The sequence below is a fragment of the Streptomyces sp. NPDC001568 genome, from assembly GCF_042893755.1.
Lineage (GTDB): Bacteria > Actinomycetota > Actinomycetes > Streptomycetales > Streptomycetaceae > Streptomyces.
Genome location: NZ_JBIAVF010000003.1, coordinates 364,556 through 421,233 on the forward strand (window position 1 = coordinate 364,556; position 56,678 = coordinate 421,233).

Here is a 56,678-nt window from a genome sequence, read left to right on the forward strand (position 1 = left end):
GAGCCCTCCTGCGAGGGATGGTACGACCGTCGGAAGGAGCGGCATATGGCCGTGCCGAGCTGTCTCCGGCTCGGCGGCGCCCCCCGGTCGACCCCGTGGGCGCGGGCGCGCGGCGAACGACGGGGCCGCGCGCCCGCCCCGTCGCTCCCGCCCGCACCGCCGGCGTCGGCTCCACCGGCCCGGTTCACAGCCGGGGTTCCAGCCTCGCGATGCGCCGCAGCGTGCGCGGCGCGAAGCGGGACATCCACAGGGCGGCCTTGGATTCGGGCGTCACGGGTACGACCGCCTGGTTCCTCACCACGGCCAGCACGATCGCGTCGGCGACCTTCTCCGGCGGGAAGTTGCGCAGCCCGTACATCCGCGAGGAGCTTTCCTGGCGGCGCTTCTCCTCGGCCGTGTCCACCCCGGCGAACCGCGAGGTGGCGGCGATGTTGGTGTTGACGATGCCCGGGCAGATCGCGGAGACCCCGATCGACTGCGAGGCGAGCTCGGCGCGCAGGCACTCGCTGAGCATCAGGACCGCCGCCTTGGAGGTGCTGTACGCGGGCAGGGTGCGGGAGGGCAGGTAGGCGGCGGCGGAGGCGGTGTTGACGATGTGCCCGCCCTGGCCGCGCTCGGCCATCTGCTTCCCGAAGATCCGGCAGCCGTGGATGACACCCCACAGGTTGACGTCGAGGACCTTCTTCCAGTCCTCCGCCGTGGTCTCCAGGAAGGGGCCGGACAGCCCGATCCCCGCGTTGTTGACCAGGACGTCCACGATTCCGTACTCGGCGGCGACCTTCGCGGCGAGCTTTTCCATCGCCTGCTCGTCGCTCACGTCGACGCATTCGCCCCAGGCCTCGGGGGCGCCGACGAGCCGGGCCATCTCGGCGGTGCGCGCCGCACCCTCGCCGTCCCGGTCCACGGCCACCACCCGGGCGCCGGCCTCGGCGAACGCGAAGGCCGTGGCCCGTCCGATGCCGCTGGCCGCGCCGGTGACGAGGACGAGCTGTCCGCCGAACCGGTCCGCGTAGCGGCCCGGAGCCTTCTGCTCCGGCGCCCGCGTCGCGGGCTCCTCCCGGCTGGTCACGAACTCCGAGATCCACGCCGCGACCTGGTCGGGCCGGGTACGCGGAATCCAGTGCTTCGCGGGCAGGGTGCGCCGCACCAGGTCCGGGACCCACAGCTCCAGGTCGTCGTAGAGCCGCTCGGAGAGGAAGTCGTCCTTGGTCGGCGTGATCAGCTGCACCGGTACGTGCGCGTAGGCGTCGGTCCGGGGCCGGCGCATGCGGCCACGGACGTTGTCGCGGTACAGCCAGGCACCGTGCGCGGCGTCGGAGGGCAGCGAGTCCGTCGGGTAGGTGCCGGTGGGGATGTTCTCCGCGCGCTGGAGGAGCTTCGGCCATTGCTTGCCGAGCGGCCCGCGCCAGAGGAGCTCCGGCAGGACGGGCGTGTGCAGCAGGTAGACGTACCAGGACTTCGCGCCCTGGTGCAGCAGTTGGCCGGCCCGACGCGGGGTGGGCCGCGCCGCCCGCTTCTTGATCCAGTGCCCGAAGTGGTCGAGCGAGGGCCCGGACATGGAGGTGAAGGAGGCGATCCTGCCCTCGGTACGGGCGACCGTGGCGAACTCCCAGCCCTGGACGGAGCCCCAGTCGTGGCCGACCAGGTGCACCGGCCGGTCGGGGCTGACCGCGTCCGCCACGGCCAGGAAGTCATCGGTCAGTTTCTCCAGGGTGAAGCCGCCGCGGAGCGGGACCGGCGCCGTGGACCGCCCGTGGCCGCGTACGTCGTACAGCACCACGTGGAAGCGGGTCGCGAGGCGTTCGGCGACCTCCGACCAGACCTCCTTGCTGTCCGGGTAGCCGTGCACGAGGACCACCGTCGGCCGGTCCGCGTCACCGAGCTCGACGACGCACAGCTCGATGCCGCCCGTGCTGATCCGGCGTTCCCGCGCGCCCGCCCATGCCGCGCCGCTCGTACCGCTCATCCCGCTCATCCCGCCTTCTCCTCAGCCCAGCGCCGCACGTGCGGCAGGTCGTCGTCGAGCCAGTACGCGCTCTCCTCGGGGTCCCGGGAGTCGGTGACCACCAGGATCTCCTCGAACTTCGCGCCGGTGCCCCGGAAGCCCAGGTGCGGTTCCACCGCCCAGAGGCCGGGCTGCGGCGCGTGGTCGGAGAACCGGTAGGGGCTCCACAGCGGGGACCAGCCGTCCCGGTGCCCGCGCAGGGCGTCGGAGGCCAGTCCCTTCAGGGATTGTGTGCCGAATCCGAACGCGGTCGGGGACCAGCGCCGCTCCTTGACCCGGTCGATCTTGTGCGCGATCACCCCGAACGGGTAGGCCCGATGTCGGTTGGCGTACCCCTGGCGCGTCATCAGCCGTTCGACGTTCTCGTAGATCTCGCGCAGCGGGCGGCGCTCGCGCACCTGCTCCAGGATCAGGTCGCGGTGCGGGCGCAGATCGGCCATCAGCCGGTCCTGCACCGGGTTGAGGCCGAGGCTCCCGGAGTAGCCGACATCGGCCGGGTAGCCCCGCAGGACCGGCGCCATGTCGAGGATGAACGGCATGCCCGGCTCCAACTTCCGGTTCGTCGGGAAGAACTGGAGGGGGACCCGGAAGCCGGCGAAGGCGGTGCGGTCGCCGAACCAGGCGAACGGCAGGTGGAACCAGTCCCGTACGCCGCGTTCGCGCAGCCAGTCGCGCTGCATCCGCGCCGCCTCGCGCTCGGTCACCCCCGGCCGCAACTGGGCCGCGACGGCTTCCGCGCACTCGTAGGCGAGGCGCTGCACCTCCTGGAAGCCGCGGAGCTCGGCGGAGAGCCGCCCGGCGGGCCGCGCGGTGCGTTGCTTCGTGTCCCCAGCCATAGCAGCCGTCCGTCCTCATAGCCGTACGCGCCCGTAACTTGACACTGATGAATGTGACAATGACCGGAGGTCACGTCAAGGGTCGTGCACGGACCTGTGGACAAACTTGTCCGGTTCGCGTCAGCCTGGGGTCAGGGTTCGTGGTTCCGCGTAGTCCTCAAGGCGGATACGGGTTCCCGCTCCAGGTCTGACGATCCGCGCGGACATCGGCACTAACGTCGAAGCCGTGACTGTCATCGCGACCGAAAGCCTGAGCAAGCGGTACCCCCGAGTGACCGCCCTCGACCGGCTCTCCCTGGACATCGGACCCGGCGTGACCGGGCTCGTGGGCGCCAACGGAGCCGGCAAGTCCACGCTGATCAAGATCCTGCTCGGACTGTCCCCCGCCACCGAGGGCCGTGCCGCCGTACTCGGACTCGACGTCGCCACGCATGGCAGCGCCATCCGTGAACGCGTCGGCTACATGCCCGAACACGACTGCCTGCCACCCGACGTCTCGGCCACCGAGTTCGTCGTGCACATGGCCCGCATGTCCGGGCTCCCGCCGACCGCCGCGCGCGAGCGGACGGCCGACACCCTGCGCCACGTCGGGCTGTACGAGGAGCGCTACCGCCCCATCGGCGGCTACTCCACCGGCATGAAGCAGCGCGTCAAGCTGGCGCAGGCGCTCGTCCACGACCCCCAACTGGTGCTCCTGGACGAGCCGACCAACGGCCTCGACCCGGTCGGTCGGGACGAGATGCTCGGGCTGATCCGACGCATCCACACCGACTTCGGCATCTCGGTGCTGGTCACCTCCCACCTGCTCGGAGAGCTGGAGCGGACCTGTGACCACGTCGTGGTCGTCGACGGCGGCAAGCTGCTGCGCTCCAGCTCCACCAGCGACTTCACGCAGACCACCACGACCCTCGCGGTCGAGGTGACCGACTCCGACACGCACCCGGACGGCACCGCCGCCCTGCGCAAGGCCCTCGTGGCTGCGGGCATCACCCTGCACGCCGGTGAGGAGCAGGGACTGCCCGGCGCCGGCCACATCCTGCTGGTGGAGGCCACGGGCGAGGAGACGTACGACACCGTCCGCGACACCGTCGCCGACCTCGGCATCGGGCTGGTCCGCATGGAGCAGCGCCGCCACCACATCGCGGAGGTCTTCCGCGACAGCGACCAGCAGGCTCAGCAGGCCCAGCAAGCCCAGCAAGCCCAGCAAGCCCAGCAGGCCCAGCAGTCGATCCGGTCGGCCGCTCAGCCGCAGGCCGCGAGCCCCGTCCAGCACCCCGCCCAGAACGTCCAGCAGAAGGGAGCCGGTTCCGATGGCGCCTGACACCTCGACCCAGATCCACAACATCGGCTACCGGTCCTACGACGGCCCCCGCCTCGGCCGCGCCTACGCCCGCACGTCGCTCTTCTCGCAGTCCCTGCGGGGCGCGTACGGCCTCGGGCGTTCCGCCAAGTCCAAGGTGCTGCCGATGATCCTCTTCGCGGTGATGTGCGTACCCGCGCTGATCATCGTCGCGGTGGCCATCGCCGTCCCCGGCTCCACCGACCTGCCGATCAAGTACACGACGTACGCCCTGACCACCCAGGTGATCATCGGCCTCTACCTGGCCTCGCAGGCACCCCAGTCGGTCTCCCGGGACCTGCGCTTCAAGACCGTGCCGCTCTACTTCTCGCGGCCCATCGAGCGCGTCGACTACGTACTGGCCAAGTACGCGGCCATGGCCTCGGCCCTCTTCATCCTCACCGCCACCCCGCTGCTGATCATGTGGATCGGCTCGCTGCTGGCGAAGTTCGACTTCGGTGACCAGACCAAGGGATTCGGGCAGGCACTGGTGTCGGTACTGCTGCTGTCGCTGCTCTTCGCGGGCCTCGGCCTCGTCATGGCCGCCCTCACCCCGCGCCGCGGGTTCGGCGTCGCCGCCGTGATCGGACTGCTGCTCATCCCCTACGGCGCCGTCTCCACCATCCAGGCCGTTGCCTACTCGACCGGGAACACCGGCGCCATCGAGTGGATGGGCCTGTTCTCCCCGATCACCCTGATCGACGGCGTGCAGACCGCGTTCCTCGGCGCCACCTCCGCCTTCCCCGGCGGTGAGGGCCCCTCGGCGGCCGTCGGCGTCGTCTACCTGCTCGTCGTCCTCGGCCTCATCGCCGGCTCCTACGCCGCCCTGATGGCCCGCTACCGGAAGGCCGGGCTGTGACCGTCATCGACATCGACCACACCTCCCGCTGGTTCGGCAACGTCGTCGCCGTCAACGACGTCACCATGCGCATCGGCCCCGGTGTGACCGGCCTGCTGGGCCCCAACGGCGCCGGCAAGTCCACCCTGATCAACATGATGGGCGGCTTCCTCGCGCCCTCCACCGGCACCGTCACCCTCGACGGAGCGACGATCTGGCGCAACGAGCAGGTCTACAAGCAGATCGGCGTCGTGCCCGAGCGCGAAGCCATGTACGACTTCCTCACCGGCCGCGAGTTCGTGGTGGCCAACGCCGAACTGCACGGCCTCGACGACGAGGCCGCCCGGCGCGCGCTCGCCACCGTCGAGATGGAGTACGCACAGGACCGCAAGATCTCCACGTACTCCAAGGGCATGCGCCAGCGCGTGAAGATGGCTTCGGCGCTCGTCCACGACCCGTCCGTGCTGCTCCTCGACGAGCCGTTCAACGGCATGGACCCGCGTCAGCGCATGCAGCTCATGGACCTGCTGCGACGGATGGGCGACGAAGGCCGCACCGTCCTGTTCTCCTCCCACATCCTGGAGGAGGTCGAGCAGCTCGCCTCGCACATCGAGGTGGTCGTCGCCGGCCGGCACGCCGCATCCGGCGACTTCCGTCGGATCCGCCGACTGATGACGGACCGCCCGCACCGCTACCTGGTCCGCTCCTCCGACGACCGGGCCCTCGCCGCGGCCCTGATCGCCGACCCGTCCACGGCAGGCATCGAGGTCGACCTCAAGGAGGGCGCCCTGCGCATCCAGGCCGTCGACTTCGGGCGCTTCACCGAGCTGCTTCCACAGGTCGCCCGGGCGCACGGCATCCGGCTGCTCACGGTCTCGCCCTCAGACGAGTCCCTCGAGTCGGTCTTCTCCTACCTCGTCACGGCCTGAAGGAGCTGGCATGTACAACCCCACCGTCGCCCGGCTCACCTACCGGGCCCTGCTCGGCCGCCGCCGCGCGCTGATCCTCTTCGCGCTGCCCGCCCTGCTGATCGTCATCTCCATCGCCGTCCGCGCCTTCACCGGGGTGGACGACAAGGTCGCCGCCGACCTGCTCGGCGGCTTCGCCCTGGCGACGATGGTCCCGCTGATCGGCGTCATCGCCGGCACCGGAGCCATCGGCCCCGAGATCGACGACGGCTCGATCGTCTACCTGCTCTCCAAGCCGGTGAAGCGGCCCACGATCATCCTGACCAAGCTGATCGTCGCGATCGCCGTCACGATGGCCTTCTCCGCGATCCCCACCCTGATCGCCGGCTTCATCCTCAACGGCAACGGCCAGCAGATCGCCGTCGCCTACACCGTCGCCGCCCTCGTCGCCTCGATCGCCTACAGCGCGCTGTTCCTGCTGTTGGGCACCGTCAGCCGGCACGCGGTCGTCTTCGGCCTCGTCTACGCCCTGATCTGGGAATCGCTCTTCGGCAGCCTCGTCTCCGGAGCCAAGACCCTCAGCGTCCAGCAGTGGTCCCTGTCCCTGGCCGAGAAGGTCGCCGGACCGGGGTACGTGGACGCCGGCGTGGGCCTGCCCACCGCCGTGATCCTGCTCCTCGTGGTCACCGTCGGAGCCACCGCCTACGCGGGCCAGAAGCTGCGCCGCCTCACCCTGGCCGGCGAGGAGTAGGCCCGCCGCCACAGGCCGTTCGCCCGTGCCCCGCCCGGCCCACCGGCCAGGCGGGGCACAGCTTCGCGCGGGATCATCGGGGCATGATCGAGCACACCGGGCCGGAGCCGTCCAGACCCTTGCGGTCCTGGATACGGTCCTCGCCCGGGACGCACATCTGGCTACTGATCATCGCCATCACCAGCGTCATCGTCGTGATCGCCCCGGACCGGGTCGAGCACGTGCTGCTCCACCGCAACAGCAGCAACATCCACGAACTGGTCCAGCACCCCATCCGCGCGTTGCTCAGCAGCGCGTTCTGGATCGAGAACCCGGCTTCGCTCGCCCTCTACGCCCTGCTCTTCGAGTGCTTCCACGCCCCCGTCGAGCGCTGGCTCGGCACTCTGCGCTGGCTCCTGATCGTCGCGACCGCCCACATCACGGCGACCCTGATCAGCCAGAAGGTCCTCCTGATGGCCATTCAGGACCACCGCGCGCCGCACAGCATGACCCACGTCGTCGACATCGGCGTCAGCTACGGCCTCGCGGCCTCCGTCGGCGTGCTGACCTACCGGCTGCCCCACCCCTGGAGATGGTTCTACCTGGCGGGCGCGATCGCCTTCTTCGGCATCCCGCTCCTCAGCGACGCCAATTTCACCGACCTCGGCCACGCCATCTCGCTCGCCGTCGGACTGCTCGCCTGGCCACTCACCCGACACCCCGTTTCACGTGAAACATGACCGCTGTTTCACGTGAAACACCCCTCGCCTTCGTCGCCCTCCCCCGTCTCCCGGCGCCGCCGCACTCACCCCCGGAGCGGGGAAAATCGCTGGTACGCGCCCTCCCCCCGGGGCACAGTGAGTGGTGCGGGGAGCAACAAAAGGTCCGGAGCAGCCGCTTCGAGCGCGCCTTGCGGCGCGGGCTGCTCCGGACCTCTCGTACGTCCTGTGCGCTACGCGGCGCCCAGCAGGCGTTCCAGGACCACCGCGATGCCGTCCTCCTGGTTGGAGGTCGTCACCTCGTCGGCCACGGCCTTGAGCTCCGGATGTGCGTTGGCCATGGCCACGCCGTGAGCCGACCATCCGAACATCGGGATGTCGTTGGGCATGTCACCGAAGGCGATCGTCTCCGCCGCCTTCACGCCCAGCCGCCGCGCCGCCAGCGAGAGGCCGGTCGCCTTGCTCAGCCCGAGCGGCAGGATCTCCACGATGCCGGGGCCGGCCATCACGATGTCCACGAGGCTGCCGACGGTCTGCCGGGCCACCCTGACGAGTTCGTCCTCGCTCATCCCCGGGTGCTGGATGTAGAGCTTGTTCAGCGGGGCGGTCCAGACCGCCGCCGTGTCCTCCAGGTAGAGCGCCGGCAGGCCCTCCTGCACCTGGTACCCGGGACCGAACAGCACTTCGCCGTCCACCCCGTCCCGACTGGCCGCCAGGGCCAGCGGACCCACCTCGGCCTCTATCTTCGACAGCGCCAGGCCGGCCAACTGCCGGTCCAACGTCACCGACGTCAGCAACCGGTGCGCCCCCGCGTCGTAGACCTGCGCGCCCTGCCCGCACACGGCGATCCCCTTGTAACCGAGGTCGTCGAGCACGTGGCGGGTCCAGGGCACGGCCCGGCCGGTGACGATGATGTGAGCCGCGCCCGCCGCGGTGGCAGCGGCGAGCGCCTCACGGGTGCGCTCCGAGACGGTGTCGTCGTCACGCAACAGCGTGCCGTCGAGATCCGTCGCGACGAGCTTGTACGGGAACGGGGCCGGGCTCACTTGGCGATCGGCTCCAGGAACTCGCGGCCGCCCAGGTAGGGACGGAGCACCGGAGGCACCCGTACCGTCCCGTCGGCCTGCTGGTGGTTCTCCAGGATCGCCACGATGGTGCGCGGAACGGCGCACAGCGTGCCGTTGAGCGTCGACAGCGGCGCGGTCTTCTTGCCCTCGCGGTAGCGGATCGACAGGCGGCGGGCCTGGAAGCCGTCACAGTTCGAGGCGGAGGTCAGCTCGCGGTACTTGCCCTGGGTGGGGATCCACGCCTCGCAGTCGAACTTGCGGGAGGCGGACGAGCCCAGGTCGCCGGTGGCGACGTCGATGACCTGGAACGGCAGCTCCAGGCTGGTCAGCCACTGCTTCTCCCAGTCGAGGAGCCGCTTGTGCTCGGCCTCGGCCTCCTCCGGCGCGACGTACGAGAACATCTCGACCTTGTCGAACTGGTGGACGCGGAAGATGCCCCGGGTGTCCTTGCCGTACGTACCGGCCTCGCGGCGGAAGCAGGGCGAGAATCCGGCGTACCGCAGCGGCAGCTTGTCCGCGTCGATGATCTCGTCCATGTGGTACGCGGCGAGCGGCACCTCGGAGGTGCCGACCAGGTAGTAGTCGTCCTTCTCCAGGTGGTACACGTTCTCCGCGGCCTGGCCGAGGAAGCCGGTGCCCTCCATGGCGCGCGGGCGGACCAGCGCCGGCGTCAGCATCGGGATGAAGCCGGCCTCGGTGGCCTGCGCGATCGCGGCGTTGACCAGGGCGAGTTCCAGCAGCGCGCCGACGCCGGTGAGGTAGTAGAAGCGCGAACCCGACACCTTGGCGCCGCGCTCGACGTCGATGGCGCCGAGCGATTCGCCGAGCTCCAGGTGGTCCTTGGGCTCGAAGCCCTCGGCGCCGAAGTCGCGGATCGTGCCGTGCGTCTCCAGGACGGTGAAGTCCTCCTCGCCGCCGACCGGGACATCGCTGTGGACGATGTTGCCCAGCTGGAGGAGGAGCTGCTTGGCCGCTTCGTCGGCCTCGTTCTGCTCGGCCTCGGCGGCCTTCACGTCCTGCTTGAGCTGTTCGGCCTTGGTGAGCAGCTCGGCCCGCTCCTCCGGAGAGGCCTTGGGAATGAGCTTGCCGAGCGACTTCTGCTCGTTGCGCAGTTCGTCGAAGCGCATGCCGGAGGACCTGCGGCGCTCGTCGGCGGAGAGCAGTGCGTCGACAAGGCCGACGTCCTCTCCACGGGCGCGCTGCGAGGCGCGGACACGGTCAGGGTCATCACGGAGCAGCCGAAGGTCAATCACCCCTCCAGGCTACCGGGCCGGCCTTCCTGGGATCACACCGATATCACGCTGCGTGTCACTATGTCCCAATTGGTACGAATGGAAATCTCTTGTCCGGCGACTGGAAGCGGACTGCGGCGAGGAGCAGATAAAACCGGCCCCATTCGCTGAAATGGGGCAGGGTGCCGGTCGGTGGGCGGGCCCTGAGCAGCGTCGGAGAGGGTTCTTTGTCCACAGGAATTCTCTCCGTGAGCGTCTTATCCACAGGCTGTGCGCCGCATCTGTGGACACGGAATTAGATCAATAGGGATCGGCGCCGAGCCGGGGCGGATCAGGGTTCAAACCGCCCTCACACACTCATTCGGGTGGGAATGACTCGCTCCAAAGAGTTGATCGTCGATGCGCGGGTGACAGCGTTCACCCGTCGCTCCCCAGCGCGAAACCTGGACCCCCGGGGGATTTGTCGACCTTGTCGCGTCACCGTGTCGACTTGTCCCCAGGTCTCCACCCCGGCCTGTGGATAACTCTGTGGACAGTGGACGACGCCCTACGCGCGACCGTCGAGGCAACGCGTCAGCCAGTCCGACGCCTCGGTGAAGTCACCGTCGGAGGTTCCCGGCCGCGCCGCGCGCACCTCACTCAGAGCGACACCGGCCCGCGGGTAGGAGCCGAGGAAGCGGACCTGGGGGCAGGTCCGCTTCAGACCCATCAGGGCCTCGCTCACCCGGCGGTCGGAGATGTGGCCTTCGGCGTCGACGGCGAAGCAGTAGTTCCCGATTCCCTGGCCGGTCGGCCGGGACTGGATCAGCATCAGGTTCACACCCCGCACCGCGAACTCCTGGAGGAGTTCCAGCAGCGCACCCGGGTGGTCGTCGCCGAGCCACAGCACCACGGAGGTCTTGTCGGCGCCGGTCGGCGCCGCCGGTCGGGCCGGACGTCCGACGAGTACGAACCGGGTCTCGGCGTTCTCCGCGTCGTGGATCTCCGTGACCAGCGCTTCCAGCCCGTACGTGACGGCGGCGAACTCACCCGCGAAGGCGGCGTCGAAGCGGCCCTCCTGCACCAGCCGGGCACCGTCGGCGTTGGACGCGGCCGACTCCCACACCGCGTCGGGCAGGTGCGCCCGCAGCCAGTTGCGCACCTGCGGCTGCGCGACGGGGTGCCCGGTCACGGTCTTGACGTCCGACAGCTTGGTTCCGGGCCGCACGAGCAACGCGAACGCGATCGGCAGCAGCACCTCGCGGTAGATCATCAGCGGCTCACCGGAGGCCAGCTCGTCGAGAGTGGCGGTGACCCCGCCCTCCACCGAGTTCTCGATCGGCACCAGTGCCGCCGCCGCCTCGCCGTTGCGCACTGCATCGAGGGCCGCGGGGACCGACACCATCGGGACGAGCTCCCGGGTGGCGGCTTCCGGCAGCGTACGGAGGGCGGCTTCGGTGAACGTGCCCTCGGGACCGAGATAGGTGAAGCGGGTGGCCGACATGCTGTCAGCCTAATGCCGGGGCGGCCGCCTCCGCGGGGCCGTTCACCCTTCGAGCAACCGCTGTCCGACGTACTCCCCGGCCCGCGGGCCGGGCGGGACGGCGTACAGCCCGCTGGACTCGTGCCGGATGAACGCGGACAGGGCGTCCCCCCGGTCGAGCTTGCGCTGTACGGGGACGAAGCCGCGCAGCGGGTCGGCCTGCCAGCAGATGAAGAGCAGCCCGGCGTCCGGAGTGCCGTCGGGGGCGATTCCGTCGTGGAAGGAGAACGGTCGGCGCAGCATGGCGGCGCCGCCGTTCTGCTCGGGGGCGGAGATCCGGGCGTGGGCGTTGGAGGCGATGACGGGCTTGCCGTCGGCACCGAGCTTGTCCAGGGCCATCTCCGTGGTTTCGCCGCCACCGGTCAGCGGTGCCCCGGTCGCCTTGGTCCGACCGATGACCTGCTCCTGATCGGCCTGGGACTGCTTCTCCCAGTCGTCGAGCAGCATCCGGATCCGGCGCACGACGGCGTAGGAGCCCCCGGCCATCCAGGCGTGCTCGGCCGGCCCCGGTCCGGTGCCCGGGACGAAGATCCGCTTGTCGAAGTCGGGCTCGGCGGGCTTCGGGTTCCCGGTGCCGTCGACCTGGCCCATCAGGTTCCGCGCCGTCATCGGCTTCGCGGTGGCGCCCGGGGACCGGTTGAAGCCGTTCATCTGCCAACGCACGCGCGCCGCTTCTCCGGCGTCTTTCTGGAGGGCGCGTAGGGCGTGGAACGCGACGAGTCCGTCGTCCGACCCGATCTGGACCCACAGGTCACCGTTGCTGCGCTGGGCGTCGAGCCGGTCCGAGGAGAAGTCCGGCAGCGGATCGAGCGCCGCGGGGCGGCGGGCGGTCAGGCCGGTGCGCTCGAAGAAGGAGTGCCCGAACCCGAAGGTGACGGTGAGGGACGACGGCCCCGCGTCGAGGGCGATCCCGGTGTCGGCGGTCGGCGCGGTCCCGCCCGCCATCAACCGCCGGGCGGTGTCCGACCAGCGACGCAGCAGTGCGGCGGCCTCGGTACGACCGGCGCCGGGTGCCAGGTCGAAGGCGAGGACGTGGCCCTTGGCCTGGAGCGGGGTGGTGATCCCGGCCTGATGGTCCCCGTGGAAGGCGACCTCGGTGGCGCCCAGGGAGCCGGGCGCCCCGGCCGCGCCGGCGACACCGCCCGGGGAGTCGGCGACGACGGCGTGGCCGAGGGCCCCGCCCGTGGCGCCGAGGGCGAGTCCGGCGGCGCCGGCGGCGCCCACGGTGCCCAGCAGCCTGCGCCGGGAGATCTCGATGTCCGGGTTGCTCCCGGTGCTGTCGGTCACGCTGCTCAGCCGATCTTCACGTTCTTCTGGACGGTCGTCTGGTCGATGTCGGAGGTGCGGACGGTCACGTCGATGCGCCACTCACCCGCGAGCGGCAACTGCACCCCGGACGCGGTCCAGTGTCCGGGACCGGCGCGGTCCGGGACGAGCGGCAGCGGGCCGATCTCCTTGGCCGGGAGGGTGAAGGCGATCTTGACCTCGGGCAGGTCGAGGGGCTTGCCGTCCGGGTCCTCCGCCCACAGGTGGAGGGTGTTGGCACCGACCCGGCCCGGGTCCAGCTCCAGCCGAACGGTGCCCTTGCCGTTCTGGCCGCCGGTCTCGAACGGCAGGGTGATCTTGATGGGTCGGTTGGGCACGGCGGTGGAGGCCGAGCCCCGGCCGATCTCCTGCTCCATGGCCCGCCCCGGCTCCGTGCTGGTCAGGACGGTGGTGACGGCGAGCAGGGCGACGGCCACGGCGGCCTCGGCGAGCACGGACCGACGCAGACCGGCCCGGCCGGGATCGGCGTCGCGTACCTGGTGCTCGCGTGCCTTCTCGCGGGCGGCGTCCTGACGGGCGAGCTGGGCGGCACGCCGCGGGTCGGCGACGTCGGGTGCGGCAGGAGCGTCGGTGGCATCGAGTGCGGCGTCCGTTCCACGTGAAACAGTGCTGCCCGCTTCCTGCGAAACTCCGCCGCTCGTTTCACGTGAAACAGCGCTCGCCGTTTCACGTGAAACGTCCTGCCCCGCGAGTACCCCGGCCGGCTCCTCGGCGGCGGCCTCTGTCGGGGCGTCCGCCAGCCGGGCGGTCCACTTCCGCGAGAGGTAGGCGATACCGAGGAGGACGGCGACCAGCCCGACCTTGATCATCAGGAGTCGGCCGTAGCTGGTGCCGGTGAGGGCCGACCAGCTGCCGAGCTGACGCCATGACTGGTAGACGCCGGTGATGACCAGGACCACGACGCTGACGAAGGCGACCTTGGAGAAGCGGCGTACGGCGTCCCGCTCGATGTCCGGCACCTTGTACAGGGCGACCAGCAACGCGGTGAGACCGCCGAGCCAGGCGGCGACGGCCAGCAGGTGGAGGATGTCGGCCGGCATCGCGATGCCGGGCTGGATGCCCGTGGAGGCGTGCTCGGACAGGGCCCAGGTCGCGGCGATGCCCGCGGCCACGACGGCTCCGCCGATCCCGAGTCCGAAGGCCAGGTCGCTCGTCTGCTTCTTGCCCTCAGCGGCCGGATCGGCCGGACCAGCCGGATCGGCCGGACCGGCTTCCTCGGAACCCGACGCCTGCTGGTGGCGTGCGTACGCCCCGAAGAGCACGGCGACGAACAGTGCGGCGGCTCCGAGGAGCAACAGCCGGGAGACGAACGAGGCGCCGGTCTTGGTCTCCAGTACGGCTTGCAGCCCGGCGAGGTCGAAGACGTCGGCGAACTTGCCCGAGCCGGTGTACGGGTTGCGGAGCGCCAGCATCGCCAGGGTGGCGGCGGTGAGGGTGACCCAGCCGCGCACCACGAGCTTCTGCAGCGACCGTTCGGCTGACCCGCGGCGCCAGCACAGCAGGATGAAGGCGGCGCCGCCGACGAGGACGGTGAACCCGGCGTAGGCCGCGTACCGGGCGATCCCGTAGACGATGCCGACGGGTCCGCCGCCCGCCTGCTGCGTGGGCAGGGCGACGTTGGTGGCCGAGGGGGCGCCGATGGAGAAGGTGAAGGCGCCGGAGATGGGGTGGCCGTCGGCGGAGACGGCCTGCCAGGCGACGGTGTACGTGCCGTTGGGCAGGCCGGCGTGCAGGGCGGTGCCGTACCGGATGACCGAGCCGCTGCACATGTCGCGGAGCTCGCCGGTGTCCACGCGTCGGCCCTGCGGGTCCATGACGCGGATGGAGTCGTCGCCCATGGCGACCTGCTCCGAGAAGGAGAGGGTGACCTGGGCGGGTGCCGTGGCGACCACCGCCCCGTCCTGCGGGTCGCTCGCGGTGAGTGCGGCGTGTGCCGTGGCCGGTGCGGCCGCGGTGAACAGGGTTGCCAGCAGGGCTGCGAGGACCAGCGCGAGCCGCGGCAGGAGTGCCGTGATGCGGACGCGGGCTGGGGAAGGGGCGGGGGCGGTGGCCGTCATGGCGTGTCAGTTCCTCGGTCCGTCAGTGGGCGTTGGAGTTCTCTGCGTTGTAGGTCCGCTCTTTCACGTCGACCTCGACCTTGACCGGGCCGGCCTTCTCGAACCGGAGCTCGACGGTGATCTTGTCGCCGACGGCCGGCTTGCTCTTCAGACCCATGAACATGACGTGGTCGCCGCCCCGCGCCAGCTTCAGCTCGCCGTTGGCGGGCACGTCCAGCGACTGGACCTGCTGCATCTTCTGGTCCTTGGTCTCGTGGATCTGGAGATCGTCCGAGAGGGAGCTGGTGACGCCGGTCAGCTTGTCGGCGGTCTTCGACCCGTTCTTGATGACCATGAAGGCGCCGGCCATCTTGTCGTTGACCGGTTCCGGCATGAAGGCCCCGCTGACCGTCAGCTCGGGCTTCCCGCCGTCGGCCCCCGAGGAGTCGGAGGAGTCGGACGAGCAGCCGGATATGGCGAGCGCGGCCGTCAGGGAGAGGGCGGCGGCGAGGGTGCGGGTGGTGCGGCGGTTCACGGGTTCTCTCCCTTGACGAGCTTCGGCAGGTCCTTGGTGTAGTCATCGACGGTGGTGCCCTCGCCGTAGAGGGCGTAGCCCTCGTCGGTCTTGGGCGAGAACGCGATGACCTGGGCACCGTGCATGGAGACGACGTTGCCGTTGGCATCCTTCGTGGGGGCCTCGATGCCGATGCCGAGCGAGCGGGCGGCGGCCTGGATGGTCGCGAATTCCCCGCTCAGTCCGACGAAGGACGGGTCCTGGGCCTTGAGCCACGCGCCGAGGGAATCGGGGGTGTCCCGTTCGGGGTCCGTGGTGACGAACACGACCCGGAGGTTGTCCTGGTCCGCCTTGGGCAGCGCCTTCTTGGCGACGGCGATGTTGCTCATCGTCAGGGGACAGACGTCCGGGCAGTTGGTGTAGCCGAAGTAGATGAGCGTCGGCTTGCCCTTGGTCTGCTCGCGCAGGTTCCACGGCTTGCTGGTGGTGTCCGTGAGGACGAGTTCGGGCTTGTCGAAGGGGCGGTCGAGGACCGTCGCGGCCCCGGCCTTCTTCTCACCGGTGATCTGGGTGACCGAGCCGGTGTTCTCGGTCTTTCCACCGCCGCAGGCGGTGAGTGCGAGGGCGGTCGCCACCGCGAGGGCGGCGACCGTCACACGTGTGGTGCGCATGGAGGAATGTCCCTGTGATCGGGGATGGTACGGATGTTCTCGGAACGACACGGCCTGCGTGCGCGACGGGTCAGGAGGCGCGCCGACGCGAGGCGATGCCGAAGGCGACGCCGCCGAGGCCGATGACGATGCCCGCGATGCCGAGGGCCCGGGCGGTCGTGTCGGAGCTCTTGGCGGCCTCGTCGTGGTGGTCGCCGGCCGCCTTGTCGTCCTTGCCGGAGGCCTTCGCCTCGTCGGCCTTCTTGTCGCCGGTGTCGTGGTGGTCGTCGCCCTTGGCGGCGGTCAGCTTCAGGACGGGCGCGGGGGTCTGCGGCTCCGGGGCGCCTTCCTTGGCCTCCTCGATCCAGCGGACGACCTCGTTGTTGTCGTACGTCTGGATCGCCTTGAAGACCATCTGGTCGGCGTTCTCCGGGAGCTTGCCGACGGAGACCGGGAACTGCTGGAACTTGCCGGGCTCGATCTTGCCGCCGGACCAGGTCACCTTGGTGACGGCCTCGTTGATCTGCTTGCCGTGCACGGTGAGCGGCTTGTCGAGCTTGCTCTTCTCGACGCTCACGGTCCAGCCGGGGATGTCCTGCGGCATCACGGACGTGAGCGGCTGGTCGATCGGGAAGCTGACCTCCAACTGCGTGGTCGACGCGTTGTCGCGCTCGTTGGGGACCTTGAAGTTGATCGTCGCGTAGCCGCCCTTGGTGGCCTCGCCGGGCTGCACGCCGACGTGCGCGAAGGCGGGGGCGGACAGGACGAGGACGGTACCGGCGGCGAGGGCGGCGGCGAAGGAGACGCGAGAGGTCTTCATGGCGGTAACACTCCACGGAAGCAGGGGTGAGGGCTCCGCGCACGGGCGCGCGCGGAGGTCGCGGCACCGGTGCTCCCGAGGGGTGTGCTCCGGGACGTGGGTGCCGCGTCAGGCTGCGAGGGCGAGCGCCGCGGGCGGCCCGCGCCTGATCACCGTGTGCTGGAGCGCCTCGCGCCCGGTCGCCGCCGTCGCCGCGGCAGTGCCGCGTCCGGTGCGCCGGGTACGGACGGGAGCGCCGGGGATCCCGGCGGCGAGGGCGCGTACGAAGGCCAGCGCGGCGCGCAGCGGACGTACGGGGTCGGCTTCGGTGGAGAGCCGGGACAGTTCGAGGAGCCGGAGCAGCGCGGCGTCCCCCCGGCCCAGCAGCCAGCCGGCCGCCAGCGCGGCCACCAGGTGCCCGGCGAGCATGGCCGGGCTGAACAACCCGGTCGCCTGGTGCCCGGCGGCGTCCGCCAGGTGCTCGTGCGCCACGTGGCCCTGAGCCGCGGCGGCCTGGCCGGCCAAGGCGGCCGGGTCGAGGCCGGCGACTTCCAGGACCCTCCGCGCGTCGGCCGGGCTCAGCGGTACGGAGTTGCCCCCACAGACCAGCCGGGCGGCGAGCGCCGCGAGGGAGGTGTCGGAGTCCGCGACCGTCGCCCGCCCGGCGGCTTCGCCGTGCTGGCCGAGGCCGAAGAGGGTGTGGAGGCCGACCTGACCGAGGGTGAGCGCGGCGGCGATGCCGCCGGGCGAACGCCGGCGTCCCGAGAGCGGGGCCGCGACCGCGAACACGGCGACGAAGGCGGCTACCAGCGCCCACCAGGGCACGGCGGCGCAGGAGGCGACGACATGACCCACCGCGGACAGCACGACGCAGACCGCGGCGAACACCGCGGCCCGGGCCGTCCGGAGGCCGGCTCCGGTGTGCGTCGTACGGGGGGTAGTCATGGCCGGGCCATCATCGCACTGCGCTTAGGTCGTGCCTACGGCAGGTACGCGGGTGTCCAAGTGACCCTTGAGTTCCGAGCCCGGTCGGGGCGAGGCCTTCCGAAGCGCCGCGAAGGCGCGCGGGCGCCCGCGCGCGCGACGGGCCGACGGCCCCGCGTCCGGCCGTGCCCGTTTCGTACACCGTCTCCCGGGAGTGCCGCATCGGCCGAATGAGGGCTCGGGTGGCCGTGGGGGGCTTACGGCCCACCCGGGGCGGCAATAGGTAACCGTATGAGCATCTGGTGGTCTCTCCACTTGAGGCGCGAAGCTGCGAGCGTGCCGCTCGCCAGGCGACTGCTGCTGGGGACGATGGAGACCGCGGGGGTGGACCCGGACATCTCCTTCGACCTGTCGGTGGCACTGACCGAGGCGTGTGCGAACGCGGTGGAGCACGGCGGCAGCGGGGCGGTCCCCCGCTGCGGCTCCTCCGGCATCGGCGTCCCGGACGGCTCCGTCGACGGCGACGGGGATGGTCGCGACGATCCGGACGGGACCGGGGCGTACCACGTCACGGCCTACCTGGACGGGGACCGCTGCCGCATCGAAGTGTCCGACTCGGGACCGGGGTTCCCGGCCGCGACGGTGGCCCGTCGCAGACCCTCCCTGGCCGAGCACGGCCGGGGCCTGCACCTGATCGAGGAGCTCGCCGACCACGTCCGCTTCCGCAACCGGCCCGGCCGGGGAGCCGTGGTGAGCTTCGACAAGATGCTGAAGTGGCGCGACGACGCGCTGCTGAAGGTGTCGTAGCCGCTCCGCCCGAAGCCGTGACCGTCGGGGAAACGCGCCGGTGGGCGGGACCTCCCGCAGGAGGTCCCGCCCACCGTGTGCCGACGAACCGGCATCGGAGGCCGGTCGCCGGCCCCTCGAACTCCCGGCTCAGTCCTTGAGGCGGGCCATCCACGCCTCGACGTCGTCCGACGTGCGCGGCAGGCCGGCCGACAGGTTCCGGTTCCCGTCCTCGGTGACGAGGATGTCGTCCTCGATCCGTACGCCGATGCCGCGGTACTCCTCGGGCACGGTCAGGTCGTCGGCCTGGAAGTACAGACCCGGCTCGACGGTCAGGCACATGCCCGGCTCCAGCGTGCCGTCGACGTACGCCTCGGTGCGCGCGGCGGCGCAGTCGTGGACGTCCATGCCGAGCATGTGGCCGGTGCCGTGCAGGGTCCAACGGCGCTGCAGGCCGAGCTCCAGGACCCGCTCGACCGGTCCCTCCAGCAGGCCCCATTCGACGAGCTTCTCGGCGAGCACGTGCTGGGAGGCGTCGTGGAAGTCGCGGAACTTGGCGCCCGGCTTGACGGCGGCGATGCCGGCTTCCTGGGACTCGTACACCGCGTCGTAGATCTTGCGCTGGATGTCGGTGTAGCTGCCGCTGATGGGCAGCGTGCGCGTGACGTCGGCGGTGTAGAGGGAGTGGGTCTCCACACCGGCGTCGAGCAGGAGCAGGTCACCGGAGCGGACGTCGCCGTCGTTGCGGACCCAGTGCAGGGTGCAGGCGTGCGGGCCGGCGGCGCAGATGGAGCCGTAGCCGATGTCGTTGCCCTCGACGCGGGCGCGCAGGAAGAAGGTGCCCTCGATGTAGCGCTCGGACGTCGCCTCGGCCTTGTCGAGGACCTTCACGACGTCCTCGAAGCCGCGGACGGTGGAGTCGACGGCCTTCTGGAGCTCGCCGATCTCGAAGTCGTCCTTCACGGCGCGGGCCTCGGAGAGGTAGACGCGCAGCTCCTCGTCGAGCTCCTTGGTCACCTTGTCGGTGAGGGCGGTCTCGACGACGGAGTCGTGACCGCGGACGTTGCGGACCGGACCCTCCGCCTCGGCGAGGGCTTCGGCGAGCTCGCGGACGTCCTTGGCCGGGATGCCCAGCAGCTGCTCGGCCTCGGTGAGGGAGTGACGGCGACCGACCCACAGTTCGCCCTGGCCGGAGAGCCAGAACTCGCCGTTCTCGCGGTTGGAGCGGGGCAGCAGGTAGATCGTGGCGGTGTGCCCGGTCCCGCCCGTGGGCTCCAGGACCAGGACGCCGTTCTCGGTCTGGTCGCCGGTGAGGTACGCGTACTCGGTCGAGGCCCGGAAGGGGTACTCGGTGTCGTTCGAGCGCGTCTTCAGCCGGCCCGCCGCGATGACGAGGCGGTCGCCGGGGAAGCGCGCGGACAGCGCGGCGCGGCGCTCGGCGGTGTGCGACGCCTGGGCGATGGGCTCCAGGCCGCGGAGCTCCGTGTCGGCCCAGCCTGTGCGCATGCTTTCCGCGAGTTCTTCGCTGACGCCCGGGTACAGCCCGTTCTTGCGCTGCTTGTGCTTCTTCTGGGGCTGCTCTTCTTCCGGGGTCTCCGGGGTGAGCTCGTCAGCCACGTCTTCTCCTCAGCTGCTACGACATGCAGGTACCGGGTATGGACCTCATCCATCGTATGTGCGAAGAGAAGCCGCCCGGCGTGACCTGTGACATATCAGTCAAACCGGACGATCGTCTTCCGTGGCCTGCCCGCTCCCCCGTCCCCGTCGAACGGATCAGCCGAACCGGATCAGCCGAACCGAATCGGATCAGCCGAACCGACCGGACCAGCCGAACCGGATCGGATCAGCCGGGTCGGATCTCAGTCGAACCGAACGGCGAGCAGCACCACGTCCTCGTCCGGGTCCGCCGAGGGCGCGGCCGGGTCCTCCCCGGGCAGCACGGTCCGCAGGATGTGGTCGCAGATCGCCCCCGGGTCGTCCCGGGCCGTACGGGGAACCCCCGCGGCGGCCGCGTGCAGCCGGGCGTACGCCCGGTCCATGGCGTCACCGGTGCGCCGCAACAACCCGTCGGTGTAGAGCAGCACCGTTTCTCCCGGCGCGGGTTCGATCTCCACGCTCGGCGCCTCCCAGCAGGCGAGCATCCCGAGCGGTGCGGAGAGGGAGGTCTCCACGTACTCGGTGCGCCGCTCGCCGATCAACAGGGGCGGGGCGTGCCCGGCCCCGGCCAGGATGATCTTGCGTGCGGCGGGTTCGCAGTACGCGAAGAGCGCGGTCGCCGAACGGGCCGGCTCGGTGAGGCGCAGCAGCAGTTCGAGGTCGGACAGGACGGCGACGGGGTCCTCGCCCTCCATGACGGCGTACGCGCGCAGCGAGGCCCGCAGCCGTCCCATCGCGGCGACGGCGCTCGGCCCGGAACCGGTGACGGAGCCGACGGCCAAGCCCATGGCGCCCTCGGGCAGCGGGAGGGCGTCGTACCAGTCGCCGCCGCCGCGCGGTCCGGTGTGGTGCCGGGCGGCGAGCTGGACCCCGGCGATCCGGGGGAGCCGGCTGGGCAGCAACTCTTCGGCGACGGTGGCCAACCGGGTGCGCGAGCGGTCCACCTCGAGCATCCGGGCCAGGTGCTCGGCGGCGTGCCGGACGTAGAGCCCGACGAGGTCGCGTTGGCGCTCGCTCGGCTCGGCCTGTTCGTCGTACAGCCAGACGGCCGCGCCGAGCCGGCCGGTGGCGTCGGCGGTCAGCGGCAGCGCGTAGCTGGCCGCGTATCCGAGCCGGGCCGCGACCTCGCGGTGGCGGGGGTCGACCGGGGGTTCGTGGCCGCCGGTTGCGGGCGCCGCCGGTGCGGTGCCCGGCTCGGGGAGCACCTCGGAGCCGCCGTGGGCGTCCGGGAGTCCGTCGAGGATGCGGCCGTAGGAGGTGGCGCTGCGCGGCACCGTCTCGATGTGACCGAGGTCCGCGCGCCCCAATCCGAGGCCGATCGTGGTGGTGGGGCCCAGTCCGTCGGAGGGCTCCAGGACCACCAGGCCGCGACGGGCGCCGACGAGGGCGGCTCCCGCCCGCAGGAACTCCTGGAGGGAGGAGTCGAGGTCACGGGCCCGGGCGAGGCGCTCGGTGAGTTCGTGGAGCGTGGTGAGGTCCGAGACCATGCCCGCCAGCCGGTCCTGGATGACGCTGCTCGCGACAGGCTGGGCGGCCTGCGCGGGGGTGGTGCGTACGGGCGTGGAAGCCGGCGTGGGCGCCGGAGTCTGCGCTGACGCTGTAACTGCTGGATCGATTCCAGCCACTTTCGGCAGATGCGGGGCGCTCATGGCGTCCGCCTTTCCACCTGGTGCGATTCGCCATATAGCATCGCAAACCCCCAGATCGTGCTGCGCCGCCATCGATGGATCCACATCTACACGCACACGAGGAGCGATGTCCAGCATGGCACCAGCGGGAATATCGGTGTCCGAGGGACGACAACTCACTGTCCAGCCAGGGCTAAAACTTGGCCGGAAAAAGCTGGAAGCGGACGGTTTTTGCGATCGACTGGGCGGGCGTCGGAGTGGCTCCGGGTACGTAATCGGCAGTGCCCAGGGTCAGTTGACCCCGCCCGGCACCGCCGGGAACCGCCCGGCACGTGCCGTCGTCCTTAGCGGCGGCAGCCGGTCTCGACACCGGTGAGGGTCGCTCTCCGCCCCCGCCGGACGTTTGATGGACCCGTAAGAAAACTGCACGGACCGTGTGAACCTGCTTCCGGCGGACAGTGACGCGAAACGTGTACGTGTGGTGAAAAACCGCTCACATGGTGTGATGTGGCCCCTCGGCGTTCAACGGAAAGGAACGAGCGCTCATGCGCGAGATCCTCGGAAGGCGTCTCCAGCGGCTCCGCGACCGGTGGAAGACCCCGCGCGCCGCATCCCGCGCCGCTTCGGCGGCCGTGGCGACCGCGGGTCCGTCCCTGCTCGACGAGGCGCTCACCTGCGCCACCCTGCGGAAGTGGCCCGTGCTCCCCGGAGTGGGCCGGGCCGGCACGGACGGCGCGCGGTGCGCCTGCCCCGACCCCGACTGCGTGGTGCCCGGCGCGCACCCCTTCGACCCCGGACTGCTTGCCGCCACCACCGACCCCCGGATGGTGTCCTGGTGGTGGGCCAGGCGGCCCAGTGCTCCGCTGTTGCTGGCCACCGGAGGCACCGCGCCCTGCGCGGTGAGCCTGCCGGCCGTCGCCGCCGCGCGTGCCGTCGTACGACTGGACGCGCAGGGCATGCGCCTCGGGCCGATCGTCGCCACACCGACCCGGTGGGCGCTGCTGGTGGCACCGTACTCACTGGAGCGGCTCGGTGAACTCCTGTACGCCAAGGACCACGTGCCCGCCTCGCTGCGGTTCCACGGCGAGGGCGGCTACCTGTTGCTGCCGCCCTCGACCGCTTCCGGCGGCGGGCAGGTCCACTGGGAACGCGCACCCGTGACGGGCCCCGGCGGCCTGTGGCTGCCGGACGTCGAAGCCGTCGTGGACGCGCTCGTGGAGGCCAGCAGTGGTGCCCCGGGCGGCGGCAGCCGGCTCGCCTACTGAGCGCGGCGCCCTCGGGTGACCGCGACGGGCTCGGGGAGGGAACGTGCGGGGAGGCGTCGGAAGATCCCGGCGCCGGTCGCATCACTCGTACGGGTGCCAGCAGGGCCGGTTTCCAAGGGAATTGGGCGCGGGGATCTCCGGGGCCCTTTCCGGCGTCGCTATCTTCGGCGAATGAATCTCCGCCTGATCGGTATCGGCGCCGGTGTGCTGGTCATCTTGTCGCTTCCCCTCGCCGGGGCGATCGCCGGGCCGGATTTCGCCGGTCAGGATGACGGAAAAGGTGAGGGGTTGCTCTCCTCGCTCGGCCTGTCCGGCCCGTCCCGTACGCCGGTTGCGACCCGGACCCCGGAAGCGACGCGGTCCGTCGCACGCCAGGCCCTCCCGTCGGAGCCCGGGCCGGACGTGCGGCCCCGCACGGACACCCGGTGCGGTCCCGAACTCTCCTCCCCGGAAGGGGTGGAGGCGCAGACCTGTGTCCTGGAGAGCGGGGGGCAGACGTGGGGGCGGAGCTACTACCGCAACACCAGCGGACGGACCCTTGACGCCGTGCTGACCGTCATGGGACCCGAGGGGCGCACGGTGCAGATCCGCTGCGTCGTGGGAGCGGGGGACGAACCGGGTTTGTGCGAGACGCCCCAGGAGGAGTCCGCCGGAAAGCCGGACGACTACTCGGCGGTAGCGGAATTTGCAGTTCCGGATGATGAAGGGAAGTTGCTCCTGCGGTCCGGGAGCAACTCACCGGACCCGGGCGACGGTTGACCGAAGCCTGAAATGGAAGGGCCCGGTCGCTGGCGACGGGGGATGCACCAGCGACCGGGCTACAAGAACGGTAACAAGAGATCGCCTGTTCGCAAATTCGATCTCCGATATTCAGACACCGATTTGCAGGCGATTAGAGGGAGTTGCGGTCGCCGTCACCGCTCCCGCGCGCCCGCGGACGTCAGCTGAGCGTCACCTGGCGGTTCGTGAGGCCGCCGCGCGCGCGGCGCTCATCGGCGGTGAGCGGGGTGTCCGTGGCCAGGGCCGCGGCGAGCCGTTCCGCGAACTCGGCCGCCGGCTTCTCCACGTCGTCGGCGGAGACCCCGGTGGGCAGGTCCCAGACGGGGACGACGAGGCCGTGCGCCCGGAAGGAGCCCACGAGTTTGGTGCCCTCGCCGAGCGAGGAGGTACCTGCGGCGTGCAGTCGCGCCAAGGCGTCGAGGAGCTTCTCCTCGGCGTGCGGCATGACCCAGCGCAGGTGGTTCTTGTCCGGGGTCTCGCACCAGTAGGCGGCGTCGACGCTCTCCAGCTTGACCGTCGGGATGGCGGCCGCGTTGGCGCGTTCCAGCGAGGCGGCGATCTCCGGGGAGGAGGTCTGGGCGCTCTCCGACTCCGGAATCCAGAATTCGAAGCCGCTGTGCACAACCGGCTCGAAAACGCCGTCCAGCTCCAGCAGATCTTGAAGGCGGGTGCCCTCGGCCGGAACTCGACGTGCCGGAACCGGCGTTCCGGGCTCGGCCACGAGCGCGCGCTCCAGGGTGTCGGCCATGTCGCGGGCCAGGTCACCGGTGGTCGAGTCGTTCTGCAGGCCGAGCAGGACGGAGCCGTCCTCGCGGCGCAGGGCCGGCCACGCCATGGGCAGTACGGTCACCAGCGTGACGGACGGGACGCCCTCGGGCAGTCCGGCCTTGAGGGTCAGCGGGATGGTGGCCGCGGGCACGAGCTCGCGCAGCGCGACCCAGTCGCACTCGCCGGGCAGCCCCTCGAAGGGGCGCCGCACGTGCTCGGTGACGGCGTGCGCGGCGGCCGCGCCGTGGCAGGCCTTGTAGCGGCGACCGGATCCGCAGGGACAGGGCTCGCGCGCGCCCACCACCGGGATCTCCCCGTTGTTGAGCTGCGGCTTCGCGGTCTTCGCGGCGGGGCGCTTCTTGGCCATCGTGGGTGTCTCCCGGTTGCGGCGGTACGGCGGTCTCTCTGGTCGCGAGCCTAGCCGTTCGTACCGCCGGAACCGGTGGGGTGCGACCGGGAGCGCGGTCGGCGTGCGCTCCCGGACGGCCGCCCGCACGGATGACCGGTACCGCGGGGATCGATGCGGACGGTGCGGATCCCCGAACCGCTCACGGATCCAGGTCGTCGAAGGCCGATGCGAAGCCGATCGACGGGGCAGTGACGCGCGTAGCGAAATCCTCGTGCCGCGCCCCACGGGCGACGATCACCCACACGGTGACCTCACCCGCCGCCCCGTCCCGCACGCCCCAGTCCTGGGCCAGGGCGTTGATGATGTTCAGCCCGCGGCCGCCCCGGGCGGTGACCGAGGGCGTGGACGGGACCGGGCGGGTGGGCCCGCCGCCGTCCGTGACCTCGACCGTCAGTCGTCCCGCCTTGTCGACGCACCACGCGGCGCGTATCTCCCCGTCGCCGATCTCCCGCGCGCCCAGGGGCCGGCCGTGTCGGCAGGCATTGCTGAGCAGTTCGGAAAGGATCAGTACGGCATCGTCCACGACCGATTCGGACAGGCCGCTGATGCGTAGTTGTTCGCGCATGCGGTGTCTCGCCTCGCCCACGCCCGCCGGACCATGGGACACGTCCATGCACGAAGACGTGGGCACTTCTTGTGCCATCACCAACGCCACCCCCGGTACCTCCTTAGCCCCACGCCAAGATCTGGATGCCCCAATGGCCTGGACCGGAAACCGCCACAACCGGGTCGTCCGACGCATTCATGACCACTGATTGCGGAGCGGATGCGCCGGAGCACACCCCGTCACGCGGGGTTCGCCTGTGACGGGCGTGCAAATAGGGACGTCAGCGTCCCAGCTGTGACAGAACCTGACGGGGCCTGTTCGTGATGATCGCCTCCACGCCCAGATCGGCGCACAGCTGAACGTCTTCGGGTTCGTTCACGGTCCACACGTGTACGGAGTGCCCGGCGGTCTGGAGCTTGCGGATGAACCCGGGGTGGCTGCGCACGATCCGCATCCCGGGCCCGGCGATCCGCACCCCGGCGGGCAACCGGCCGTCGCGCATCCGCGGCGAGATGAACTGCATCAGGTACACGGTCGGGATCGTCGGGGCGGCGGACCGCACCCGGTGCAGGGAGCGGGCGGAGAAGCTCATGACCCGGACCGGGTGCGGACCGTCGGCGGGCGGGGCGTCCAGACCGAAGCGCTTCAGCAGGAAGAGGAGGCGTTCCTCCACCTGTCCGGCCCAGCGGGTGGGGTGCTTCGTCTCGATCGCCAGCTGGACGGGCCGCCCGGCGTCGGACACCAGCTCCAGCAGCCTCTCCAGGGTGAGGACGGAGGTGCGCTCGGGATCGGAGTCCCAGTCGGGAGACTCCTCGCGGTCCTTCCAGGAGCCGAAGTCGAGGGCGGTGAGATCGGCCAGTTCCAGGGCCGAAACGGCGCCGCGGCCGTTCGACGTACGGTTCACCCGGCGGTCGTGGACCAGGACCAGGTGGCCGTCGGCGGTCAGTCGGATGTCGCATTCGAGGGCGTCGGCGCCGTCCTCGATGGCCTTCCGGTAGGCGGCCAGGGTGTGCTCTGGGGCATCCTCCGAGGCGCCGCGGTGGGCGACGACCTGGATGGGGCGCGGCGTTGCGTGGGTCACCCGGTCATGGTGCCATCGTGGCGCACCCGCGCGTCCGGGCGAGTCCTGCGGATGCGTCCGAAATGTCGGGGATAAAGGATGGGGGGAGACGCACAGGTCCGGCTTACAGTGCTCTGACGGCTCATGGGAAAGGCTTCGCCCTGGAACTTGTGCGGCGCGTCGAACGTTTAGTCGGACCGGAGTCGGGTCGATATCGCCAGATATTTCCAGCAGCAGTGTCAGCCGTATGTCAGGTCAGTCGTATGTCAGCTGTGCTGTGTCAGCCGCTATAGGCCGTGTGTAAGCCGTGTGTGACGAGGAGAGAGCGCTGTGAGCACCGAGAACGAGGGCACCGCGGCCCAGACGCCCCCCGCGGCCCCGTCCGCACCCCCCGTGCCGGTGGCCGCTTCCACGCCTGACGGGGCCCCGGGCGCACCGGCCCCGGGGACCGATCGGACCCAGCAGCTTCCGCCGACCGCGCCCCCGCCCGCTCCGACCGCGCCGCCGCAGGCCCCGGCCCACGCTCCCGCCGACCCGGGCGCGCCGGCCCAGGGCTACGCCCAGGCCCCGCCGTACGGTCAGCCGGCCCCGGCGGCCGCGTACGGCGCCGAGGGCTGGCCCCCGCCCCCGCCGGCGGTTCCCGCGTACGAGGGCGGCGGCCACGGCGGCGGCGCCTGGGGCGCACCGCTCACCCCCGACGGCACCCCGCCCCCCAAGGGCAAGGGCCGGGGCGGTCTGATCGCGGCCGTGCTCGTGGCGGCGCTCCTCGCGGGCGGCGTCGGCGGCGGCATCGGCTACTGGGCCGCCCAGCGCGGCGAGGGCGGTTCCGGCTCGACGACGATCAGCGCGAGCACCCCCAAGGACCTCAAGCGGGACTCCGGCTCGATCGCCGGACTCGCCGCCGCGTCGCTGCCCAGCGTCGTCACCATCGAGGCCTCGGCCGGGGACGGCGAGGGCGGCACCGGCACCGGATTCGTCTACGACCAGCAGGGCCACATCCTCACGAACAACCACGTGGTCGCCTCCGCGGCGAACGGCGGCAAGCTCTCCGCGATCTTCTCCGACGGCAAGAAGTACGAGGCCGAGGTGATCGGCCGGGCCCAGGGCTACGACGTCGCCGTCCTCAAGCTGAAGAACCCGCCCGCTGGCCTCAAGCCGCTGGCGCTCGGCGACTCCGACAAGGTGGCCGTCGGCGACGCGACCATCGCGATCGGCGCTCCGTTCGGCCTGTCCAACACGGTCACCACCGGCATCGTCAGCGCCAAGAACCGTCCGGTGGCCTCGGGCGACGGCACCGGCAGCAAGAACTCGTACATGAGCGCCCTGCAGACGGACGCCTCGATCAACCCGGGCAACTCCGGCGGTCCGCTGCTGGACGGCCGGGGCGCGGTCATCGGCATCAACTCGGCGATCCAGTCGGCGGGCAACGGCGGCTTCGGCGGCGGCCAGGCCGGCTCGATCGGCCTCGGTTTCGCCATCCCGATCAACCAGGCCAAGAACGTCGCCCAGTCGCTGATCAAGACGGGCAAGCCGGTCTACCCGGTGATCTCGGTCTCCGTCGACCTCCAGGCGAAGGTCGACGGCGCGAAGGTCTCCGAGCAGGGCGCCCCCGCCAACGAGCTGGTCGACCCGAACGGCCCGGCCGGCAAGGCGGGCCTCAAGCCCGGCGACCTGATCACCGAGTTCGGAGGCAAGCCGGTCGACAGCGGGCCGACCCTGATCAGCATGATCTGGACGTACAAGCCGGGCGACACGGTGAAGCTGACCTACCAGCGCGACGGCAAGCCCACCACGGTCGACATCACGCTCGGCTCGCGCGTCGGCGACAAGTAGCGGGCGGATCCTCCGGTGGACCACGGGTCCACCGGGCGAGGAGACCGGCTTGATGGGAGGGGCCGTGGGCGGGAATCCGCTTACGGCCCCTCCCAACATCCGCTTATGCTTCGGTCGTGTTCGATTCACGGCACATACGGACATTCCATGAAGTGGTCACCGCGGGCTCCTACTCGGCGGCCGCGCGCGTCCTGGGCTACACCCAACCGGCGATCACCCAGCAGATGAAGGCGCTCGAACGCGCCGTGGGCACACCGCTGTTCACCCGCGTGGGCCGGACGATGAAACTCACCGAGGCCGGCGAGTCCCTGGCCCGTCACGCCGAGTCCATCCTGGGCAGCCTCTCCGCCGCCGAGGCCCAGCTGAAGGCCTACACGCGCCTGCGCACCGGCCGCGTACGGGTCTGCGGCTTCCCCAGCGCCAACGTCACCCTCGTCCCGGAAGCCCTGAGCGGACTCGCCAAAGAACATCCCGGCGTGCAGGTCGAACTGCTCGAAGGGGAACCGCCCGAGTCGCTGCGCCGGCTCCAGCGCGGCGAGTGCGACATCACCCTGGCCTTCACCTATCCGGGCCTGCACGAGGAGATCCCCGAGGACGTCGCCGAGGTCAGGCTGATGGAGGACCAGCTGACGGTGCTGCTTCCGACCGGGCACCCGCTCGCCCGCCGCCGGGCGGTGAACCTGGGCGACCTCGCCGAGGAACGGTGGATCGCGGGCTGCCCGCGCTGCCGGGCGAACCTGCTGCACGAATGCGCGGAGCTGGGCTTCGTTCCCGACATCCGGTTCGCGACCGACGACAACCTCGTGGTCCAGAGCCTCGTCGCACAGGGCCTGGGCGTGGCGATGATGCCCGCGCTGGTGCTGCCCTCGCTCTCGCTCAACCGGGTCTGCGGACGCGTGCTCCAGCCGGCGGCGCGCCGCCACATCGCCGCGTACGTGTACCGCGACCACCTGCGGATCCCGGCGACTGCCGTGGTGCTGGACGCGTTGAAGCAGGTCGCCTCGAACCGCGTCGGCTGCTGATCCGGCGACGCCACCGCACCCCAACCCATAAGCGGAGCTTGGGTTTTCAGGGCAGAACTGGTGTTGGACGTGATGGGCGGCCGGGCGGACGCTGCTCGCATGACCACCACCACGCCGGCCCGAACGACAGCGAGGATGGCCGCCCTCGTCAGTGAGATACGCAGGGTCGTGGACCGGGGACTGGCCCCCGACCTGACCGCCTACCTGGTCGGCGAACGACTCGCCCCGCACCTGGGCACGCCCGACCTGCTCACCGAGGGACAGCGCGAAGGCCACCTTGACCGGTACCGGCAGCACATCCTGCACACCGAACCGGACGGGAGCTTCTCGGTGGTCGCCCTGGTGTGGCTGCCCGGCCAGGAGACCTCCATCCACGACCACGTCGCCTGGTGCGTCGCCGGGGTCCACGAGGGCGCGGAGAGCGAGGTCCGTTACCGCCTCGCCCCCGCAGCGTCCCCGACGGAGCCCGCGCGTCTGGTGGCGACCGAGCAAGTGGTCAACGGCCAGGGCGACGTGTGCGGCTTCGCCCCGCCCGGCGACATCCACAAGGTGCGCAACTCCTGTCGTACGACGGCGATCTCGCTGCACGTCTACGGCGCCGACGTGGCCCGCCTGGGCAGCAGCGTCCGCCGGGTCTACCCGGAGCCGGTGGACTGATGGCCCTGCTGAACCGCACCCCGCACCGGCCGGAGCGGGTGCGGCTGCTCGACGTTTCACGTGAAACACGAAGTTCCTGGCCGGGGCTGCTCCTGGCCGCCGCGGGCGCGGTGGTGGCCTGGTGCGTGCACCTCCTGGTCCCGGCGGTGCCGATGCTCACCGCCGCCGTCGTACTCGGCATCGCCGTCGCCCACCTCCCCCGCCTGCGCACCGTCGTACGCGGGCCCGCCCGCCCCGGCCTGTCCCTGGCGGGCCGGCGACTGATGCGGATCGGCATCGTCCTGCTCGGTCTGGGGCTGGGCCTCGACCAGGTGGTGAAGCTGGGCTGGGCGACCGTACTGATGGTGACCGGCGTCGTCGCGGCCACCTTCTTCGGCACGCTCTGGCTGGGCCGCCGTCTCGGACTTCCGGGCGACCAACCCCTGTTGATCGCCACCGGCTACTCGATCTGCGGTGCCTCCGCGATCGGCGCGGTGAGTCAGGTCTCCGGCAGCGACGAGGAGGACGTGGCCTCCTCGGTGGCCCTCGTCACGCTCTGCGGAACCCTCGCCATTGCCGTTCTCCCGCTGCTCCAAAGCCCGTTGGGGCTCTCCGACCCGGCCTTCGGGCGCTGGGTGGGCGCGAGCGTCCACGACGTCGGGCAGGTCGTGGCGACCGCGCAGACCGCGAGCCCCGGCGCGCTCGGCGAGGCCGTTCTGGTCAAGCTGATGCGGGTGGCCCTGCTGGCCCCGCTGGTGGCGGCCGTGGCCTTCTCGCTACGGGCCCGGCGGCGCGGCGTACGCACGCCGTCCGGGCGCAGGCCCGCCCCGGTGCCGTTGTTCGTGGCCGGTTTCCTGGCCGCGGCCGCGCTGCGCGCGACGGGCACGCTGCCCGACGTGGCGCTGGAGTGGGCGCACACGACCCAGGAGGCACTCCTGGCAGCTGCCCTGTTCGGCCTCGGCAGCGCGGTGCACCTGCCGACGCTGGCCCGGACGGGCGGGCGGGCCGCGCTGCTGGGGCTGGGGGCGTGGGTGATGGTGGCGGGGGTCTCCTACGTGGGCGTCCTGCTCACCGTGTGACGCGGCGGCACAACGTGCGCCGACGAACGACATGACGCGGCGGAACAAGCGGAGTTGGCCATTTCCTGGCCGGAACCGACCGAACGTTCAGACTGCCCGCTGACATCTCACGGCCCCCGTGCGACTCTGCCCCGGCCACGCGTGGCAACACGGCGGATCCGCACCGACGGATCCGCACGTCCGCAGAGCCGCACATCCGCACTTCCGCACATCCGCACGTCCGTACAGCCGATCCGCACCGACAGATCCGCACCGACAGAGCTCTTCACCCCCACCCTGCCCGGGCCCGACCGGTCCGGGCACGGCAGAAGGAGTCCTGCGTGAATCGTCATCGCACGGCGGCGTCCGTCCTCCTCGCCGCGGGCACCTTGCTCGCGGGAGCCCTGACGGCGGCCACCCCCTCGGCCGCGGCGGAAGCGTCGCCCACCTCGTTCCGACAGCATCACAGTCAGGGGTTCTGGACCGCTGAACGGATGCGGCAGGCCCTCCCGCTCGACGTGACGGCCGCCCCCGGGTCGGTCCGGTCAACCCCCTCGGCCGCCGGCCGGCCCACCCTCGTGGCCCCGACGGCCGCCTCGGTCTCCTCCCCCGCCGCGTCCTCCGCCTCCGCCTCCCCGTCGGCGTTCCCGCAGGCCGGCGGCGCCTGGACGGGCGGCGGGGCGATCGTGAAGACCTCGGGCCGGGTCTTCTTCACCATGGGCGGCCGGACCGCGTCCTGCTCCGGCGACTCGGTCACGAGCGCCAACGGCAGCACGGTCATCACCGCCGGCCACTGCGTGAAGTACCAGGGTGCCTGGCACACGAACTGGGTCTTCGTACCCGCCTACGACAACGGCAACGCGCCCTACGGCCAGTGGTCCGCGACCAAGACCTTCGCCACGGACCAGTGGGCGGCGAGCGAGGACATGAACATGGACGTCGGCCTCGCCGTCGTCGCCCCCCTGAACGGCCAGAAGCTCAGCCAGGTCGTCGGGGCCCAGGGCATCCTCTTCAACGGCGGCTACAACAAGAAGATGTACTCCTTCGGCTTCCCCGCGGCGGCGCCCTACGACGGCTCCAAGCTCGTCTACTGCAGCGGCAACAGCAACAAGGACTTCCTGCTCACCAAGGACCACGGCCTGGGCTGCAACATGACCGGCGGATCCAGCGGCGGCCCGTGGTTCCAGGACTTCAACGAGGCGACCGGCCTCGGCACCCAGGTCTCGGTGAACAGCTTCGGCTACGTCTTCCTCCCGAACCGGATGTACGGCCCCTACTTCGGCAACGAGGCCAAGGCGGCCTACGACAAGGCCCAGACCTCCTGACCCACCCCGCTCCCGGCCCGCTCGGAACACCCACCCCACCCACCCCCACATCCCGGTACTCTGTACCGGCCAGGTGGGTTGCCCGAGCGGCCTAAGGGAACGGTCTTGAAAACCGTCGTGGCAGCGATGTCACCGTGGGTTCAAATCCCACACCCACCGCCGGTGAACGGCCCCTGACCGGGTTCCATGGTCAGGGGCCGTTCGCGTGCTCGGCGACCTCGTCCCAATCCGTCGCCGGCAGCTCGGCCCAGGTGATCCAGGACGCCTCGGGTGCGTCTCGCCCCCAGGGCTGCATGTCGGCGAGGGTCTCCGGTGAGACGTCGGCCGGTAGGCCGCGGTGGTCGGCGAGGGGACGGAACGTGTCGGTGTCGCGGACGCCGAACAGGGATCCGAACGCCAGGTAGGAGCGGCCGTCGTAGAGGTGCGCGTGGTTGATGGCTCCGTGCCAGGTGCGGTCGTCCTCGTCGAGCCGGCGGTCCCAGCGGCACTCGACGAAACCGTTCAGGTCAATGCCCATGGCCGGGATTGTTCCCCGTCGGGGTAAGGGGAGCGAGGCGTTTTTCGGGTTGCCGGGAGGGCTCGGGCGTGCGGTACGGCGTTCCTAACGCCCGCGGTCCTGCGCGAGGTCGGTCCAGGGGAGGGAGAGGGGGGCGGGGTCGGCCGAGGTCCCGGACGGGAGTCCCCGGGACCAGGGCGGTTGAGTCGTCAGCGGTCGCGGGGGAGGCCGAAGCCGGCCATTTCCTTCTCCTCGTACGAGAGGAAGCCCAGGTCGCGGTAGAAGGCGTGACTGACCTTGCCCTCGGGGGATGCGGCGTGGTCCGTGGAGAGCAGGAAGAAGCGGCAGTGTCGGTAGCGCTCCTTGAGCGCTTCGAGCAGCGCGCGGCCGATGCCCTTGCGGTGGTGGGCGGGGTCGACGAGCAGGTCCTGGACGTAGCAGACGTGCTCGTCGTCGGAGATCGTCCGCGCCAGACCCATGAGGTGCCCCGACTCGTCCCGGGCCGTCAGGACCAGGTGCGAGTTGGCCACGCCGCGACGCAGGCGCTCCGGGTCGGAGGTGTAGCCCACCCACCCCACCGAGTCGTAGAGGGCCAGCAATTCCCGTGCGTCGAAGGAGAGTTCCTGCTGAATGATCATGCGCTGCCCCTGTCTCGTCGGGTGTCCGGGCGCCGGTCGTTCCATGATCTTGTCAGATGTGGATTGGTGTCTTTTGGGCCGTCCGAGTGGTGTTTGTCGGAAGATCGGCGCGCGTTGTGGGGGCTCTCCGGTTGCGACCACATCATGACGAATGTATTCAGATCCATCCGTCGGAACATCGCGAAATGAGGCGCTCGTCATGAACAACCGCAGCACCGTCACGTCGATCTGGACCACCGTCCTCGCCGCTCTGGTGGCGCTCCTCGGCCTCCTCGGCCTCGCCTCGAAGACCGCCCCGGTGGCGGCCGCCGCGGTTGCCGCTCCTGCGGTCCCCGCCGTGCGCCGGCCGGTCGTCGTGGCGCGGCGGACGTGGCGGGCGATGATGCGGGGTGGGTCGCTCCCGCCGACGATCAAGCAGCGGATCCGCGCCGAGGCCCATGGCAAGACCCCGTCCGTCCGTCGCTCGACCACTGCTGCCGCACTTGCCGGGAACGCCGGAACCGCTGGTGCTGCCGGTACTGCCGTCGGAACCGAGCCGGCCGTGACGGTGCCGTCCGGTCCGGTGGCCGTGACGACGCGCCGAGCCGCTGGGCGGGGACAGCTGGGGCTGGCCGCGTAGGAGAGCTCGTCCGCAGTCCGCCGTAGTGGGCTCGGGAACGGTCCCGGGCGCGAGGGCGGGTGCGTGAAGCGGATGTGTGAAGTGAACGCGTAAGTGAGTGAGTGAGTGGTGAGGCCGTGGGAGCAGGCGCCACGGAAGTGCGAACGGTGGCCATGGGGCCGATGCCGGACGACCGGTGGTCGTAGGGCACGGGCCGTAGAGCCATGAGGGGTTGGGTCGGAGCTCGTGAGCCCGAGTCGGCGGGACCTGAAGGTGTGGGGCCCGAAGCACCTGGACCCGAGGTGGCGAGACCGAAGTGGCTGGACCCGAAGCAGTGCACTCGCAAGCGGTGGAGCCGGAAGTGGCGGAGCCGTGCGCGGTAGGACCCGAAGTGGCAGGAACGGTGTCAGGCAGGTTGCTCCGCCGGCAGGACCGGACGCTATAGGTCCGGAACGGTTGGCATGACGGCATGACGGCATGACGGCGTGACGGCGTGACGGCGTGACGGCACGTAGGCGAGCGCGAGGCGCGTGAAGAGCGCGACGTGAAGCACGTGAAGCACGTGAAGCACGGAAGCGCGGAAGCGCGTGAAGTGTGACGGGCGAAGGACGAAGGGTGAAGGACGAGCGCACAGTCGGAAACGTGATGCGCGAAGGGTGACGTACGCAGCGCTCCGCGCGAAGCGCGAAGGGTGTCCGGTCGTACCGAGTGGGAACGCGAGGCGCTTGAGCCCGGTCCGTTGTGGCCGTGGATCGCGTCGCGAAGTGCCCCGGGAGCGGGGCACGGTTGGCTTGCCCCGGCGGGCGCCGGGGGCGTGCAGGGGGCGTGAAGGTTGGTATCGCAGGGCCGCATGCCCGGGAGACGGTGGGGTTCCCGGATGACGCGGCCCTCTTCGGCATGTCCGGGGTGTGGGGGTTTGGCGGAACGCTTCGCCCTTTGTGCGGCACGGGTTCCGCTGGTGCTCGGGGCGCTGATCTGCGGCGTCGACGGAGCGAACCGGGTTTATCCGGAGTTGGTCATGCTTGCGGGGGAATCGGGGGCTGCGGGGTGGTTCGCCGGGGATTCGGTGGGCAACTCTGGTTCCGCGACGTCGTCAGCACACGCAACGACCGAGGCGGTCGGCCAACTGCCTCGAAGTACACCCGACTTCGGTTTCTGGAGGATTCAGACATGGCAAGCATCCGTACCGCCCGCGTCATCGCCGCCGTCGCCGCTCTCCCCCTCGCCGCCGCCCTCTTCGGCGGGGTGGCCTCGGCCGACAACGGCGCCTTCGCGAACGACGGATCGAATGCGAGCATCGCGAGCATCATCGGCAGCGGTGTGGGCGGCAACAACCACGGCAACTCCTCCACCTCGCAGCAGGTGGCCACCGGCTCCGGCGCGTCGAACCAGAACAACACGGCGCAGGTCAACGGATCGGCCTTCACGGCGATCCACCAGGCCAACTCGAACATCGCGGTGAACTTCTTCCCCTGGTGACAGCAGTCCCGCGGGCCGCTCGGGCGGCCACCGACCGTTGAGGGCGCCCGTACGACCGGACCGGCTGGGGTCCGGTAGTGCGGGCGCTCCCGCATGTCCCGCAGCCCGCTCGTCACGGGCCGGCATCCGCTGCCCGGCGGGGGCGGCCTCGGCTCCCGACCTTGACATCGCCACTGAATCTGACGGACAGTCAGGTTCACTCTGCCGATGTCCCGCCGGGAGGCCCGCGCCGTGCACCTCGCCCCGACCGAAGGCCAGTTGCGGCTGCGCGCCGAACTGCGCGCGTACTTCAAGAACCTGCTGCCGGACGGGGTCCCCGAAGGCCTCGAAGCGCAGCGCGCGGTCCTGCGTCGGATCGGCGCCGACGGACTGCTCGGCCTCGGCTGGCCCGTGCGGTACGGAGGCCAAGGCCGAGGTGCCGACGAGCAGTTCGTGTTCTTCGACGAGGCCTACCGCGCGGGCGCCCCCGTCTCCATGGTCACGCTCAACACCGTCGGCCCCACCCTCATGAAGTACGGGACCGAGGAACAGAAGGCCTACTTCCTGCCCCGGATCCTCAAGGGCGACATCGTCTTCGCCATCGGCTACTCGGAGCCCGAGGCGGGTACCGATCTCGCCTCGCTGCGCACCCGGGCCGTCCGCGAGGACGACGCGTGGGTGATCGACGGGCAGAAGATCTTCACGTCGAACGCCCAGAACGCGGACTGGATCTGGCTCGCCTGCCGTACCGATCCCGAGGCCCCGAAACACAAGGGCATCTCGATCGTCCTGGTGCCGACGGACAGTCCGGGCTTCGGCTGGACCCCGATCGACACGGTCGGCGGCCTCACCACCACGGCCACGTACTACGACTCCGTGCGCGTGCCGGCCGGTCACCTCGTCGGCCCCGAGCACGGCGGCTGGGGCCTGATCACCAACCAGCTGAACCACGAACGCGTCGCCCTCGCCGCCATCGGCATGCAGGCCGAGGACTTCTACGAGGCGGCCCTCCGTCACGCCCGGACCCCGGACCCGGCCACCGGCGAGCGTCCGGCCGACCTGCCCTGGGTGCGGTCCCGGCTCGCCGAGGCGCACGCCCGGCTGGCCGCCGTACGCCTCCTCAACTGGCGCCTCGTCCAGGACGTGGGCGCGGGCGCCCTCGCCCCCGGCGACGCCAGCGGGGTGAAGTTCCTCGGCACCGAGTCCACCGTCGAGGTGTACCGGATGTGCCAGGAGGTGGTCGGCGAGGACGCCCTGGTCAGGGGGCCCGACGCGTTCGCCGGCGGCGAGCTGGAGCGGATGAACCGGGCCGCCCAGATCAACACCTTCGGCGGCGGGGTCAGCGAGGTCCAGCGGGAGATCGTCGCGATGATGCGGCTCGGCATGAAGGGGAGGAAGCGATGACCGGGGCACAGGCCGCCCAGGAGGCGGACCCGTTCCACGAGCGGCTGAAGGCGTTCGAGGGGCGGCCCGCCGCCACCGCGGGCCGCGCCAAGGACGCGGTCAACGAGCCGATGATCCGGCATTGGTGCGAGGCGATGGGGGACACGAACCCCGCCTACACCGGCCCCGACGCCATCGCACCGCCCACCATGCTCCAGGCGTGGACCCTGGGCGGGCTGTCCGGCCACACCGACCGGTCGTCCGCCTACGACGAGTTGCTCGGCCTCCTCGACGGCGCGGGCTGCACCTCCGTCGTCGCCACCGACTGCGAGCAGGAGTACCTGCGGCCGCTGCGCCCGGGGGACACGGTGACCTTCGACGCGGTGATCGAGTCGGTTTCGGCGCGCAAGACGACGAAGCTGGGCAGCGGGCACTTCGTGACGACCCGGATGGACGTCCACGCGAACGGCGAGCTCGCCGGAACACACCGCTTCCGCATCCTCAAGTACGCCCCGGCCACCGCGGCGGCCACCGCCTCTGCCACCGCCGCGGCGGCGACCCCGGCTACCGCCGACCGGACGCCCGCCGCCCGCCGACCCCGCCCGGTCATCAACCGCGACAACCGGGGGTTCTGGGACGGGGTCGCACGGCACCGGCTCCTCATCCAGCGCTGCACCGGCTGCGCCACCCTCCGCTTCCCGTGGCTCCCCGGCTGCAACGCCTGCGCCTGCCCCGAATGGGACACCGTCGAGGCCTCCGGCGCCGGCACGGTGTTCTCGTACGTCGTGATGCACCACCCGGCGTTCCCCGCCTTCGCGCCGCCCTACGCGGTCGCGCTCGTCGAACTCGCCGAAGGGGTCCGGATGGTCAGCAACATCACCGGCGTCCCCTACGACAAGGTGCGCATCGGGATGCCCGTCCAGCTGGAGTTCCTGCGGGTCGACGAGGAACTCGAACTGCCCGTCTTCCGGGGGAGCGAGGGCTGATGGACTTTCACCCCACCGAGGAACAGGCCGCCGCGGCCGACCTCGCCGCCACGATCTTCGGAGACCTCGCCACCCACGAGCGCCTCGCCGCCGCGGGCACCGGTAGCGACGCCGAACTGTGGAAGGCCCTCACCGCCGCCGGACTCACCTCCGCGGTCGAGGACATCGGCCTGCTCGGCCTCGTCCTGCTGCTGGAGGAGCAGGGCCGCACCACCGCCCAGGTGCCGTACGCGGCCACCTGCGCGTACGGGATCCTGCCCCTGACCCGGCACGGCAGCGACGCGCAGCGCGCCCGGCTGCTGCCCGCCCTCGGTACGGGCGAGGTCGTGGTTTGCGGGGCCTTCCCTGCCCGCGGCCGGATCACCGCCTCGCCGGCGGGACGGCTCACCGGCAACGCGCCGTTCGTGCCCTGGCTGCGGGACGCCACGCACGTCCTGGTCCCGGACGCGGACCGCACCCTGTGGCTCGTACGGACCGACGCGCCCGGAGTACGCACCACCCCGGTGGACACCACCGCCCCCTGGGCGGCCGGACGGCTGGAGCTGGCCGATGCCGACGGGGAGCGCCTCGGCGACGGCCCCGGGGCGTACGAGGACACGCTCGCTGTGGCCCGTACCGCCTTCGCCGGCCTCCAGGCGGGCGTCTGCGCCGGCTCGCTGGCCCGGGCCGTGGAGTACACCTCCACCCGGGAGCAGTTCGGCCGGCCCCTGTCCACCAACCAGGGCGTCATGCTGCGCGCCGCCGACGCGTACATGGACACCGAGGCGATCCGGGTCACCGCGTACGAGGCGGCCTGGCGCATCGACGCCGGGCTCCCGGCGGGCTCCCACGCCCTCACGGCGGGTTGGTGGGCCTCCGAGGCAGGCAAGCGGGTCGTGCACGCGGGCCAGCACCTGCACGGCGGCATGGGCGCCGACCTGGACCATCCTGTGCACCGGCACTTCCTGTGGGGGCGCCAGTTGGACGCGTACCTGGGCTGCGGCAGCGAGCTGCTGGCCGAGCTGGGCACGCTCCTGGCCGACGCGGCAGACCTGCGCGACCTGCTCGACCCGCCCCACCCGTCCGAAGACGGCGCGGCAGCCGCCGCGATCCCGGCCACCGAAGGGGACGACGCATGAACGCCGGCGACACACCGCTGAGGGTCGGCGACACGCTGCCGCCCCTGGAGATACCGGTGACCCGCACCCTGATCGTCGCGGGCGCGATCGCCTCCCGCGACTACCAGGACGTGCACCACGACGCCGTGCTGGCCCGGGAGAAGGGCTCCCCCGACATCTTCATGAACATCCTGACCACCAACGGCCTCGTCGGCCGGTACGTGACGGACCGGCTGGGCCCGCACACCGTGCTGCGCAAGGTGGCCATCCGCCTGGGCGCTCCCAACCACCCGGGCGACACCATGACCCTCACCGGCACCGTCACCGCCCTCGACGGGGCCACCGCCGAGATCGGGATCGTCGGCGCCAACGGTCTCGGCCGGCACGTCACCGGAACGGTCACCGTGAGCCTGCGCCCGGGGGCCGCCGCATGAGCGTCCGTACCCGCGACCAGCTCGGCGGCCGGGCCGCCATCGCCGGCATCGGCGCGACGGAGTTCTCCAAGGACTCCGGCCGCAGCGAGCTCAAGCTCGCCGTCGAGGCCGTGCACGCCGCCCTCGACGACGCCGGGCTGACCCCGGCCGACGTGGACGGCATGGTCACCTTCACGATGGACACCAGCCCCGAGATCACCGTCGCCCAGGCGGCCGGCATCGGGGACCTCTCCTTCTTCTCCCGGATCCACTACGGCGGCGGCGCGGCCTGCGCCACCGTCCAGCAGGCGGCGCTGGCCGTCGCCACCGGGGTGGCGGAGGTCGTCGTCTGCTACCGGGCCTTCAACGAGCGCTCGGGCCGCCGCTTCGGCTCCGGCGTCCAGCAACGGGAACCCTCGGCGGAGGGCGCGGCCCTCGGCTGGTCCTTGCCCTGGGGCCTGCTCACCCCGGCTTCCTGGGTGGCGATGGCCGCCCAGCGCTACCTGCACACGTACAACCTCACCCCCGAGGCGTTCGGCCACGTCGCCGTCACCGACCGGCGGCACGCCGCCAACAACCCGGCGGCCTACTTCCACGGCAAGCCGATCACCCTCGCCGACCACGCGGCCTCCCGGTGGATCGTGGAGCCGCTGCGGCTGCTGGACTGCTGCCAGGAGACCGACGGCGGCCAGGCCCTCGTCGTCACCACCACCGAGCGGGCCCGGGACCTGCGGCAGGTACCCGCCGTGATCACCGCCGCCGCGCAGGGGGCGGGGCGCCGGCAGGAGGCGATGACCTCCTTCTACCGCGACGACCTCTCCGGGCTCCCGGAGATGGACGTGGTCGCCCGCCAGCTGTGGCGGACCAGCGGGCTGCGCCCCTCGGACATCGACGTCGGGATCCTCTACGACCACTTCACCCCCTTCGTGCTGATGCAGTTGGAAGAGTTCGGTTTCTGCCGGCGCGGCGAGGCCGCCGACTTCGTCGCCGCCGACGCGCTGCCGCTCAACACCCACGGGGGGCAGCTCGGGGAGGCCTACCTGCACGGCATGAACGGCATCGCCGAGGCCGTCCGCCAGCTGCGCGGCACCTCCGTCAACCAGGCCGAGGGAGCCGCGCACGCCCTGGTCACGGCGGGTACCGGGGTGCCGACCTCGGGGCTGATCCTCGGCGTCGACCGCTGACGTACGGGTGTCGGGGACGTCGCCGCGCGGGTGTCGGGGCCGCCTCCGTCGCCCACGGGTGGCGGGGCGCGTCCCTCCACCTTCAGGAGGTGGGGCACGGCCCGGTCCTACAACCTGAGACGGACCCGCGTTCGGCACCTGGGGCCGATCCGGTGGGCGCGGTCCGCTTCTAGCGTGGAGCCATGACCACGCCTGTGTGCACGCTCGCCTCGAACCCGACGCCGTACCCGTCGTTCTCGGCGTACGTACGGACCCGCGGCACGGTCCTGATGCGCACCGCGCGCTCGCTCACCGCCAACCCGTGCGATGCCGAGGACCTGCTTCAGACGGCCCTCGCCAAGACGTACGTCGCCTGGGACCGCATCGAGGACCACCGGGCGCTGGACGGCTACGTCCGGCGGGCCCTGGTCAACACCCGTACCTCCCAGTGGCGCAAGCGCAAGGTCGACGAGTTCGTCTGCGACGAGCTCCCGGAGGTCGAGGAGCCGCCCGCCGCCGATCCCGCGGAGGCGCAGGCCCTGCGGGACGCGATGTGGCGCGCGGTGACCCGGCTGCCCGACCGTCAGCGGGCCATGGTGGTCCTGCGCTACTACGAGGACCTGAGCGAGGTGCAGACCGCCGAGGTGCTCGGGGTTTCGGTCGGTACGGTCAAGAGCGCCGTCTCCCGAGCCCTGGTCAAGCTCCGCGAGGACCCGGAACTCACTCCGGTCCGCTGAACACCGCTCGTTTCACGTGAAACCCAGCCGTCGTTTCACATGAAACGTCGGCCCGTTTCACGTGAAACAGAACCCTCGTTTCACGTGAAACACCGCCACACGCGACTCCGCACAGTGATCGTCGCAGCTGTTTGTACTCCCGGGTAGTGACAGACCGACCGGTACGTGCGCAGAATCGGCAGCATCCGCACACCGCCGCAGCGCCGCAGCGCTCACCGGGAGGACGCTTTGCTGAGCACCATGCAGGACGTACCGCTCCTCGTCACCCGCATACTTCGACACGGGATGACGATCCACGGGAAGTCCCAGGTCACGACCTGGACCGGGGAGGCCGAGCCGCACCGCCGCAGCTTCGCCGAGATCGGTACCCGCGCCAACCGTCTGGCCACCGCCCTGCGCGACGAGCTCGGCGTCCGGCAGGACGACCGCGTGGCGACCCTCATGTGGAACAACGCGGAGCACGTGGAGGCGTACTTCGCGATCCCGTCCATGGGCGCGGTCCTGCACACGCTCAACCTGCGGCTGCCTCCGGAGCAGCTGGTCTTCATCGTGAACCACGCCGTGGACAAGGTCGTCCTGGTCAACGGCACCCTGCTGCCGCTCCTCGCACCGCTGCTGCCGCACCTGCCGACCGTCGAGCACGTCGTCGTCGCCGGCATCGGTGACCGCTCTGCCCTCGACGGCCTCGACGTGCGCGTGCACGAGTACGAGGAACTCATCGAGGGCCGCTCCGACCACTACGACTGGCCCGAGCTGGACGAGCGCCAGGCCGCGGCCATGTGCTACACCTCCGGCACCACCGGCGACCCCAAGGGCGTCGTCTACTCCCACCGGTCCATCTACCTGCACTCCATGCAGGTCAACATGGCCGAGTCGATGGGGTTGAGCGACAAGGACACCACCCTCGTCGTCGTCCCGCAGTTCCACGTGAACGCCTGGGGCCTGCCGCACGCCACCTTCATGACCGGCATCAACATGCTGATGCCCGACCGGTTCCTCCAGCCCGCTCCGCTCGCCGAGATGATCGAGCGCGAGAAGCCCTCCCACGCCGCGGCCGTCCCCACCATCTGGCAGGGGCTGCTGGCCGAGGTCACCGCCCACCCGCGGGACCTGACCTCGATGAAGCAGGTCACCATCGGGGGTTCGGCCTGTCCGCCCTCCCTGATGGAGGCCTACGACCGGCTCGGCGTCCGGCTGTGCCACGCCTGGGGCATGACCGAGACCTCCCCGCTGGGCACCATGGCCCACCCCCCGGCCGGCCTGAGCGCCGAGGAGGAATGGTCCTACCGGGTGACCCAGGGCCGCTTCCCGGCGGGCGTCGAGGCGCGCCTCGTCGGTCCCGGCGGCGACCACCTGCCCTGGGACGGCGAGTCCGCGGGCGAGCTGGAGGTGCGCGGCACCTGGATCGCGGGCGCCTACTACGGCGGCGCTGCCGGTGAACCCCAACGTCCCGAGGACAAGTTCAGCGCCGACGGCTGGCTCAAGACCGGGGACGTCGGCGTGATCAGCCCCGACGGCTTCCTCACCCTGACCGACCGGGCCAAGGACGTCATCAAGTCGGGCGGCGAGTGGATCTCCAGCGTCGAGCTGGAGAACGCGCTGATGGCCCACCCCGAGGTGGCCGAGGCGGCGGTCGTCGCCGTCCCGGACGACAAGTGGGGCGAGCGTCCGCTGGCCACCGTCGTCCTCAAGGAGGGTGCGACCGTGGACTACGCGGGGCTGCGCGACTTCCTCGCCGCGTCGATCGCCAAGTGGCAGCTGCCGGAGCGTTGGAGCCTGGTCGCGGCCGTGCCGAAGACCAGCGTCGGCAAGTTCGACAAGAAGGTGATCCGCAAGCAGTACGCGGACGGCGCCCTGGACGTCACCACCCTCGGCTGACCGGGCCGGCGGAGGTCAGCCGCGCGTGAGCCACGGCCGCAGCAGCCTGCTGACGGCCGGCATGGCCACGTAGGTCATCAGGGTGCTGAAGACGACCGCGAACGCGGCCGTCCGCAGCACGAAGTGCAGGTCCACCAGGTACGGCCCGAGCACCGCGTTGCCCACCAGCGAGATCGGGAAGATGGCCAGCCCCGAGCTGACCACCATCTTCCAGCGCGGCGGCGCGGGCCGGGTCGTACCCGGCTTGGCGAACCACGTTTCCATGCCGTGCAGTTCGCGCCGGGCTATCTCGGTGTGGTGGTGGCCGAGGCAGTTCGAGAACCACTGCGCCCGCTCGGGCGAGTCCTGCCAGCGCGCCAACGCGTCCTGGTTGCGGAAGCGGTGCACGAGGAACCACGGCCCGCCCTCCACCGCGGGCCGGAACAGTCCGTAGCCGAGGTGGTCGGGGAAACCGGCGGCCGTCTCCAGGATCCCGTGCGCCCACGCCTCGAACGTCTCCTCGTGGCCCGGCTCCACCTGCCGGGCGATCAGGAGGCTCACTTCGCCGTTGTCGGCGGGGACGGTCTGCTCGGACGTGTCGGTGATGGCCATCGGCCCAGGATGACTAGTTGGTGCCGATCTTGGCCAGCAGGTCCACGATGCGGCCCTGCACGTCCGCGGTGGTGGCCCGCTCGGCGAGGAACAGCACGCTCTCCCCGGAGGCCAGCCGCGGCAGTTCGGACGGCTCGATGCCGGCGGTCGTGTAGACGACCAGCGGCGTGCGGTTCAGCTGCCCGTTCGCGCGCAGCCAGTCCACGATCCCGGCCCGCCGGCGCCGGACCTGCATCAGGTCCATGACCACCAGGTTGGGCCGCATCCGGCTGGCCAGTTCCACGGCGTCGGTGTCGGCGCCCGCCCGTGCGACCTGGAGGCCGCGCCGCTCCAGCGCCGCGGTCAGGGCGGTGGCGATCTCGGTGTGCTCCTCGATCAGCAGCACCCGGGAGGGGTGCTGCTCGCTGTCGCGCGGCGCGAGCGCCTTCAACAACACGGCCGGATCGGCGCCGTACGCGGCTTCCCGCGTGGCATGACCCAGCCCGGCCGTGACCAGGACGGGTACCTCGGCGGCCACCGCGGCCTGCCGCAGGGACTGCAGGGCGGTCCGGGTGATCGGACCGGTCAGCGGGTCGACGAACAGGGCTGCGGGGAAGGCCGCGATCTGGGCGTCGACCTCCTCACGGGAGTGCACGATCACCGGGCGGTAGCCGCGGTCGCTCAGGGCCTGCTGGGTCTGCGCGTCGGGCGCGGGCCACACCAGCAGCCGGCGCGGGTTGTCCAGCGGCTCCGGAGGCAGCTCGTCGTCCACGGGCCGCGGTACGGGCCGGTTCACCACCTCGACGGCGCCACCGGGGCCGTCCAGCGGTTCGGGGCCCTCGTCGGAGCCCGCCTCGGGCGCCCCTATGGCGAAGGCGCGTCCCTGGGGAGCCGGTTCGGAGAGCCGACGACGCCGGCCCGAGCCGGAACCGCCCTGCCCCGCACCGTTGGTGTCGCCCGCGCCGGGGTCCACGGAGATGCCCTGACCCAGGGTGCCGAGCGCGCGCACGCTGATCGGCTGCCCTGCGGTCGCAGGGGCGCCGGCGGGCCGGCGGGCACCGGGGACGGCGGCCGGAGCGGCCTGCCCCGCCTCCTCGGAAGCGGTACGGGCCGACGGCACGGGCCACGCCGGGGTGGCGGGCACCCCGCGGCGCCTGCCGGTCGGGTGCGCGGGATCCTCGGAGTCCTCGGCGGAGACCTCGGGCGCCTCGGGATCGGCGGTCGTGGGCGCACCGAGCACCCGGCGCCCGCGCCGGCCCGACGCGTCGGCGTCGGCTTCGGCGGGAGCGGGGGCCGAGCCGGCCATCGCGGGGGCCTGCGGGGCGGCCGGAGTCGGACCGGCGGGCAGCGCGAAGCCGCCCTCGGGGGCGATGGGGCGGGGCGCCGCGAGCCCGGCCGCCGGCACGGGACCACCGGGCTGCGCCGCCGGAGCCACGGGACCCAGCGCCCTGCGGCGTCCGGCCGGATGCTCGGTGACGGGTACCGGGGGCACCGCCGGTACGGGGGGCAGCGCGGGCATGGCGTTGCCCCGCGGGGGCACGGGCCGGCCGGCTTCGCCGCGCTCGGCGTCGGCGCTGCCGTCGCCGTCCCGGCCGCGCCGGCGCCCGGTGCCGAGCCCGGCGGGGTTCACCGGGGACTGCGCGAGTTCCGCCGGACCGGAGTCGACGGGGCTGCCGTCCGCCCGACGCCGCCCGGACGGCAGCGCCAGCGCGCCCCCGCCCTCACGGGCCCCGGGGGCCTTCGCCCCGTCGGCCGCGTCCGCCCCGTCGTCCAGGAAGGCGTCCACACCGCGCCGGGCCCGGCGCCCACCGGGGCCGTTGCCGTCCGAGGCGTTGCCCGCGCCCTGGCCGCCCTCCGGCGCCGGCGGCTCCTCGGGGGGCTCCGGCAGGGTCACCGTCCCCGCGCCCGAGCCGAGCGGCAGTTCCAGTACGTACGCCCCGCCGGGCGCACCCGGCACCTCCACCGTCTGCAGGACTCCGCCGTGCGCGGCGACGATGCCCCGTACGACCGGCTCGTGCACGGGGGTACCGCCCTCGTGGGGGCCGCGCACCTCGATCCGTACGACCTCGCCGCGCTGGGCGGCGGCGACCACGATCGTCGAGTCCCCGTACCCGCTGCCCTGGGCGGTCTTGCCGGTGGCGTCCACGCCGGCGACGTCGGCGACCAGGTGCGCGAGGGCGGTCGCGATGCGTTCCGCGTCCACCTCGGCCTCGATGGTCGGGGCGTGCACGGCGAACTGCACCCGGCCGGGGCCGATCAGTTCGACCGCGCCGTCGATGCCGTCCGAGACGACGGTGTTGATCAGGACGTTCTTCTTCTTGAGCTTCTCGGCGCCGGCGTCGAGCCGCTGGAAGGCGAGCACGTTGTCCACCAGCGCGGTCATCCGCGAGTACCCGGCGGCCAGGTGGTGCAGCAGCTGGTTCGCCTCGGGCCACAGCTGGCCCGCGTCGTCGGCGGCCAGGGTGGCCAGTTCCCCGCGCAGTTCGTCGAGGGGGCCGCGCAACGACTCCCCGAGAACGGCCAGCAACTGGGCGTGGCGCGCCGCGAGGGCGTCGTAGGCCCGGCGGTCGGTGAACGTCATGACGGCGCCGACGAGCAGCTCCCCGTCCCGTACGGGCGAGGTCGTCAGGTCGACGGCGACGGGCTGTCCGGACTTGTTCCACAGCACCTGCCCGCGGACCCGGTGCTTGCGGCCGCTGCGCAGGGTGTCGGCGAGGGGGGACTCGTCGAAGGGGAACGGCGAGCCGTCGGCGCGCGAGTGCTGCACCAGCCCGTGCAGCTCGCGGTTGCCGAGGTCGGTGGCGCGGTAGCCGAGGATCTGCGCGGCGGCCGGATTCACCAGCACGACCCGACCGTCGGTGTCCGTGCCCACGACGCCCTCGGCGGCGGCCCGCAGGATCATCTCGGTCTGCCGCTGCGACCGGGCCAGCTCGGCCTCGGTGTCGACGGTTTCGGAGAGGTCCCGCACGACGAGCATCAGCAGCTCGTCACCGGTGTAGGCGGGCTGGGGCTCGCGGTAGGCGTCGCGGCCGTCGAGGTGGGCGCTGGTGACCTCGACGGGGAACTCGGAGCCGTCGGTACGGCGCGCGGTCATCCGCTTGGGCTTGGAACGCCCCTCGTCGTTGTCGCCGGGCCGACGCATCGAACCGGGGATCAGCTTGGAGTCGAACTCCGGCAGCAGGTCCAGCACGCCGCGTCCGACGAGCCCCGTGCCGGGGCTCTCCATGACCGCGAGGGCGATCGAATTCGCGTTGACGACCGTGCCGTTGGCGTTGACGAGCAACAACGCGTCCGGAAGCGCGTCGAGTATTGCTGCGAGGCGAGCAGCGCCTCGGGATGGCCTGCTGCTCACGACGAGCTTCCTCCCTGACCACGACTACCGGCATGTCACGGGAGGAGTCTAAGCGCACGGCCCCGCGGCGGGGTGGCGGATGTACGGGGGAAAACGCGCATCCGGCGCATACTCCCAGGTCAGGAACGCGCACTCGGAAGCACAGGTTCCAACTCGTTCCACCGGGCGATGTCGCATCCGTTCTGCCGGCGGAACGTGCTGTCCACCTTCTCGCCGCGCCAACTACCGGTGACGCGGGCGGTCGCGGGGCCGCCGTCCTGGAAGGTGCAGATCTGCCGCTTCGGCTCGGCGGCGAAGGGATTCTTGCCCTGCCGGGCGAGTTCGTCCAGGCGCGCGCAGGCCTTCTTGGCCTCGGGGTGGGTGCCGCCGACGGGGTCGCACTCCAGGCGGTACTCGCCGTCGAGGAACCGGTTGCCGGTCTCGGAGACGGCGATGGTGAGGTGGTCGGGGGCGGGGGCGGACAGCAGTCGTGCCACCGGCAGGGACGGCAGCGGCGGCAGGGGGCCGGCGGCCGCTGCGGCCAGGGCTGAGGTGACGGCGAAGGCGGCGAGACGCAGCATGGGGCACTCCAGGTCGTCCGTACGTCGTACGCCCCACCAACGACGCGCCCGCCCCGATGTTGCGTACGGGCAGGGGATGTGCGGCGTACGTGTGCCGCACGTGTGTGCCGTGCCCCGGCCGATCCGGGTGTCGTCACCCCGCCGATCCGGCTTTTCGAAGGAGCGGGCTTAAGGCTTTGCCCTGCGCCCCCGGCTCCTTGTACCGTGGGAGCGGATTGGTGAGCGGCCCTACGGCTGTGTCATCATCTGCACGCACCTTCGTACGCGGGGGTGTGCTGGAGGCGTCGCCTAGTCCGGTCTATGGCGCCGCACTGCTAATGCGGTTTGGGGCTTACCCCCCATCGAGGGTTCAAATCCCTCCGCCTCCGCACCTGACGAAGCCCCGGTCCACACGGACCGGGGCTTCGGTGCGTTCCGGGACGTTGACGCGGGCCGCCCGCGTCCGGTCGGCTCCGGGCGCTCGCCCGGCGGAGTGTCCTGCGGGCGGGCGCGAAGGACTCCCCCGCGAACCTCCGGACGATCTTCTTCTGGGACGTTTTCGCAGCTCAGAAGGGGTGGAGCTAATGGATTTCGCGTCCCGCCGAGGTCCATGTATTGTTGTTCTCGCAAGGCCAACCGGGCGCAAAACCCCGAGAAGCCAAGCACTCGTAGCTTAACGGATAGAGCATCTGACTACGGATCAGAAGGTTGCAGGTTCGAATCCTGCCGAGTGCACAACCGAAAGGCCCCCCAGTTCGCTGGGGGGCCTTTTGCGTTGCCTTGACGTCGCCGTCGCTAGCCTTCGAAGGACTGTTGATCGTTTCGATCCTTCGAGGGGGGACCCATGGGTCTGTTCGGGAACGCGCACACCGTCGATCCGGTTTCGGCGCAGCGGGACTACGCCCGGCTGCTGGGGCACGGCGAGCAGGTGCACGCCGCCTATCTGCTGATCCGGGACACGATCCTGTTCACCGACCGGCGGCTGGTGCTCGTCGACAAGCAGGGACTCACGGGGAAGAAGGTGGAGTACCACTCGATCCCCTACCGGAGCATCACGCACTTCTCCGTGGAGACCGCCGGTCACTTCGATCTCGACGCCGAGCTGAAGATCTGGATATCGGGCACCTCGGCGCCGATCGAGAAGACCTTCACCAAGGGCGTGGACATCTACGAGGTGCAGGCGATCCTGACCCAGTTCGTCGCGCGGTAGGACGGGACGCCGGGGCCGCGCGCTAGCGGCCCCGGCCGGCGGCCGGGGCCGGGTGGCCGGGTGCTCGGGTGCTCAGGTGCGGACGCGGGGCAGGCCCGTCACGGACATCACCAGTGAGTAGAGCGAGGTGGTGGCGGTGATGAAGAGGCGGTTGTTCTTCGGGCCGCCGAAGGCGATGTTCGAGACGGGTTCGGGGACGCGCACGCGGCCGATGAGGTCTCCGTCCGGCGCGTAGCAGTGCACTCCCGATTCGATGGCGGCCGCCCACAGCCGGCCCTCGTCGTCGAAGCGGATGTTGTCGGCCCGGGGGCAGGTCGTGAAGACGCGGTCGCCGCTGAGGGTGCCGTCCGCGTCGACCTCGAAGGCGCGGATGTGGCCCGCGCGGGTGTCCGCCGCGTACAGCTCGCTCTCGTCCGGGGAGAAGACCAGGCCGTTCGGGCCGAGGAAGTCGCCCGCGACGAGGCGGACCTCGCCGGTGGCCGGGTCGGCGCGGTAGAGGTTGCAGGCGCCGATCTCGCTCGGCGCGCGGTGGCCCTCGTAGTCGCTGGTGATCCCGAAGTCCGGGTCGGAGAACCAGATGGAGCCGTCCGAGCGGACCACCGCGTCGTTCGGGCTGTTGAGCCGCTTGCCGTTCCAGCGGTCGGCGACGACGGTGATCCGGCCGTCGGGTTCGGTCCGGGTGACGCGGCGGTTGCCCTGCTCACAGGTGATCAGGCGGCCCTCGCGGTCCAGGGTGTTGCCGTTGGAGTGGCCCGCCGGCGAGCGGAACACCGAGACCGCGCCCGTGGTCTCGTCCCAGCGCAGCATCCGGTCGTTCGGGATGTCGCTCCACACCAGCTGGCGCCAGGCCGGCAGGTACAGGGGACCTTCGGCCCAGCGGCAGTCGTCGTACAGCCGCTCCAGGCGCATGTCGCCGTTGGCGCAGCGGCCGGTACGGAAACGTTCGTCCAGGATCTCGTACAAGGCGCGGTCGGCTATGGCTGACATTCTTCCCCCTGAGTTCCAGTTTCCCGAATTTTGTTCGGTGTGATGGTGAGATTGCAGGATCAGGTACCGTCTTCGCAAGAGCTGCCGGCTCATGAGAGGAAGATCGCGTGGACGACATCGACCGGGCGCTCGTCCTGTGTCTCCAGCAGGACGCGGGTCAGTCGTACGCAGCCCTCGGCGCCGCCGTCGGGCTCTCGGCCGGGGCGACCCACGAACGGGTGCGCAAGCTCCGCGAGCGCGGGGTCATCCGACGGACCACCGTCGACGTCGACCCGGCCGCCGTGGGCAGCGGGGTGCTGGCCTACGTGATGGTCGACTCCCGCGTCTGGATGGGCGAGTCCGGGCCCGCGTTCGAGGCGATCCCGGAGATCCAGGAGGCGCACGTCATCGCGGGCAGTGCCTCCGTCCTGGTCAAGGTCCGCACGGCCTCCACCGGGCAACTGCAGGACGTACTGCGCCGGCTGTACGCGATCGAGGGGGTCAGCGGCACGCACGCCACCGTCGTCCTCGACACCTTCTTCGAGCGGCCGCTCCCGCTGTGACCTGGAGGTGCACCGGCATCCGGTGGTCGGACGGGAGGCCCGCCATCGGATGGACCGGCCGCGAGGACCGCGACAGCCCGCTCGCCCTCGGGCAGCGCCTGGCGTTCACGGCGGTGGGCGAGCGCCGCTGCCTGGGCGTGCGCCGGGCCGGGAAGCGCACCCCCTGTCCCACGGGCCTGGCCGTCCCGGGCCGTACGGGGAACGCCCAGTGCCCCGAGTGCGCCCGTCTGGACCGGTCCTTCTCGGTGGCGGCCGACACCAACGCCGCCGATCCGCGCCCCTACCGCGTCTACCTGGCGTGGTTCGGCCCGGACACGGTCAAGGTCGGCATCACCGCCGAGGAACGCGGCCCGGCCCGGCTGCTGGAGCAGGGCGCGGTGACGTGGACCTGGCTGGGGCGGGGCCCGCTGATGGCCGCGCGCCGTACCGAGGAACTGCTGCGGGCCGCCCTCGGGGTGCCCGACCGGATCGCCTACGCCCGCAAGCGGGTCCTGCGCGGCCTGCTGCCCGCCGAGTCGGAGCGGGCCCGGGAGGTCGCCGAGCTGCACGCCCGGTCCGCCGCGCTGCCCGGGTGGCCGGAGTCCCTGGAGCGGCTGCCGTGCGCCGTCGTCGACCACGCCGCGCCCTTCGGGTTGGCCGGACTGCCCGCCCCGGCCCGCGTGGTCACCGAGATGGTGCCCGGCGGGACCGTGGTGGGCGTACTGGCGGGCGCGGCCGGGCCGGACCTGCACTTCGCCGACGGGATCGTGGTGGACGCGAGGCTGCTGGCCGGTTGGGAACTGGCCGCCGTACCCGGGGAGGTGGAGGCCGTCACCGACGTACCGCTCGCGGACATCGCCCCGCCGGCGCCGGAGGCCGAGCAGGACGGGCTGTTCTGACCGGAGGGGGAGCGCTCGGGCCGACTCCCGCCCCCGACGGGCCCCCGGGTCAAAACTTGGATCCCTTTGGCCTTCCGCGGCCGATTGCGGTGGACACGCCGGAGCGGTCCGCCGAGGGTGGTGGGCATGAGCATCCAGCCCGTCCAGGCGTTCGAACCGCCGTACGTCATGGCCGTTTTCAGCAATGTCCGCACCCCCGACGAGAGCGGATACCCCGAGACCAACGCCCGGATGAACGAGATCGTCGCGCAGAACCCCGGCTTCCTCGGCTACGAGTCCGCGCGCACCCCCGGCGGCCTCGGGATCACCGTCGCCTACTTCCGCGACCACGAGTCCCTCGCCGTCTGGCGGGAGGACCTGGAGCACCAAGCGGCCATGAAACAGGGCCGCGCCCACTGGTACGACAGCTACACCCTGCACGTCGCGACGGTCGAACGGAGCCACGGCTTTGTCCGCAACGGCTGATTCGTGGGGGACCACAACGGATGGCACGGTCCGGGCGGTCCGGGCCTTCCGGGAGCGGCTCGGGCTGCCGGGACTGGTCGACGTCCACACGCACTTCATGCCCGAGCGCGTCCTGGACAAGGTGTGGGAGTACTTCGACGCGGCAGGCCCGCTGACCGGCGTCGCATGGCCCATCACCTACCGGCACGAGGAGGAGCGACGCATCGCCCTGCTGCGGGAGTTCGGCGTGCGGGCCTTCACCGCCATGCTCTACCCGCACAAGCCCGGGATGGCCGCCTGGCTCAACTCCTGGGCCGTCGACTTCGCCGCCCGCACCCCCGATTGCCTGCACACCGCGACCTTCTTCCCGGAGGAGGGCGTCGCCGCGTACGTGGGCCGGGCGCTCGACGCCGGGGCCCGCGTCTTCAAGGCGCACCTCCAGGTCGGCGGCTACGACCCGAACGACGACCGGCTCGAACCGGTCTGGGGACTGCTCGCCGAAGCCGGCGCCCCCATCGTGATCCACTGCGGTTCGGGCCCCGTGCCCGGCAAGCACACCGGCCCCGAGCCGATCGCCCGGCTGCTGGCCCGCCACCCCCGGCTGCCGCTGGTCGTGGCGCACATGGGCATGCCCGAGTACGTCGACTTCCTGGACCTGGCCGACCGGTACCCGGAGGTCCGCCTCGACACCACCATGGCCTTCACCGACTTCTCCGCGCAGTTCAGCGACTTCCCGCCGGGAGACCTCGGACGGCTCGTGGACCTGGGCGAGCGCATCCTGCTGGGCACCGACTTCCCGAACATCCCCTACCCCTACGAGCACCAGCTGGAGGCCCTGGAACGCCTCGGTCTGGGCGATGACTGGCTGCGCGCCGTCTGCCACGACAACGGCGCCCGACTGTTCCGCCTCGACGGCTGAGGGACGCTCGGGAAGCCGCCGGGACCCCGCAGGCGATTCTCAGGAGATTCACAGGAAGGGGCAAGAACGCTCTCAGAGGCGGCGGCCAGCGTGAACCCATGACTGCGACGACCACCTCCCACGCGTCCACGTCCACCGGCAACCCGACGGCCCTCGTGCGCCCCGACGGGGGACCCTGCCGGGTCCTCGTCGTCGACGACGAGGCCTCCCTCTCCGAGCTGCTGTCCATGGCCCTGCGCTACGAGGGCTGCCAGGTCCGCAGCGCCGGCGACGGGGCGGGCGCCGTACGGGCCGCGCGCGAGTTCCGGCCGGACGTGGTCGTGCTGGACATCATGCTCCCGGACATGGACGGGCTGGCGGTGCTCGGCCGGCTGCGGCGGGAGATCCCGCAGGTGCCGGTGCTGTTCCTGACGGCCAGGGACTCGGTCGAGGACCGGATCGCGGGCCTGACGGCCGGCGGCGACGACTACGTCACCAAGCCGTTCAGCCTGGAGGAGGTCGTGGCCCGGCTGCGCGGCCTGGTCCGCCGCTCGGGCGCGGCGCAGGCCGCACGCGGCGGCTCCGTCCTGTCCGTCGGCGATCTTCGCCTCGACGAGGACAGTCACGAGGTGGTCCGGGGCGGCCAGGAGGTCCACCTGACCGCCACCGAGTTCGAGCTGCTGCGCTACCTGATGCGCAACCCGCGCCGCGTGCTCAGCAAGGCGCAGATCCTGGACCGCGTCTGGTCCTACGACTTCGGCGGCCAGGCCAACGTGGTGGAGCTGTACATCTCCTACCTGCGCCGGAAGCTGGAGGCGGGCACCGGCCTGCCCCCGATGATCCACACCCGGCGCGGCGCCGGATACCTGATCAAGCCGGCCGAGTAGTGCCCGTACGCCTCCCCCTGCCGGCCCGCCGGTCCGCCCGACCCGCCGCCCGCCGGTCCGCCCGACCTGCCGCCCGCCGGCCGTGGTCCCTGCGGACCCGGCTGGTGGTCTCGGCGGTGGCGCTGATCGCGGTCGTCGGCGCTGCCATCGGCACCGTCACCACCCTCGCGCTGCGCTCCTACCTGGTCGACCGGCTCGACGAGCAACTGAACGTCTCCCTGGGCATCGCCCTCCGCGGCCCCGGAGCGGGCAAGGCCTCCCGGGACAACCCGCTCGGCTTCGTGCTGGCCCCCGGCAACCCGCAGAACACCGCCGGGATCCGCCTCGACCCCACCGGCAAGGTCCTCGGTACCGCCCGCAGCACGCCCGCCGACGGATCGGCGGCCGACCACCTGCGCGCCCTCACCGACGCCCAGACAGAGGCCCTGGCCGACGTCGCGCGCAAGGCCGCGCAGGGCGGCGGAGCCCCTGTGGAACTGGAGCTTCCCGGCCTCGGGGGCTACCGGGCGCAGACCGCGCCCGGCGGGAGCCTGGTCCTCGCGCTCCCGCTCCGCGACGTCGACCGTACGGTGCACACCCTGATCGGGGTCGAGGTCTCCGTCACCCTGGCCGGGCTGATCGCGGCCTCCCTGGCCGGACAGGCCCTGGTCGGGGTCGCCCTGCGACCGCTGCGCCGCGTCGCCGCCACCGCCACCCGGGTCTCCGAACTGCCCCTGCACAGCGGGGAACCCGCACTGCACGAACGGGTCCCCGACGCCGAGGCCGACCCCCGTACGGAAGTGGGGCAGGTCGGCGCGGCCCTCAACCGGATGCTGGGCCACGTGGCCTCCGCGCTCACCGCCCGCCAGGAAAGCGAAACCCGGGTCCGGCAGTTCGTCGCCGACGCCAGCCACGAGCTGCGCACCCCGCTCGCCTCCATCCGGGGCTACGCCGAACTGACCCGCCGGGGACGCGAGGAGCCCGGCCCCGACACCCGGCACGCCCTGGGCCGGATCGAATCCGAGGCCACCCGGATGACGGGTCTCGTCGAGGACCTCCTGCTGCTGGCCCGGCTCGACGCCGGCAGGCCGCTGTTCGCCGACGCCACCGACACCGATCTCGCCCCGCTCGTCGTGGACGCCGTCAGCGACGCCCGGGCCGCCGGTCCCGGACACCACTGGAGGCTCGACCTGCCCGAGGAGCCCGTACCCGTACGCGCCGACCCGGCCCGGATCCAGCAGGTCCTGGTGAACCTCCTCGCCAATGCCCGCACCCACACCCCGCCCGGTACGACGGTCACCGCCCGTGTTTCACGTGAAACAACCACCGTCCGACTGCTGATCGAGGACGACGGGCCGGGCATCCCGCCCGAGCTGCTGCCCCACGTCTTCGAACGCTTCGCCCGCGCGGACGCCTCCAGGTCCCGGGCCGCCGGTTCCACCGGTCTCGGGCTCGCCATCGTGCACGCCGTGGTCTCGGCGCACGGCGGACGGGTCGGCGTACGCAGCGCACCCGGCCGGACCTCCTTCGAGGTGCACCTGCCCCTCGTCGGCGAACGCGGCGATCCTCCGGACTCACAGACGGGCCACAGGCTCAGCACACAGCGGTGACAGGCCGGCCCGCGAGGGTCGTTCCATGTCAACCGACGCCTCTCCCGGGGCCCTTCCGGCACGGACGCCCCTCGCGCCCCTGCCCGGTGTGCCCGTGCTCGACGTGGTGATCCCGGTCTTCAACGAGGAGAAGGACCTCGGCCCCTGCGTCCGCCGGCTGCACGCCCACCTCACGCGCACCTTCCCCTACCCCTTCCGCATCACCATCGCCGACAACGCCAGCACCGACCGCACCCCCGAGGTCGCGGCCGCCCTCGCCGTCGGATGTCCGGAAGTACGCAGCACCCGGCTGGAGGAGAAGGGCCGCGGCAGGGCCCTGCGCACCGTCTGGTCCCGCTCGGAGGCGCCCGTCCTCGCCTACATGGACGTGGACCTCTCCACCGACCTGAACGCCCTCCTGCCGCTGGTCGCCCCGCTGATCTCCGGCCACTCCGACCTCGCGATCGGCACCCGGCTCGCCCGCTCCTCGCGGGTGGTGCGGGGCGCGAAGCGGGAGTTCGTCTCGCGGGCCTACAACCTGCTGCTGCGCTCGTCGCTCGCCGCCCGGTTCAGCGACGCCCAGTGCGGGTTCAAGGCCATCCGCGGCGAGGTCGCCGAACGGCTGCTGCCCCTGGTGGAGGATTCCGGCTGGTTCTTCGACACCGAACTGCTGGTGCTCGCGGAGCGGGCCGGGCTGCGGATCCACGAGGTGCCCGTGGACTGGGTCGACGACCCCGACTCCACCGTCCACATCGCGCGCACCGCCGCCGAGGACCTCAAGGGGGTCTGGCGGGTGGGCCGCGCCCTGGCCGTCGGCGGGCTCCCCCTCGACCGGCTCGCCCGTCCCTTCGGGGACGACCCCCGGGACCGCACCGCCCTGCCCGGAGTCCCCCGCGGGCTGGCCCGCCAACTCCTGGGCTTCTGCGCCGTCGGAGTCCTGAGCACCCTGCTCCACCTGCTGCTCTACTCCGCCCTGCGCGGGACGGCCGGACCTCAGGGCGCCAACGCGGCCGCCCTGCTGCTGTGCGCCGTCGCCAACACCGCGGCCAACCGGAGGCTGACGTTCGGCGTGCGCGGCCGGGCCAATGCGATCCGCCACCAGGCCCAGGGACTCGTCGTGTTCGGCATCGGACTGGCCCTGACCAGCGGTTCGCTGGCCGCGCTCGGGGCGGCGAGCACCGAGCCCTCGCACGGCACCGAGCTGGCCGTCCTGATCACCGCGAACCTCGCCGCCACCGTCCTCCGCTTCCTGCTCCTGCGGGCCTGGGTCTTCCCCGACCCGCCCGCCCGGCCCACGGCGCCGGGTCACCGCACGAGCCCCGCGCCCGTCGCGACTCCCGCGATCCCGATGCGCTCCACGACCCCGACGACCTCGATGCGCTCCATGACCTCGACGGACCCCATGACTCCGATGCACCCCATGACCCCGACGGACCCGACCGCCGTTGCCCAGACGACCCAGGAGGGCCCGTGACCACGGCCGCACTGCCGCTCTTCCCACCAGCCGCACCCGAACCCGCACCCGTCACCCTCCCCGCCGCGGCCGTGCGGCCGCGCTGGGAACGCCCCGCGTACGCCGCCCTGCTCCTGGGCACGGCCCTGCTGCTCCTGTGGAACCTGGGCTCCTCCGGCTACGCCAACTCCTTCTACTCCGCGGCCGTCCAGGCCGGCTCCGAGAGCTGGAAGGCCTTCTTCTTCGGCTCCTCCGACGCCGGCAACTCCATCACCGTCGACAAGC

53 protein-coding genes and 3 tRNA genes (1 of these 56 cut by a window edge) are annotated in these 56,678 nt (G+C 71.6%); 34 read left to right on the forward strand and 22 right to left on the reverse strand.

What is annotated here, in order from left to right:
* Positions 1–184 precede the first annotated feature (184 nt).
* Positions 185–1,966: an SDR family oxidoreductase gene (locus ACFY0I_RS07455; protein ID WP_388891827.1), complete on the reverse strand. Its 1,782-nt coding sequence runs from the start codon at positions 1,964–1,966 to the stop codon at positions 185–187.
* Positions 1,967–1,971: 5 nt separating this feature from the next.
* On the reverse strand, positions 1,972–2,841 hold the full coding sequence (locus ACFY0I_RS07460) for a M24 family metallopeptidase (protein WP_388891454.1): 870 nt from the start codon (positions 2,839–2,841) through the stop codon (positions 1,972–1,974).
* Positions 2,842–3,067: 226 nt separating this feature from the next.
* Here ACFY0I_RS07460 and ACFY0I_RS07465 point away from each other — a divergent pair, with 226 nt between their 5' ends.
* The 5 genes from ACFY0I_RS07465 to ACFY0I_RS07485 all read left to right on the forward strand — a co-directional run bounded on the left by ACFY0I_RS07465 (position 3,068) and on the right by ACFY0I_RS07485 (position 7,396).
* The gene (locus ACFY0I_RS07465; RefSeq protein WP_388891457.1) at positions 3,068–4,162 is read left to right on the forward strand and encodes an ABC transporter ATP-binding protein; all 1,095 of its coding nucleotides are present in this window, start codon (positions 3,068–3,070) and stop codon (positions 4,160–4,162) included.
* Entirely contained in the window at positions 4,152–5,039 is an 888-nt protein-coding gene (locus ACFY0I_RS07470; RefSeq protein WP_388891460.1) for an ABC transporter permease subunit, read from the forward strand. Before ACFY0I_RS07465 ends, ACFY0I_RS07470 begins: the two co-directional genes overlap by 11 nt.
* The gene (locus ACFY0I_RS07475; RefSeq protein ID WP_388891463.1) at positions 5,036–5,947 is read left to right on the forward strand and encodes an ABC transporter ATP-binding protein; all 912 of its coding nucleotides are present in this window, start codon (positions 5,036–5,038) and stop codon (positions 5,945–5,947) included. Before ACFY0I_RS07470 ends, ACFY0I_RS07475 begins: the two co-directional genes overlap by 4 nt.
* A 10-nt stretch (positions 5,948–5,957) precedes the next feature.
* Positions 5,958–6,677, forward strand: coding sequence for an ABC transporter permease (locus ACFY0I_RS07480; protein WP_388891466.1), 720 nt, complete (start codon positions 5,958–5,960; stop codon positions 6,675–6,677).
* Positions 6,678–6,760: 83 nt separating this feature from the next.
* Positions 6,761–7,396 (forward strand): rhomboid-like protein, encoded by a 636-nt coding sequence (locus ACFY0I_RS07485; protein ID WP_388891469.1) that lies wholly within the window; start codon positions 6,761–6,763, stop codon positions 7,394–7,396.
* Between the two features lie 212 nt (positions 7,397–7,608).
* Here the strand turns inward: ACFY0I_RS07485 and ACFY0I_RS07490 are convergent, their stop codons facing one another.
* The 9 genes from ACFY0I_RS07490 to ACFY0I_RS07530 form a co-directional block, all read right to left on the reverse strand.
* Positions 7,609–8,421 (reverse strand): HAD family hydrolase, encoded by an 813-nt coding sequence (locus ACFY0I_RS07490; RefSeq protein WP_388891472.1) that lies wholly within the window; start codon positions 8,419–8,421, stop codon positions 7,609–7,611.
* Positions 8,418–9,695, reverse strand: a complete 1,278-nt coding sequence (gene serS / locus ACFY0I_RS07495; RefSeq protein ID WP_388891475.1) for a serine--tRNA ligase — start codon at positions 9,693–9,695, stop codon at positions 8,418–8,420. Before serS ends, ACFY0I_RS07490 begins: the two co-directional genes overlap by 4 nt.
* A 526-nt stretch (positions 9,696–10,221) precedes the next feature.
* Positions 10,222–11,157, reverse strand: coding sequence for a prephenate dehydratase (gene pheA / locus ACFY0I_RS07500; RefSeq protein ID WP_388891478.1), 936 nt, complete (start codon positions 11,155–11,157; stop codon positions 10,222–10,224).
* A gap of 42 nt (positions 11,158–11,199) precedes the next feature.
* Positions 11,200–12,483: an iron uptake transporter deferrochelatase/peroxidase subunit gene (gene efeB / locus ACFY0I_RS07505; protein ID WP_388891481.1), complete on the reverse strand. Its 1,284-nt coding sequence runs from the start codon at positions 12,481–12,483 to the stop codon at positions 11,200–11,202.
* Between the two features lie 5 nt (positions 12,484–12,488).
* Positions 12,489–14,579 (reverse strand): copper resistance protein CopC, encoded by a 2,091-nt coding sequence (locus tag ACFY0I_RS07510; protein WP_388891484.1) that lies wholly within the window; start codon positions 14,577–14,579, stop codon positions 12,489–12,491.
* 22 nt (positions 14,580–14,601) lie between these two features.
* Positions 14,602–15,093 carry a copper chaperone PCu(A)C gene (locus ACFY0I_RS07515; RefSeq protein WP_388891487.1) on the reverse strand — a complete coding sequence of 164 codons (492 nt, stop codon included), beginning with the start codon at positions 15,091–15,093 and terminating at the stop codon, positions 14,602–14,604.
* Positions 15,090–15,743 (reverse strand): SCO family protein, encoded by a 654-nt coding sequence (locus tag ACFY0I_RS07520; RefSeq protein ID WP_388891489.1) that lies wholly within the window; start codon positions 15,741–15,743, stop codon positions 15,090–15,092. The genes ACFY0I_RS07515 and ACFY0I_RS07520 overlap by 4 nt, the downstream gene beginning before the upstream one ends.
* 70 nt (positions 15,744–15,813) lie before the next feature.
* Entirely contained in the window at positions 15,814–16,542 is a 729-nt protein-coding gene (locus ACFY0I_RS07525; protein ID WP_388891492.1) for a YcnI family protein, read from the reverse strand.
* A 108-nt stretch (positions 16,543–16,650) separates the two neighbouring features.
* A complete protein-coding gene (locus ACFY0I_RS07530) occupies positions 16,651–17,466 on the reverse strand; it encodes a hypothetical protein (RefSeq protein WP_388891495.1) in 816 nt (271 codons plus the stop codon).
* A gap of 270 nt (positions 17,467–17,736) precedes the next feature.
* Here ACFY0I_RS07530 and ACFY0I_RS07535 point away from each other — a divergent pair, with 270 nt between their 5' ends.
* Positions 17,737–18,252, forward strand: a complete 516-nt coding sequence (locus tag ACFY0I_RS07535) for an ATP-binding protein (RefSeq protein WP_388891498.1) — start codon at positions 17,737–17,739, stop codon at positions 18,250–18,252.
* A 129-nt stretch (positions 18,253–18,381) separates the two neighbouring features.
* On the opposite strand, the gene ACFY0I_RS07540 is transcribed toward ACFY0I_RS07535, so the two are convergent.
* The gene (locus ACFY0I_RS07540) at positions 18,382–19,848 is read right to left on the reverse strand and encodes an aminopeptidase P family protein (protein WP_388891501.1); all 1,467 of its coding nucleotides are present in this window, start codon (positions 19,846–19,848) and stop codon (positions 18,382–18,384) included.
* 242 nt (positions 19,849–20,090) lie between these two features.
* Positions 20,091–21,653, reverse strand: a complete 1,563-nt coding sequence (locus tag ACFY0I_RS07545) for a PP2C family protein-serine/threonine phosphatase (RefSeq protein WP_388891504.1) — start codon at positions 21,651–21,653, stop codon at positions 20,091–20,093.
* 407 nt (positions 21,654–22,060) lie between these two features.
* Here ACFY0I_RS07545 and ACFY0I_RS07550 point away from each other — a divergent pair, with 407 nt between their 5' ends.
* Complete coding sequence (locus ACFY0I_RS07550; RefSeq protein WP_388891507.1) at positions 22,061–22,780, forward strand: bifunctional DNA primase/polymerase; 720 nt, start codon at positions 22,061–22,063, stop codon at positions 22,778–22,780.
* A gap of 171 nt (positions 22,781–22,951) precedes the next feature.
* Positions 22,952–23,539: a hypothetical protein gene (locus ACFY0I_RS07555; protein WP_388891510.1), complete on the forward strand. Its 588-nt coding sequence runs from the start codon at positions 22,952–22,954 to the stop codon at positions 23,537–23,539.
* A gap of 181 nt (positions 23,540–23,720) precedes the next feature.
* Here ACFY0I_RS07555 and ACFY0I_RS07560 read toward each other — a convergent pair whose 3' ends face one another.
* From ACFY0I_RS07560 to ACFY0I_RS07570, 3 genes are all read right to left on the reverse strand, one after another.
* A complete protein-coding gene (locus ACFY0I_RS07560; protein WP_388891513.1) occupies positions 23,721–24,695 on the reverse strand; it encodes a DUF5926 family protein in 975 nt (324 codons plus the stop codon).
* A 181-nt stretch (positions 24,696–24,876) separates the two neighbouring features.
* Positions 24,877–25,479, reverse strand: a complete 603-nt coding sequence (locus ACFY0I_RS07565) for an ATP-binding protein (protein WP_388891516.1) — start codon at positions 25,477–25,479, stop codon at positions 24,877–24,879.
* Positions 25,480–25,564: 85 nt separating this feature from the next.
* Complete coding sequence (locus ACFY0I_RS07570; RefSeq protein ID WP_388891519.1) at positions 25,565–26,365, reverse strand: glycerophosphodiester phosphodiesterase; 801 nt, start codon at positions 26,363–26,365, stop codon at positions 25,565–25,567.
* A 309-nt stretch (positions 26,366–26,674) separates the two neighbouring features.
* On the opposite strand from ACFY0I_RS07570, the gene ACFY0I_RS07575 reads away from it, so the two are divergent.
* From ACFY0I_RS07575 to ACFY0I_RS07600, 6 genes are all read left to right on the forward strand, one after another.
* A complete protein-coding gene (locus tag ACFY0I_RS07575) occupies positions 26,675–28,177 on the forward strand; it encodes a S1C family serine protease (RefSeq protein ID WP_388891521.1) in 1,503 nt (500 codons plus the stop codon).
* A gap of 116 nt (positions 28,178–28,293) precedes the next feature.
* Positions 28,294–29,199, forward strand: a complete 906-nt coding sequence (locus tag ACFY0I_RS07580; protein ID WP_388891524.1) for a LysR family transcriptional regulator — start codon at positions 28,294–28,296, stop codon at positions 29,197–29,199.
* Positions 29,200–29,298: 99 nt separating this feature from the next.
* A complete protein-coding gene (locus ACFY0I_RS07585; RefSeq protein ID WP_388891527.1) occupies positions 29,299–29,856 on the forward strand; it encodes a cysteine dioxygenase in 558 nt (185 codons plus the stop codon).
* Positions 29,856–30,914: a YeiH family protein gene (locus ACFY0I_RS07590; protein WP_388891529.1), complete on the forward strand. Its 1,059-nt coding sequence runs from the start codon at positions 29,856–29,858 to the stop codon at positions 30,912–30,914. The genes ACFY0I_RS07585 and ACFY0I_RS07590 overlap by 1 nt, the downstream gene beginning before the upstream one ends.
* 320 nt (positions 30,915–31,234) lie before the next feature.
* Positions 31,235–32,218, forward strand: coding sequence for a trypsin-like serine peptidase (locus tag ACFY0I_RS07595; RefSeq protein ID WP_388891532.1), 984 nt, complete (start codon positions 31,235–31,237; stop codon positions 32,216–32,218).
* 72 nt (positions 32,219–32,290) lie between these two features.
* Positions 32,291–32,377, forward strand: a tRNA-Ser gene (locus ACFY0I_RS07600).
* Between the two features lie 31 nt (positions 32,378–32,408).
* Here the strand turns inward: ACFY0I_RS07600 and ACFY0I_RS07605 are convergent.
* Positions 32,409–32,735: a hypothetical protein gene (locus ACFY0I_RS07605; RefSeq protein ID WP_388891535.1), complete on the reverse strand. Its 327-nt coding sequence runs from the start codon at positions 32,733–32,735 to the stop codon at positions 32,409–32,411.
* Positions 32,736–32,923: 188 nt separating this feature from the next.
* Positions 32,924–33,352: a GNAT family N-acetyltransferase gene (locus tag ACFY0I_RS07610; RefSeq protein ID WP_388891538.1), complete on the reverse strand. Its 429-nt coding sequence runs from the start codon at positions 33,350–33,352 to the stop codon at positions 32,924–32,926.
* A 199-nt stretch (positions 33,353–33,551) separates the two neighbouring features.
* On the opposite strand from ACFY0I_RS07610, the gene ACFY0I_RS07615 reads away from it, so the two are divergent.
* From ACFY0I_RS07615 to ACFY0I_RS07655, 9 genes are all read left to right on the forward strand, one after another.
* The gene (locus ACFY0I_RS07615) at positions 33,552–33,971 is read left to right on the forward strand and encodes a DUF6344 domain-containing protein (RefSeq protein ID WP_388891540.1); all 420 of its coding nucleotides are present in this window, start codon (positions 33,552–33,554) and stop codon (positions 33,969–33,971) included.
* Between the two features lie 1,149 nt (positions 33,972–35,120).
* Positions 35,121–35,429 carry a hypothetical protein gene (locus tag ACFY0I_RS07620; protein ID WP_388891543.1) on the forward strand — a complete coding sequence of 103 codons (309 nt, stop codon included), beginning with the start codon at positions 35,121–35,123 and terminating at the stop codon, positions 35,427–35,429.
* Positions 35,430–35,660: 231 nt separating this feature from the next.
* Positions 35,661–36,812 carry an acyl-CoA dehydrogenase family protein gene (locus ACFY0I_RS07625; protein WP_388891830.1) on the forward strand — a complete coding sequence of 384 codons (1,152 nt, stop codon included), beginning with the start codon at positions 35,661–35,663 and terminating at the stop codon, positions 36,810–36,812.
* Positions 36,809–37,777, forward strand: coding sequence for a bifunctional MaoC family dehydratase N-terminal/OB-fold nucleic acid binding domain-containing protein (locus tag ACFY0I_RS07630; RefSeq protein WP_388891545.1), 969 nt, complete (start codon positions 36,809–36,811; stop codon positions 37,775–37,777). The genes ACFY0I_RS07625 and ACFY0I_RS07630 overlap by 4 nt, the downstream gene beginning before the upstream one ends.
* Entirely contained in the window at positions 37,777–38,895 is a 1,119-nt protein-coding gene (locus ACFY0I_RS07635; protein WP_388891548.1) for an acyl-CoA dehydrogenase family protein, read from the forward strand. Before ACFY0I_RS07630 ends, ACFY0I_RS07635 begins: the two co-directional genes overlap by 1 nt.
* 17 nt (positions 38,896–38,912) lie before the next feature.
* Positions 38,913–39,308, forward strand: a complete 396-nt coding sequence (locus tag ACFY0I_RS07640) for a MaoC family dehydratase (RefSeq protein WP_388891833.1) — start codon at positions 38,913–38,915, stop codon at positions 39,306–39,308.
* Positions 39,305–40,471, forward strand: a complete 1,167-nt coding sequence (locus ACFY0I_RS07645) for a lipid-transfer protein (protein ID WP_388891551.1) — start codon at positions 39,305–39,307, stop codon at positions 40,469–40,471. The genes ACFY0I_RS07640 and ACFY0I_RS07645 overlap by 4 nt, the downstream gene beginning before the upstream one ends.
* 182 nt (positions 40,472–40,653) lie before the next feature.
* Positions 40,654–41,187: a SigE family RNA polymerase sigma factor gene (locus tag ACFY0I_RS07650; RefSeq protein ID WP_281207491.1), complete on the forward strand. Its 534-nt coding sequence runs from the start codon at positions 40,654–40,656 to the stop codon at positions 41,185–41,187.
* Positions 41,188–41,415: 228 nt separating this feature from the next.
* Entirely contained in the window at positions 41,416–43,065 is a 1,650-nt protein-coding gene (locus tag ACFY0I_RS07655; protein ID WP_388891554.1) for a long-chain fatty acid--CoA ligase, read from the forward strand.
* 15 nt (positions 43,066–43,080) lie between these two features.
* Here the strand turns inward: ACFY0I_RS07655 and ACFY0I_RS07660 are convergent, their stop codons facing one another.
* The 3 genes from ACFY0I_RS07660 to ACFY0I_RS07670 form a co-directional block, all read right to left on the reverse strand.
* Positions 43,081–43,656 (reverse strand): antibiotic biosynthesis monooxygenase, encoded by a 576-nt coding sequence (locus ACFY0I_RS07660; protein ID WP_388891557.1) that lies wholly within the window; start codon positions 43,654–43,656, stop codon positions 43,081–43,083.
* Between the two features lie 13 nt (positions 43,657–43,669).
* A complete protein-coding gene (locus tag ACFY0I_RS07665; protein ID WP_388891560.1) occupies positions 43,670–46,987 on the reverse strand; it encodes a PAS domain-containing protein in 3,318 nt (1,105 codons plus the stop codon).
* A gap of 119 nt (positions 46,988–47,106) precedes the next feature.
* Positions 47,107–47,547, reverse strand: a complete 441-nt coding sequence (locus ACFY0I_RS07670) for an SSI family serine proteinase inhibitor (RefSeq protein ID WP_388891563.1) — start codon at positions 47,545–47,547, stop codon at positions 47,107–47,109.
* Positions 47,548–47,824: 277 nt separating this feature from the next.
* Between ACFY0I_RS07670 and ACFY0I_RS07675 the strand changes: the two genes are divergently transcribed.
* The 3 genes from ACFY0I_RS07675 to ACFY0I_RS07685 all read left to right on the forward strand — a co-directional run bounded on the left by ACFY0I_RS07675 (position 47,825) and on the right by ACFY0I_RS07685 (position 48,736).
* A tRNA-Ser gene (locus ACFY0I_RS07675) sits at positions 47,825–47,915 on the forward strand.
* A gap of 273 nt (positions 47,916–48,188) precedes the next feature.
* Positions 48,189–48,261, forward strand: a tRNA-Arg gene (locus tag ACFY0I_RS07680).
* A 109-nt stretch (positions 48,262–48,370) separates the two neighbouring features.
* A complete protein-coding gene (locus tag ACFY0I_RS07685; protein WP_388891565.1) occupies positions 48,371–48,736 on the forward strand; it encodes a PH domain-containing protein in 366 nt (121 codons plus the stop codon).
* 72 nt (positions 48,737–48,808) lie between these two features.
* On the opposite strand, the gene ACFY0I_RS07690 is transcribed toward ACFY0I_RS07685, so the two are convergent.
* Positions 48,809–49,723: an SMP-30/gluconolactonase/LRE family protein gene (locus ACFY0I_RS07690; RefSeq protein WP_388891567.1), complete on the reverse strand. Its 915-nt coding sequence runs from the start codon at positions 49,721–49,723 to the stop codon at positions 48,809–48,811.
* 107 nt (positions 49,724–49,830) lie between these two features.
* On the opposite strand from ACFY0I_RS07690, the gene ACFY0I_RS07695 reads away from it, so the two are divergent.
* From ACFY0I_RS07695 to ACFY0I_RS07730, 8 genes are all read left to right on the forward strand, one after another.
* Positions 49,831–50,265, forward strand: coding sequence for an Lrp/AsnC family transcriptional regulator (locus tag ACFY0I_RS07695; RefSeq protein ID WP_362875033.1), 435 nt, complete (start codon positions 49,831–49,833; stop codon positions 50,263–50,265).
* Positions 50,262–51,143: a DUF2797 domain-containing protein gene (locus ACFY0I_RS07700; RefSeq protein WP_388891570.1), complete on the forward strand. Its 882-nt coding sequence runs from the start codon at positions 50,262–50,264 to the stop codon at positions 51,141–51,143. Before ACFY0I_RS07695 ends, ACFY0I_RS07700 begins: the two co-directional genes overlap by 4 nt.
* 126 nt (positions 51,144–51,269) lie before the next feature.
* Positions 51,270–51,608 carry an antibiotic biosynthesis monooxygenase family protein gene (locus tag ACFY0I_RS07705; protein ID WP_388891573.1) on the forward strand — a complete coding sequence of 113 codons (339 nt, stop codon included), beginning with the start codon at positions 51,270–51,272 and terminating at the stop codon, positions 51,606–51,608.
* Positions 51,609–51,672: 64 nt separating this feature from the next.
* Complete coding sequence (locus ACFY0I_RS07710) at positions 51,673–52,506, forward strand: amidohydrolase family protein (protein WP_388891836.1); 834 nt, start codon at positions 51,673–51,675, stop codon at positions 52,504–52,506.
* A gap of 98 nt (positions 52,507–52,604) precedes the next feature.
* Positions 52,605–53,372 (forward strand): response regulator transcription factor, encoded by a 768-nt coding sequence (locus tag ACFY0I_RS07715; protein WP_388891576.1) that lies wholly within the window; start codon positions 52,605–52,607, stop codon positions 53,370–53,372.
* 17 nt (positions 53,373–53,389) lie between these two features.
* A complete protein-coding gene (locus ACFY0I_RS07720) occupies positions 53,390–54,961 on the forward strand; it encodes a sensor histidine kinase (RefSeq protein ID WP_388891839.1) in 1,572 nt (523 codons plus the stop codon).
* Between the two features lie 25 nt (positions 54,962–54,986).
* Complete coding sequence (locus ACFY0I_RS07725; RefSeq protein WP_388891579.1) at positions 54,987–56,414, forward strand: glycosyltransferase; 1,428 nt, start codon at positions 54,987–54,989, stop codon at positions 56,412–56,414.
* On the forward strand, positions 56,411–56,678 hold the 5' portion of the coding sequence (locus ACFY0I_RS07730; RefSeq protein WP_388891582.1) for a glycosyltransferase family 39 protein. It continues 1,970 nt past the right edge of the window; 268 of the gene's 2,238 nt are visible here — the first part of the coding sequence; it begins with the start codon at positions 56,411–56,413; its stop codon lies beyond the right edge, outside the window. Before ACFY0I_RS07725 ends, ACFY0I_RS07730 begins: the two co-directional genes overlap by 4 nt.

Bases quoted from the DNA above. Each gene is read 5' to 3' on its own strand.
- ACFY0I_RS07455 (WP_388891827.1), bottom strand. From the start codon at position 1,966: ATGAGCGGTACGAGCGGCGCGGCATGGGCGGGCGCGCGGGAACGCCGG.
- ACFY0I_RS07460 (WP_388891454.1), bottom strand. From the start codon at position 2,841: ATGGCTGGGGACACGAAGCAACGCACCGCGCGGCCCGCCGGGCGGCTC.
- ACFY0I_RS07470 (WP_388891460.1), top strand. From the start codon at position 4,152: ATGGCGCCTGACACCTCGACCCAGATCCACAACATCGGCTACCGGTCC.
- ACFY0I_RS07480 (WP_388891466.1), top strand. From the start codon at position 5,958: ATGTACAACCCCACCGTCGCCCGGCTCACCTACCGGGCCCTGCTCGGC.
- ACFY0I_RS07485 (WP_388891469.1), top strand. From the start codon at position 6,761: ATGATCGAGCACACCGGGCCGGAGCCGTCCAGACCCTTGCGGTCCTGG.
- pheA (WP_388891478.1), bottom strand. From the start codon at position 11,157: ATGTCGGCCACCCGCTTCACCTATCTCGGTCCCGAGGGCACGTTCACC.
- ACFY0I_RS07510 (WP_388891484.1), bottom strand. From the start codon at position 14,579: ATGACGGCCACCGCCCCCGCCCCTTCCCCAGCCCGCGTCCGCATCACG.
- ACFY0I_RS07520 (WP_388891489.1), bottom strand. From the start codon at position 15,743: ATGCGCACCACACGTGTGACGGTCGCCGCCCTCGCGGTGGCGACCGCC.
- ACFY0I_RS07525 (WP_388891492.1), bottom strand. From the start codon at position 16,542: ATGAAGACCTCTCGCGTCTCCTTCGCCGCCGCCCTCGCCGCCGGTACC.
- ACFY0I_RS07530 (WP_388891495.1), bottom strand. From the start codon at position 17,466: ATGACTACCCCCCGTACGACGCACACCGGAGCCGGCCTCCGGACGGCC.
- ACFY0I_RS07535 (WP_388891498.1), top strand. From the start codon at position 17,737: ATGAGCATCTGGTGGTCTCTCCACTTGAGGCGCGAAGCTGCGAGCGTG.
- ACFY0I_RS07545 (WP_388891504.1), bottom strand. From the start codon at position 21,653: ATGCTGGACATCGCTCCTCGTGTGCGTGTAGATGTGGATCCATCGATG.
- ACFY0I_RS07550 (WP_388891507.1), top strand. From the start codon at position 22,061: ATGCGCGAGATCCTCGGAAGGCGTCTCCAGCGGCTCCGCGACCGGTGG.
- ACFY0I_RS07555 (WP_388891510.1), top strand. From the start codon at position 22,952: ATGAATCTCCGCCTGATCGGTATCGGCGCCGGTGTGCTGGTCATCTTG.
- ACFY0I_RS07560 (WP_388891513.1), bottom strand. From the start codon at position 24,695: ATGGCCAAGAAGCGCCCCGCCGCGAAGACCGCGAAGCCGCAGCTCAAC.
- ACFY0I_RS07565 (WP_388891516.1), bottom strand. From the start codon at position 25,479: ATGCGTCGGACGACCCGGTTGTGGCGGTTTCCGGTCCAGGCCATTGGG.
- ACFY0I_RS07585 (WP_388891527.1), top strand. From the start codon at position 29,299: ATGACCACCACCACGCCGGCCCGAACGACAGCGAGGATGGCCGCCCTC.
- ACFY0I_RS07590 (WP_388891529.1), top strand. From the start codon at position 29,856: ATGGCCCTGCTGAACCGCACCCCGCACCGGCCGGAGCGGGTGCGGCTG.
- ACFY0I_RS07605 (WP_388891535.1), bottom strand. From the start codon at position 32,735: ATGGGCATTGACCTGAACGGTTTCGTCGAGTGCCGCTGGGACCGCCGG.
- ACFY0I_RS07610 (WP_388891538.1), bottom strand. From the start codon at position 33,352: ATGATCATTCAGCAGGAACTCTCCTTCGACGCACGGGAATTGCTGGCC.
- ACFY0I_RS07615 (WP_388891540.1), top strand. From the start codon at position 33,552: ATGAACAACCGCAGCACCGTCACGTCGATCTGGACCACCGTCCTCGCC.
- ACFY0I_RS07620 (WP_388891543.1), top strand. From the start codon at position 35,121: ATGGCAAGCATCCGTACCGCCCGCGTCATCGCCGCCGTCGCCGCTCTC.
- ACFY0I_RS07630 (WP_388891545.1), top strand. From the start codon at position 36,809: ATGACCGGGGCACAGGCCGCCCAGGAGGCGGACCCGTTCCACGAGCGG.
- ACFY0I_RS07635 (WP_388891548.1), top strand. From the start codon at position 37,777: ATGGACTTTCACCCCACCGAGGAACAGGCCGCCGCGGCCGACCTCGCC.
- ACFY0I_RS07645 (WP_388891551.1), top strand. From the start codon at position 39,305: ATGAGCGTCCGTACCCGCGACCAGCTCGGCGGCCGGGCCGCCATCGCC.
- ACFY0I_RS07650 (WP_281207491.1), top strand. From the start codon at position 40,654: ATGACCACGCCTGTGTGCACGCTCGCCTCGAACCCGACGCCGTACCCG.
- ACFY0I_RS07660 (WP_388891557.1), bottom strand. From the start codon at position 43,656: ATGGCCATCACCGACACGTCCGAGCAGACCGTCCCCGCCGACAACGGC.
- ACFY0I_RS07670 (WP_388891563.1), bottom strand. From the start codon at position 47,547: ATGCTGCGTCTCGCCGCCTTCGCCGTCACCTCAGCCCTGGCCGCAGCG.
- ACFY0I_RS07685 (WP_388891565.1), top strand. From the start codon at position 48,371: ATGGGTCTGTTCGGGAACGCGCACACCGTCGATCCGGTTTCGGCGCAG.
- ACFY0I_RS07690 (WP_388891567.1), bottom strand. From the start codon at position 49,723: ATGTCAGCCATAGCCGACCGCGCCTTGTACGAGATCCTGGACGAACGT.
- ACFY0I_RS07705 (WP_388891573.1), top strand. From the start codon at position 51,270: ATGAGCATCCAGCCCGTCCAGGCGTTCGAACCGCCGTACGTCATGGCC.
- ACFY0I_RS07715 (WP_388891576.1), top strand. From the start codon at position 52,605: ATGACTGCGACGACCACCTCCCACGCGTCCACGTCCACCGGCAACCCG.
- ACFY0I_RS07725 (WP_388891579.1), top strand. From the start codon at position 54,987: ATGTCAACCGACGCCTCTCCCGGGGCCCTTCCGGCACGGACGCCCCTC.